The following is a 56,313-nucleotide window of genomic DNA, read 5'->3' as shown; positions in this document are numbered from 1 at the left end:
ACTGCTCGTTCAGGTCGCGGTAATCCTGCAGCCGGATGTCCACATCGAGACCCTGGCAGCGTTCCCGCGCCATCTTTTGCTGTTCTGCTGAAATCGTTACGCCGACCACGCTGACGCCGTAGTTCTTCGCCATAAAGTACGCCAGCCCGCCCCAGCCGCAGCCGATATCCAGCACGCGCATGCCGGGCTGCAGCTGCAGCTTCTCGCTGATTAGACGCAGCTTGGCCTGCTGGGCCTCCTCAAGCGTCGACGCGTCTTTCCAGTAGCCGCAGGAGTATTGCATGAAAGGGTCCAGCATCCGGCTGAACAGGTCATTGCCCAGATCGTAATGCTCTTTACCGACGATCCATGCGCGTTTTTTACTTTGCAGGTTGAACAGACGGGCAGAGGCGACGCGCAGGGTGTCTTTCAGATTGCGAGGGAGTTGATTTTCAAGACCGGCACGCAGCACGCTGGCAAAAAAGGTATCCAGACGCTCGCACTCCCACCAGCCGTCCATGTAGCTTTCGCCCAGGCCTAACGATCCCTCCCGCAAGACGCGTTTAAAAAAGTCGGGATGTTTAACCTGGGGATCGGATGGCGATGATCCATTGATAGTGATGCCTGCTCGACCTAACAGTTCACTGACGATCCGGGACCAGTTGTCGTCCGGAACGCTGACTTCTTCTATACACGATGAACTCATAGCTTCTCCATCACCCTGATGTGATCAGAACCTTCAAACAGCGTAGACGCTTTTTTGGTTTGTGAGAAATCTCACGGTAAAAACCGCGAGGCTAGTATCCGACGTAGAACAGAGGAAGGGAGATAACCCTTGCCGAAATGCCTTCCATGGTAAAACGGGAGCGCTCCGGCTCCCGTTAACACTTAATATTTATCGTATTTAATCGAACCAAATTTAGTATAGGCCTCAAAATTTGGTGATTCAATAGAAAATTGTTAGCAACCTAATCACTGAAATGTAACATGATTTCTGGCGCAATCAGGCACGCGAGGTTTCTGCCTGCGTTCGCGCATTGTGCTCGCGCCGAGCGGCCGACTGCATGCGATAGCCCAAAACCGCCAGCGCAACGGTAACCAGCATCACGCTGGTGGTGGTTAATAGCGGCGTCGCAATCAGCGCGGAGACCACCAGGCTTGCCAGGAAGCACAGCCCCAGCTGCAGGGTATTTTGCAGCGCGGCGGCGCGGCCTGTCGCCTGCGGGAACGGACGTAACGCCTGTGCTACCACAATCGGGTAAATCGCGCCGTTCGCCACGGCCATCACGCAGAAGGGGATCAAAATTTCGGCCAGGCCTGCGCCCGGAATAAACCCGACGGCCCAGGTACCGATGACGCTCAGCGCATAGAGCACCAGCAGCCATGGCAGCATCTGCTGACCTTCCCATTTTTGCAGCGCCGCGCGGCAGCCGTACCCGCCGACCAGGAATGCGATGGTCTGCGGAACATAGCTCAGACCGATGGCCGCCGGGCTGTAGCCCATATCGTGCAGAATAAACGGCGAGCCGGTAAGCCACGCGAAGAAGCTGGCCGAACAGGCGGCATAGATCAGGACATTCCCGCGATACGCTTTGGCGCTCAGCAGGGAGGTGAAGGTGATCGGCTTCGCGTCGGCATGCACCTCTTTTTTATGCGCGGGCTTGAGGCCGAACGCCGGCAGCATCAGCACCAGGGTGATGGCAAACAGCGTGGCAAAGATCGCCTGCCAGTCGAAGTGCGCGAGGATCCAGCTGCCCAGCAGGGGAGCGAGGGCAGGTGAGAGACCTACCAGCGGCATAATGGTCGCGAAAATACGGTTGGTACGGTTTGCCGGATAGTAGTCGGTGACCAGCGCCTGCCAGGTCACCGCCGCGGCACAGACGCCCACGGCCTGAATGAAGCGCAGCACCAGAAGCCAGGTGGCGTCGCGCACCCACAGCATCCCCAGGCAGCCCACGGCAAAAATGGCCAGCCCCAGCAGCAGGACGGGTTTACGACCAAAGCGATCCGAGAGCGGTCCCCACAGCAGCTGGGCGAAGGCAAAACCGGCGAGGAATAAGCTCAGGCTGGCGCTGATGGCCGCGGCAGGGGTTTGCAGATCTTCCTGCATCGCGGCAAACGCCGGCAGGTACATGTCGGTGGCTAAAAAGCCCAGCACGCTTAAGCCGCCGAGCCAGACTAAAAATCCTTTCCTGGGTTGCATTCTTTTATTCTCCTGAGGAGGCAGGTGTACGTTGGCGCAGAGTGTAGGGAGTGCAAAGCGGCTTGTGAAACGCTAATATTTGGCGGGTGCATTCAAAATTTTTGCAGGCAGAAAATGTGGTCAGATTATTCTCTTGAAGTGGTCGATGCTGTTGCACGTAACGGCAGCTTTAGCGGTGCGGCGCAGGAGCTGCACCGCGTCCCTTCAGCCATCAGCTACACGGTGCGTCAGCTTGAGGAGTGGCTGGCGGTTCCGCTGTTTGAACGGCGGCATCGCGACGTGGAATTAACCCCCGCCGGGGCGTTGTTTTTGAAGGAAGGGCGTTCTGTTATCAAAAAAATGCAGATCACCCGCGAGCAGTGTCAGCAGATCGCCAACGGCTGGCGGGGACATCTCTCCATCGCGGTGGATAACATCGTGAAGCCGGAACGCACCCGGCAAATGATCGTCGATTTCTATCGTCATTTCTCTGACGTTGAGCTGCGGATCTCCCAGGAGGTGTTCAACGGCGTCTGGGATGCGCTGGCGGACGGCAGGGTGGAGATGGCGATTGGCGCCACGCAGGCGATCCCGGTCGGGGGACGTTACGCCTTCCGCGATATGGGGATGCTGAGCTGGAAATGCGTGGTGGCACGCGATCACCCGCTGGCGGCGATGGAAGGGCCGCTGAGCGACGATACGTTGCGCAACTGGCCGTCGCTGGTGCTGGAGGATACCTCCCGTTCATTGCCCAAGCGTATCACCTGGCTGCTGGACAACCAGCGGCGGGTGGTGGCTCCTGACTGGGAATCGTCGGCGACGTGCCTCAGCGCCGGGCTGTGCGTCGCGATGGTGCCCGTTCATTTTGCGCGTCCGCGCATTGATACCGGCGAGTGGGTGGCGCTGACGCTGGAGAATCCGTTCCCGGATGCGGCATGCTGCCTGACCTGGCAGCAAAATGATGTCTCGCCAGCGATGGCTTGGCTGCTGGATTATCTGGGCGACAGCGAAACGCTAAACCGGGAGTGGTTACGGGAGCCAGCATAGCTGGCCCCGTAAAGGGATTAGCGACGGTAGTCGCGGAACGGACCATCCGCAACGGAACGGCGTTCGATGAGGCGCGGGTGAACTTCAATGGACTGCGACTCTTCGCGTTTGTTGACGATCCTGTCCAGCAGCATGTTGAAGGCCGTTTCGCCCAGCGAATCTTTCGGCTGGTGAATGGTGGTCAGCGCCGGGGTAAAGAAGCGCGCGTTACGCACGTTATCATACCCGATCACGGAAATATCCTGCGGCACGCGCAGACCCAGCTCGTCGGCAGCGCAGAGCGCGCCCATGGCCATGATGTCGCCCCCGCAGAAAACGGCGGTTGGACGGTGCTGCTGGGAAACAATCTGCTGCATCGCGCGGTAGCCTGACTCCGGCTCAAAGTCGCCCTGCACGATCCAGTTTTCCGGCACGGTAATCAGCGCTTCTTCCATCGCTTTCATAAAGCCGGCCAGACGGCCCGCGCCGGTGTTGCGCTCCAGCGGACCCGGGATCACGCCAATTTCGCGGTGACCGCGTTCGATCAGATAACGGCCCGCCATATAGCCGCCTTCAAAGGCGTTGTCGATAACGGAGTCGGTGAAGTCCGCGCGCGCTTCACCCCAGTCCATCACCACCATCGGGATATGGCGATACTCTTCCAGCATCGACAGCACGGATTCCGGGTACTCGGAACACATCACCAGCAGGCCATCCACGCGCTTTTGCGCCATCATCGACAGGTAGGCGCGCTGTTTTTCAATGCTGTTCCACGCGTTGCCCAGAATCAGGGTATAGCCTTTCTGGAAGCAGTTTTTCTCTACCGCTTCAATGATCTCGGCAAAATAGGCCGCTTCACTGCTGGTCGCCAGCAAACCAATGGACTTGGTGTGATTAACCTTGAGGCTGCGCGCAACCGCACTTGGCGAATAGTGCAGCTCTTTGATCGCTGCCCAGACGGCGTTGCGCGTCTCTTCCGCCACAAAGCGGGTTTTGTTAATTACATGTGATACGGTTGTAGTGGAAACGTTTGCGCGTTTTGCTACGTCTTTAATTGTTGCCATTAAATGTCACTCCAGACCATATCCTAAACTCCTGAAAAACTTGAAGGTAAACGTTTGCCTTCTCTCACCCTTATCTCGCAATGTTGAATTGCGGCACGCCGGGAAAACGACACGGGACGTCAGGAGGGGGTCAATGGCCGGTACGCTAATAAATTTAGCGTGGAATTTTGTCCTATCTTGATGAAAAGGGGAAGAGGTAAAGTGGTTATCAGTATAAATCCAGGAAGATTTTTGACGTAATCTGTGCAAAAATGAGCAAGCTCACTTTTCGTGGGGGGATTAAAAGGAGAAAAATTGATGAGTTCCGATCTGAAGTTTTCGCTGTTCACCACCGTTGTTGTGCTGGCTCTGATTGTCGCGGCGGGTCTGACGGCTGCGCTGCACTGATTTACGCGGGGGGAGAGCCTTCTCCTCCCAGTTTCCCGGATTGTTACTTCTCTGGCAAAAATCTTTTGCCATTTTGTTAACTTCTCATTTTTTGTGATTGATGTCATGCTTTCCGCTTCTTTGTTCTGTGTCACCACATGACACGGCATCCGGAGTTGACGCATGAAAATCAATTTTCCCCTGCTGGCCCTGGCGATTGGCGCTTTTGGGATTGGCACCACTGAATTCTCCCCGATGGGGCTACTGCCCGTTATCGCCAGGGGCGTAGACGTTTCGATCCCTGCTGCAGGCATGTTAATCAGCGCCTACGCTATCGGCGTGATGGTCGGGGCGCCGCTGATGACGCTTCTGCTTTCGCACCGCGCGCGCCGCAATGCGCTGATTTTCCTGATGGCCATCTTCACCCTGGGCAACGTGCTTTCCGCTATTTCTCCGGACTACACCACGCTGATGCTGTCCCGCATTCTGACCAGCCTTAACCACGGCGCGTTCTTTGGGCTGGGGTCGGTTGTTGCGGCAAGCGTGGTGCCAAAACATAAGCAGGCCAGCGCCGTGGCCACCATGTTTATGGGGCTGACCATCGCGAACATTGGCGGGGTGCCTGCGGCAACCTGGCTGGGGGAAGCGATCGGCTGGCGGATGTCCTTCCTGGCGACGGCCGGACTGGGCGTGGTCGCGATGGTGGCGCTGTTCTTCTCCCTGCCGAAAGGCAGCGCGGGAGAACGCCCTGATGTGCGCAGAGAGCTGTCGGTGCTGATGCGCCCGCAGGTGCTCTCCGCGCTGCTCACCACCGTGCTGGGGGCAGGGGCGATGTTTACCCTTTACACCTATATTTCACCGGTCCTGCATGACATTACCCACGCAACGCCTCTCTTTGTTACCGCGATGCTGGTGCTGATTGGCGTGGGCTTCTCGATCGGCAACTTTCTCGGTGGGAAATTTGCCGACCGTTCCGTGAGCGGGACGCTGAAGGGCTTCTTAACCCTGCTGATTGTCATCATGATCGCGATTCCCTGGCTGGCGCGGAATGAAGTCGGCGCCGCGATCGCGATGGTTGTCTGGGGCGCAGCCACCTTTGCCGTGGTGCCGCCGCTGCAGATGCGCGTGATGCGCGTTGCGCATGAAGCGCCCGGGCTCTCATCTTCGGTTAATATCGGCGCCTTCAACCTGGGCAATGCGCTTGGGGCGGCGGCCGGCGGGGCCGTAATTTCAGGGGGGCTGGGGTACAGCTTTGTGCCGGTGATGGGGGCGATCGTTGCCGCGCTCGGCCTGCTGCTGGTGATGATGTCGGGTCGTAAACAGCCCGAAGCAGCCTGCGCTGCGGAATAAACCAAAAACGCAGAAGGGCGAACCCTTCTGCGTGTCTCTTACGCGGCGAAGTTCTTCGCCACAAACTCCCAGTTAACCAGTGCCCAGAAGTGCTCCAGGTAGTTAGGGCGCGCGTTGCGGTAATCAATGTAGTAAGCGTGTTCCCATACGTCCACGGTCATCAGCGGCTTCGCGCTGGTGGTCAGCGGGGTGCCCGCGTTTGAGGTGGAGACGATAGCCAGTTTGCCATCCGCCTCTTTAACCAGCCACGTCCAGCCAGAACCGAAGTTCTTGATGGCGGCATCGGTGAACTTCGCCTTGAAGTCCGCGAAGCTGCCAAAGGCGGCGTTGATGGCGGTAGCCAGCTCACCGGCTGGCTCGCCACCGGCGTTCGGCGCCAGGCAGTGCCAGTAGAAGGTATGGTTCCACACCTGAGCCGCGTTGTTGAATACGCCACCCTCTGAGCTGCGGACGATCTCTTCCAGCGTTTTGCCTTCAAAATCGGTGCCCTTGATCAGGTTGTTCAGGTTGGTGACGTACGTCTGGTGATGCTTGCCGTAATGGTATTCCAGGGTTTCCGCAGAGATGTGCGGGGCCAGGGCGTCTTTTGCATACGGTAGTGCAGGTAATTCGAACAACATTGCTTCTCTCCTTATTGTATTTTGTGTTGCCAATAACCACACAGACAACAAGGACAGGATAGCAAATTGAAAGGGTATGCAAAAGAGGAACTTACCCTGCCACGGGTGTGGCAGGGTAGGGGTTAGCGAATGGTTTTCGGCGTCATCACGCGACGCGCGCCGACGTAGTGGCGTACCCAGTAGTCTTCACTGAGCGAGGTGATCTGAATATCCTGGCCGCTGCGTGGAGACTGAATGAATTTCCCGTTGCCAACATAGACGCCGACGTGGTCAGCCGTGCCGCGGCCCTGCGTGCGGAAGAAGACCAGATCGCCGTTCTCCAGCTCGCCGCGGTCAACCGGTGAGGCATCGCGCAGGTGGTACATCTCGTTGGCCGTACGCGGAATGCGGAATTTGACCAGATCTTTATAGGCGTAATAGACGAGGCCGCTGCAGTCAAAACCGGTACGCGGTGAAGTGCCGCCCCAGTGATAAGGTTTGCCAATCTGCCCCATCAGCTTGTTCATTGCCGTTTTTTGCGCTTTCTGTACGCGCACTTTATGCACTTCCGCTATTTTAGTGACCTTCGTGCATTTCGCCTTGTGGCCTTTACGCGCGATGCATTTTTCAGTCACGAGGTTAGCGGCGGTTTGCGAAGCTTTGCTTTTGGCGGAGTGGGCTGTGCGGGAAGGTTTTGTTTTCGTCTTGCTGGAAGCGGTCTGTTTTGTCTGAGCCGGTGTTTTTTTCTTGTCGTTCTTAGCGGTGGTTTTTTTCTTACGTTCTGTGGCTTTCACCAGATGGCTTTTTTGTGCAGCAGAATGCCGCGCCTGCTGAGAGGCGTTTGCCACTGGCGTGAAGGTAAGTGAAGTAAACAGTAAAGCACAGAGCGTGATCGAGATTTTATTTATCCGCGCCACTGGGCAGTCCCCTGATAAATGCAGGTCATCAATAATACCCGCGTGTGATTTACAAAGCCCGTCGATTCTAATCTATAAAAAGCCAGAAAGTTAATAGCATTTTTCAATCTACAATCCTGTTTCGTTAGCAAGTGCAAAAAAATTCATCGTTCTGTCGCACATTTGCCCACTCCCTAAGCAAAACCCTTGCCGACGCAGGGGTAAACACCATTTGCAATGCAACTTTTCGCGACTCGGGGTAGAATGTATAAACGTGACAAAAATGTTATTTTCCGATGCCAGTCTGAACCGCTACAATGTCAGACGAATGCCGTAACAGAAGTTAAAGGAAGCAAGACATGAGCACCACTATTGAAAAAATCCAGCGCCAGATCGCTGAAAACCCGATTCTGCTGTATATGAAAGGTTCTCCGAAGCTGCCAAGCTGCGGCTTCTCCGCGCAAGCGGTTCAGGCGCTGTCAGCCTGTGGTGAGCGTTTTGCTTACGTTGATATCCTGCAGAACCCGGACATCCGCGCTGAGCTGCCTAAGTACGCTAACTGGCCGACGTTCCCACAGCTGTGGGTTGACGGCGAACTGGTTGGCGGCTGCGATATCCTGATTGAAATGTATCAGCGCGGCGAACTGCAGCAGCTGATCAAAGAGACGGCGGCGAAGTACAAAACCGAAGAGCCGGACGCAGAGTAATTTTCTGCGGAAATAAAAAAGCGACCCGCTATGTGGTCGCTTTTTTTTTGTCGGGTGGCGCTGCGCTTACCCGGCCTACGATTGGTGCTCGTCCTCATCACCCATCGGCAGCGGCCAGCCGCCAAGGCGCTTCCAGCGGTTGACGATTTCACAGAACAGCTCTGCGGTACGCTCCGTGTCATAGAGCGCGGAGTGCGCCTGCGTGCCGTCAAATTCAATGCCGGCCGTAATACAGGCCTTTGATAACACCGTTTGTCCCAGCGCCAGACCGCTCAGTGCGGCGGTGTCGAAGGTCACAAAAGGGTGGAAGGGGTTGCGCTTGAGCGAGGCGCGCTCGGCTGCGGCCATAGTAAAGGTGTGATCGAAGGTGGCGTTATGGGCCACCATGATGGCGCGGCTGCAGTTAGTCTCTTTCATGCCTTTACGCACCATTTTAAAGATGGCGTGCAGGGCATCATATTCACTGACCGCACCACGCAGCGGGTTATGCGGATCGATACCGTTAAACGCCAGCGCCTCTGGCTGCAGGTTTGCCCCTTCGAAAGGTTCAACGTGGAAATGCAGCGTGGTGTCCGGTGTAAGCCAGCCCTGTTCATCCATCTTCAGCGTGATGGCGGCAATTTCGAGCAGCGCATCGGTTTTAGCGTTAAATCCGGCTGTTTCTACATCAATGACAACGGGATAAAAACCACGAAAACGGTCGCACAGACCGCTAAATTGAGCGTTATCGGACATCAGGGTCTCTTACATGGGGAAAAAGCAGAGCGCATTATGGCAAATTTTGGCGGGTGATGCAGTAAAACTACGGGCGCAGATTGCGCCCTGAGGGATCAGTTGCCCAGACCGCGACCGGCGTCTTTGGCTTCAATCAGCTCGATTTTGTAACCGTCCGGATCTTCCACAAACGCAATCACGGTGGTGCCCCCTTTTACCGGGCCCGCTTCGCGCGTGACGTTACCGCCGTTGCTGCGAATGCGCTCACACGCGTCGGCCGCGTTATCCACTTCCAGCGCGATATGGCCATAGGCGGTACCCAGCTCATAGCTGTCTACGCCCCAGTTGTAGGTCAGCTCGATCACCGCTTCATCCGTTTCCGGGCCGTAACCCACAAATGCCAGCGAGTATTTGTATTCCGGGTTTTCGCTGGTGCGCAGCAGCTTCATGCCCAGGACGTTAGTGTAGAAATCAATCGAACGTTGCAGGTCGCCAACGCGCAGCATGGTGTGAAGTAGGCGCATAATATCCTCATTAACCAATGAAATAGACTGTCATTTTGAACAGAAACGATGTTTGAGTATAGCGGCGAAGTATCGCCGCTATCAATGAACAACGGAGAGATTACAGAGAAGGGTAGTCGGTGTAGCCTTCCGCGCCGCCGCCGTAGAAGCTTTCCGGGCGCTGCGGGTTCAGGGCCGCTTTTTTCTGCAGACGAGCAACCAGATCCGGGTTGGCAATGTAGTCGCGGCCAAACGCGACGGCATCGATCAGCCCTTTATTAATCAGGTCTTCGGCTTTCTCTGGCGTATAGGCACCTGCACCGATGATCACCCCATGGAAGCGCTCGCGCACTTTCTGGCGGAAGGCTTCAGTGTAAGGCTTACCGCCAGCCCAGTCCGGCTCGGACATGTGCAGGTAAGCGATGCCGCGTTTCGCCAGCTCTTCGATCAGGTACAGCGCATCGGCCTCTTCGTTCGGACCGTTGTCGACGTTCTGGAAAGAGCCGATAGGCGAGACGCGGATACCGATACGGTCCGGACTCCACTCCTGGCATACGGCATCAACCACTTCCAGCACCAGGCGGGCGCGGTTTTCAACGCTGCCGCCGTACTGGTCGGTGCGATGGTTAGACGACGGTGACAGGAACTGGTGCAGCAGGTAGCCGTGCGCGGAGTGCAGCTCAATCAGGTCAAAACCGGCTTCGCGGGCGTTGGCTACCGCCTGGCGGAAGTCGTTCACGATACCCGGGATTTCATCCAGCTCAAGCGCGCGCGGCATAGAGGTATCCACGCGGATCGCATTGCCGTTTTCATCGCGCAGGGAGGTACGGGTATTGGCGCTCAGGGCCGACGCGGAAACCGGTGCCTGTCCGCCAGGCTGAATGCTGCTGTGAGAGATGCGACCGGTGTGCCACAGCTGGACCGCAATGCGACCGTCTTCAGCATGGACGCCCGCGGTGATTTTCTGCCATGCGGCGATCTGTTCCGGGCTGTGAAGTCCCGGTGCACCCGCATAACCCTTAGCCTGAGCAGAAATCTGCGTGGCTTCGGTGATAATCAGGCCAGAGCTTGCGCGCTGACGATAGTATTCACCCATCAGTGGGGTTGGGATGTCGCCCGGCTCAATGCTGCGCAGGCGGGTTAGCGGAGCCATGAATACGCGGTTTGGCGCAGTAACGGCACCCACTTTCAATGGGGTAAATAATTTTTCAGCTGACATAAAGACTCCTGAGTAGACCAGTCGACTAGTAATAATGGAAATAAAAGCGCCGGCTACATGCCAGGCGCAGTAATTGTACTCTTCACATGCGCCAGCGCGCTTTCCAGCGGCACGGCACTGCGTGAAATTTTTGCCTGCAGGTTAGCGCCCAGCCAGAGCGCATATAACACCTGCGCCTGGGTTAACGGCTCGCCGGGAAAGGCCAGCGTTTTTTCATCGCGGCCTTTCTTCAGCGCCTGAGCCAGCAGGGCGATAACGCCGCTGGCGCCTTTCTCCATCGCCGTACGCATATCTTCAGAAAGATCGCACACTTCGGCAGACAGTTTGACGGTCAGGCAACCGCTGATAATGCCCTGCTGACAGAACTGGTTCAGCGTTTCCTGATAGTAGTTCAGAACACGATCCCGGTAGTTCCCTTGACCCGACGCAAAGTGGGTCGCCAGACGCTGGTGATAGCCCGCGTAATGACGCTCCAGCATCGCTACGCCGAAGGCCTCTTTGGACCGAAAGTAGTGATAAAACGACCCCTTCGGTACCTCAGCGGTTTTTAACAGCTCGCTCAAGCCCATACCGGTAAACCCGCGATGCATGCAAAGTCGCTCGCCGGTTGCCAGTAAATGTTCGCGGGTATCGTGTTCAGTATTTCTGCTCATGGCCGCACTTTAATAGACCGTTCGGTCTAATGCAAGCGAGTTTACTGACGACATGCGCTCAGTATGTCCAGCTGCGGTTGATAAACTGTTGATTTTACGTCCATCATACCTAAAACGGTTGAGAACAAATTATCCTGGGAAACCGCATTTTTTGCTGCATGGTCACGCAAACACTGCTCGTTTACGCCAAAGTTTTTCGCGTAGTCCGGTGACAGCCAGAACATAAACGGAATATGCGTTTGCTGCTCCGGCGCAAGCATGTAAGGGGTGCCGTGCAGATAAATACCGCTTTCACCCAGGGATTCACCGTGATCGGAGAGATAAATCAGCGCGGTGTTCATGCTTGCCTGGCGCGCTTTCAGGGCATCAATGGTTTTGCTGACCATGCTGTCGGTATACAGGATGGTGTTGTCATAGGTATTCAACAGCGCCTGATGATCGCAGTTCTGAATTTCATTGGTGTCGCAGGTTGGAGTGAACTTACGGAAGTTATCCGGGTAGCGGCGATAGTACGCCGGGCCGTGGCTCCCCATCAGGTGGATGACCAGCACCGTATCTTGCTTCACGCCATCCAGCACGTTGTCCAGACGGTAGAAGTTCACATCGTCAATACAGGATTTGTCTTTGCAGAACTGATCCAGATTCCACTGCGTCATGTCGGTATGCGGCACGCGATCGCAGGCACCTTTACAGCCGCCGTCGTTGTCGCGCCACAGCAGGTTGACACCCGCATGTTTGAGGACGTCGAGTAGCCCTTCCCGATGGTGAGCCAGGTCGGCATCGTATTTGCTGCGCGTCATGCCGGAGAACATGCAGGGAACGGAAACCGCGGTTTCGGTGCCGCACGAAGAGGCCTGCGGGAAGTTAATTACGTCCTGCTTTTTCAGCTCCGGATTGGTTTCACGATCGTAACCATTCAGGGAGTAGTTTGCCGCGCGAGAGGCTTCGCCAACGACAAGCACCAGAACAGTTTTCTTTTGTTGACCGGCAATCAGCGGCCCTTTATGGGCATCTTCACCAATGCGCACCAGCGTTTGATCGCCGGCAAACCAGCGCATTTTGCTGTACTTCACCACGGCGCTGACATAGTTCGCGGGGGTGACCATTTTGACGATGCTTTTGTTGTTGCGGAACAGCGACGCGTAATCTTTATAAAACAGGGCGGCAATCAGGATGATCACCAGCAGAGCGCCCAGCATCGCGGCGACGCGCGCCAGCAGCGCGTACCACCATTTTCCGCTACGAATGCGGGTGAGCGCCAGCACCACGGACGGAACCAGGCCCGCTACGGCAATCCACAGTATCATCTGCGGGGTCACCAGGGCGGCCGCCTCCTGAGAGTTGGTTTCGAACACGTTCACGATCATGTTCTGATCGATAACCGCGCCGTAGGTGTACATAAAATACGTCGCCGCGGCGCAGCCGAGGGTCAGGACGATCAGCAGCGGCTTGCGGAGATAGGGGATATTGAGCAGGCTAAAAACAATTACCCAGCCGCAAAACAGTACCAGCGGTACGGAGGCGGCAAAGAGGAAATCGTGCAGATGGGCTGGGGCGATAATGGCCCAGCTGCGCTGGATAAACAGCCCGTTAATTAGCGTAAAGAAGAAAGCACAGCCCAGGGTAAATTTTATGTCGTTACATTGTAACTTTTTGATAAACCACATCGATCCGTAAACCTGTTATTTTGATGATGGGCCGAGTATAGGGAGAGAAGATTAGTGAAACCTTAATGCCACAAATCTGTGGTATAGGCCTTGCACGACGCGCGTTTAGCGTCTTCACTGTAGGTGAGAGTGGCTATCTGGAGGTGAGTGTGGCAGAGCAGCTGGAGTTTTTCCCCATCCAGAGCCCGTGCCGGGGTATTTGTCAGGTGGATGAACGCGGATACTGCCGCGGGTGTATGCGCACCCGTGACGAGCGTTTCAACTGGCAAAACTTCAGCGACACGCAAAAGCAGGAGGTGTTACGCCTCTGCCGACAGCGTCTTTTGCGCAAAATACGCGCAAACAAAGCCGGTGAGACCGAAGAACCCCAGCAACCTTCACTTTTTTAACACGGTAATTGCGTATACTCATGACATTACGTCCTTGAGGAAAATGTTATGGTTCAGCGAATTACCCTTGCCCCCCAGGGGCCAGAATTCTCCCGTTTTGTGATGGGCTACTGGCGCCTGATGGACTGGAATATGTCCCCCCTCCAGCTGGCGAGCTTTATTGAAGAACATCTCGACTTAGGCATCACCACGGTCGATCATGCGGATATTTATGGCGGCTATCAGTGTGAAGCCGCCTTCGGCGAGGCGCTCAAGCTGGTTCCGGCGCTCCGTGACAGGATGGAAATCGTCACCAAGTGTGGTATTGCCACCACGGCAAAACCCGAGCACGCCCTCGGTCATTACATCACCGACAGCGCGCATATCATCAAGAGCGCCGAGCAGTCGCTGGTCAATCTGGCGACCGATCGTATCGACCTGCTGTTAATCCACCGTCCTGACCCGCTGATGGATGCCGATGAGGTTGCGGAAGCCTTTCTGAACCTGCACCAGAGCGGGAAAGTCCGTCACTTCGGCGTGTCTAACTTTACCCCGGCGCAGTTTGCGCTGCTTCAGTCACGCCTGCCGTTTACTCTGGCCACTAACCAGGTTGAAATCTCCCCGGTTCACCAGCCGCTGCTGCTGGACGGTACGCTCGACCAGCTGCAGCAGCTGCGCGTTCGCCCAATGGCCTGGTCGTGCCTCGGGGGCGGACGCCTGTTTAATGATGATGAATTCCAGCCGCTGCGTAACGAGCTGGAAGCCATCGCCCGCGAACTGAACGCCGAGAGCATCGAACAGGTGGTTTACGCGTGGATCCTGCGCCTGCCGTCAAAACCGCTGCCCATTATCGGTTCCGGTAAAATTGAACGCGTGCGTTCTGCGCTGGCCGCTGAAGAGCTGCAGATGACCCGCCAGCAGTGGTTCCGCATCCGCAAGGCCGCGCTGGGTTACGACGTGCCATAAACCGCCATAAGGTGACTTTCCGGTGAAATCTTTGCCCCTGGTATACACTTAAGGGGCAAAAAATAACCCGTGGAGGTCATATGAAGCGTTTTGCTCTGGCAATGGTTACGCTGGTTGTTTGCGCAGGGGCGCAGGCAGCCAGCGACGAAGTGGAAATGAATCTCGTCACCTCTCAGGGTGTGGGCCAGTCAATCGGTACGGTGAAAATTACGGAAACCGATAAAGGACTGGAGTTCGCCCCCAACCTTAAAGCACTCCCGCCCGGTGAGCATGGCTTCCATGTTCACGCCAAAGGCAGCTGTCAGCCCGCGTTAAAAGAGGGTAAAGCGTCGGCGGCGGAAGCGGCAGGAGGACATCTGGATCCCCAGCATACCGGCAAGCATGAGGGCCCGGACGGCATGGGGCATCTGGGCGATCTGCCTGTACTGGTGGTCAATAACGACGGTAAAGCCACCGATCCCGTCGTCGCGCCGCGTCTGAAAAAGCTCGATGAAGTGAAAGGTAAAGCGCTGATGATTCATGTCGGTGGCGACAATATGTCCGACCAGCCTAAACCGCTTGGCGGCGGCGGGGCGCGTTACGCCTGCGGCGTGATCTGATCCCCAATCGTGCCCGGCGGTGGGGCCTGCTCCAGCTGCGACAGCGAGCAGTGCAGCCGCCAGATTATCGAGGCTAAATCACGCGCTGCGGGGTGATGATGTCGTGCCAGGATATCGCAGATCCGCTGCAGTTCATTCAGCGTGGCGGCCAGCGGTCGCTGCTGGACACCGCGCTCGCTCATCACGTCGCGCAGCAGGGAGATGCAGACGTCACGCACCTGCGACAGCGGATCGGACCGCGTTTCCCATGCGCGCAGCTGCCAGACCACGTGCGAACAGTTCAGCAGCACCACGCCCCAGCGCAGCAGCCAGCGTCGGGAAAGGGCATCCTGGCTGTTATTGAGCTGGCTGACGTGGTGATACACCAGCGATTCATACTCGTTTTCACCCATATGCGGTTTACGGCTGAGCTGGTCGACAAACCCCCTGCGTAACTCCCGAATATGCCTGCGGCTTTTCCGCGCATCAGAGCCGGGACGCAGCACCGCAAAAGCCAGCCACGCCAGCCCCACGCCGAGGATCTTTGCCAGGTTGTCATTGAGAAAATCGGCATAATCGTAAACCGGCGGATTCGTCACCGAGATAAACGAGCCCATAAAGACAATCAGCTGTCCCCAAAGACCCGCGAGCTTTGGCATTTGCAGCTTCAGAAGCTGCATGGTGGTCAACAGCGGAAACAGAAACAGCAGGAACTGCCACAGATCGCTTATCTGCACCATCAGGCCAAACTTCACCACAAAGCTGAACAGCGAGAGCAGCACCAGCGTGCGCAGCAGAAGCGTAAGCGAGTTGAACGGCGAGGCCGCGACGGAGTAAAGCACGCAGCTGATGGCGGCAAGCGTCAGCGCCGCCGTACCGGACTCCCACTGCGTGGTGATGCTCCACGCGCCAACCAGCGTCAGCGCGCAAAAGGTACGAAAACCGCTCCACATCGCTTCCAGATAGTCGGTGTGCCGCGCGAGTGCCGGGCTGCCGGGGACGTTAAACTCCGTTATCGGACTGGCATTCTCGATCGCGTTAATCCAGCGGCTGCTGCGCAGGTATAACCGACAAAAGTAATTCAGGCGCTGCCAGAAGGCGCGATGACGGTAGTCGTACTCATCCACCGGGGCGAGCGGGGCGATGATCTTCGCGACGGTGTAGATATCCGCGTCCGGCCGGGCAAGCGCCGCGAGCAGCGCGTCAATCACGGCGCGGGTGTTTTTGGGCGGCGTCGGCCAGCTGAGCAGCATCCGGCGCAGGCTGGAGATGGCGCTGGTCATGCGGAGCTGCTGGTGCAGCAGGTAGTTAAGCAGGGTGTTCTGACGGCGAAAACGGTAATGGCTCCAGAACGCCTGAATGCGCAGCAGATTCGTGGTCAGGATCTGTCCGATAACCCTTTCATGCGCGAGGCGGATGTCGTCGTTGGTATCCGGCTGCCACAGCAGGCTCGCATGTTCCAGCAGCCGGGTATGCATGGTTTTCAGCGCGGTAATCAGCGCGGTGCCGTCGGAGGTGCTGGGCAGGACCATCATCATAAATCCGCCGCTGAGGATCCCGACAATGACTTCGCAGACGCGCGCCTGGGCAATATCCCACAGCTCGGTGGTGTCGAGCACGTTCACCACCGGGAAGGCAATAATGGCGGCGGTATAGCCCGCCAGCTGGAAAGCATAGGCGACGTTGTTGGTAAAATGGGCGCAGGCCCAGGTACAGCAGCCCAGCCATGCCGCCATGCTCAGCAGGAACATCCACGGATCGTTCAGCGTGTGTCCGGCGATAATTAACGCTGCGGTGGCCCCCAGCAGACTTCCCGCGATACGGCCCAGGCTTTTGCTGATTACCCCGCCAACGGTGGGGAAACTCACCACCGCCGCTGAGGTCAACGCCCAGTATGGTTGGTCCAGATTCAGATAATAGGCGACCGTCAGAGCAAGACACATCGCAATACCGTTACGCAGCGCGTAGCGCCACTGGGGACGCGTCGCCTTCATCCACGGCGTGTTTTGCCAGGAGGGCACCTGTAGCTTCATTAAAGGGTTCCGATTGAGACGGTACAGGTGGTGCCGGAGACCAGGGTGATGTCCTCCGGTAAACGGTCAAACTCCACGCGTACCGGAACGCGTTGAGCCAGTCGCACCCACGGCACGTTCGGCTTGATGTCCGGCACCAGCCCGGAATCCGTTTCCACGCTTTGATCGTAAATGGCGCGACCGATGCTGGATACGTGACCCTGTAACGTTTGCGAGCCGCTATAAAGCGTTATTGCGGCAGGCGAGCCAGCGCGAATATGGCGAAGCTTAGTCTCTTCAAAGTAGCCTACGACGTAGAAGGAGTGGCTGTCGACGAGGGCAAACACCGGCTGGCCGGTGGTGGCGTAGTTCCCCACACGGGCGGAGAGGTTGGTCACCCATCCGTCGACAGGGGCCGTAATCACGGTTTGGGTCAGCTGCCACTGCGCCTGCTTCAGGGTCGCCTCCGCCACGTTGACGTTCGCCTGCATGGCCTTGACGTTGATATTCGCGGTATCTAAATCTTCCGCTGAGATGTAGTTTTGCGACAGGTGGCGGCGGCGGTTGGCCTCGTTGTTGGCCTTTGCGAGGTCAGACTGGGCTTTGGCCAGCTGCGCCTGAGCGTTCAGAATGGCTATGTGGTAAGGGGTGTCGTCGATTCGGAATAACACCTCTCCCTTTTTGACGAACTGGTTATCCTTAACCAACAGCGTCGTGATACTTCCCGACACCTGAGGGGTAATGCTGACCTGTTCAGCGCGAACTTTGCCGTCACGCGTCCAGGGCGACTGCATATAAAAATTCCACATCCACCAGCCCGCAACCAGCGCGAGGGCAAGGACAAACAGGGTGGAAAAATACTTTAGCGTTTTCATGGATATATTCACCACACGGTCAAAACGGCAAGGCCCTGGCATACGGAAAGGGCAAACAGGGAGAGATCCATCAGCATGGGATGCCAGATTTCGCCGGAGTACATCCAGTCGCGAAGCAGGCGATGCGCGATGAGCCAGAGCATAAAGCCCACCAGAACGGCCTTAAACAGGGGAGGAAAGTAGACTGACGCACCGAAGATCAGGTCCTGAAGGGGTAAACCTTCTGAGTGATGAAAAAACGTCACGGGCAGAAATCCTTTGCAGTGAACAGAATGCCGCGTTGGCTTGTCTTAGTAGGATGAAGCATCACAATTCAGTGTAAGTCATACTTTAAAGTTCGATGAATGCAGTATTGCATTTGTTTTGGCAATACAAATGCTGCACACTATTCTAAAATCAGTATAATAACTTAGCAAGCTAATTATAAGGAGATGAAATTGGAATCGCCATTAGGTTCTGATCTGGCAAGGTTGGTACGCGTCTGGCGTGCTCTGATTGACCATCGCCTGAAACCTCTGGAACTCACCCAGACGCATTGGGTCACGCTGCACAACATTCATCAGCTGCCGCCCGATCAGTCGCAAATTCAGCTGGCAAAAGCGATAGGCATTGAGCAACCGTCGCTGGTGCGCACGCTTGACCAGCTGGAAGAGAAGGGGTTGATCTCGCGGCAGACCTGCGCCAGCGATCGCCGCGCCAAGCGGATTAAACTCACCGAGAAAGCGGCGCCTATTATCACGGAAATGGAAGCCGTGATTACTAAGACGCGCGGTGAAATCCTCTCAGGCGTGTCGCCAGCCGAGCTGGAAATGCTCATCAGCCTGATTGCTCGCCTTGAGCAAAACATCCACGAGCTGCAGTCGCGCGACTGACCAGACAACAGGGCCTTGCATCCGCAAGGCCTTTTTTCTATTTGAACACAACGACGCGGTTACGGCCGGTCTCTTTAGCTTCATACATCGCCTTATCCGCGCTTTCCACGCACTTTTCAGCGGTCACTGATGACGACGTTGCCGTAAACACCCCCATGCTGATGGTAATCGGCTCCGGCAGCTGGCCCCCGCTGCTGGTTTTATCAAAGCTGCTCAGCTTCAGCCGGATACGTTCCGCCACCTGGACTGCGGCGTCTGAAGAGGTATCGGCCAGCATCAGGACAAACTCTTCCCCGCCAATACGCGCCGCAATATCATGCGGGCGAACGGAATCCATCAGCAGATTGGCGACAAACTGCAGGACTTTGTCGCCCTGGAGATGGCCATAGTTGTCATTGATGCGCTTAAAGCGATCGAGATCGCTCACGATAACCGACACGGGGCGGCTTGGTTTAGCAACGTCCAGCGCCTGGTTCAATGATTCATAAAAATAGCTGCGGTTATAAAGGCGCGTAAGCGGATCGCGAATCGAATTTTGATATGACTGCTGATACTTTACATGCGAGTCGCGGTAAAGCCTGAAAACATCACAAAGCAGAACAAAAATAATGATCAGCGTCGCGACGGTTTCAAATAGCCGGGCACGATACCACGAGATATCTTCGGCATGTCCTCCTAATAGCAGCATCGACAGCGTGACGATATAGCAGAGACAGAGAAAATTACCGCTTGCCCAGAATAGGTTGCGCACGCGCGTAATAAACATCAGCGTTGCTAATGTCACCACCCAGAGCACAATCAATGAAATATTGATGCAGTGGCTCCAGAGAACCATAAATTGCCGCGTTTCATTATCAATCAGATCGAGGGATAAGAACGCAGAATGGCTGGAGTACATCCAGGCCACAATTAACATGCAGGCGGTAAAAAGAGAGGCGCTACTGACGATGGCGATATGCGCCAGGCGTGAAAGAGGCTGATTGCGAATGGGGAAGAGTAATGCGGAAGCGATTATCAACAGCGCCATTAAGATGTGGCGGAACATATAGTAGATCATCGCATCGTTGTAGTTCACGACGTTGAACTGGTAGAGGTCCAGCCAGGCGGGAAAGCTGGAGAGCGTTCCGACCATCAGCAATGCCGAACCGGCAAAGGCAAAGGCTATTGGGACCAGGTACAGCCGCTTCTTATCACACCAGTATTTCATCCCCATAAAACAGGCAATAAACAGATGAAAGACAAGCAGGAAAATGGTGAGCGTGGGGAACAAAAGCGGCGAGAAGGAGGGAACCCATTCAACCACTTTTGAAAATAGCGCTTGTAATATTCCGATGACAATAAGGCAACCGAAACAGAATGAGAGATAACGACTTTTTGCAGATTGACTATTCGCAAGCATATAAATTTTTTTAAATAATTAAAAAGGAATTAAGGTAAGGTACTTGCGAAGAGTTTAACCAATTAATTCAATAAATACTTTGCGCAGAAACAATATCCAGCCTGAAAGATAATTGGTGGGGTGAATGTATTTTGTAAATATATTTATTTAAGTTATGTATATTGTAAATGGATGTGGCCCGTTGACCACATCCATTTTTTTAATTAACGCGGGGAGACGGTCACCTGGCGTCCGTTGCTCGCCAGCACAACGCGCTGGCCTGCAGAGAAGCGGGTGCTGCCCTGTTTCTGAACAACCATGATCGTACTGCCGTCGTCCTTACGAATTTCAAGCTCTACGCCCTGGGTTTTGTTCATCGCCCCCTGAACGCCCTGGCCTGCTACACCACCCGCCACAGCGCCCGCTGCGGTTGCCAGAGAACGGCCTGCGCCACCGCCGACGGTATTCCCCAGGAAACCACCCAGCACGGCACCGCCGATTGCGCCCATCACGTTGCTATCATCACCTCCCTGAATCTGTACAGGGCGCGCGTTAACAACGGTACCGTAAGTCACGTTCTGAACCTGTTTCGCTTCAGAAGCGCTGTAAACGTCGCCGGACAGTGAACTGTCATTCACACAGCCAGCCAGAGTTAAACCAATCAGCGAAACGCCCAGTACACGTAAAATCATTTGAATCTCCTGTTCACCAAAAACGCCCGATTGAGGGCATCCGTTATGGCTAAATTATATGGCATAACACGCCATCGTTCATATCTTTGCACTAACAATAGGAAAATTGTACTTGAATTTGACTTAACGAGACATAAACAGGGGCTGCCTGTGTTACCCGCCTGACATTGTTAAAAAATATTATTGCCGGATGGCAAAGCTGCGCCGTTTATGGTTGAGTGGATAGCCTTAGCCCACGCAACGTAAGGAAAGCGCATGAAATCGGGTCGCTACATTGGTGTGATGTCGGGCACCAGTCTGGATGGGGTAGATGTCGTTCTGGCCGCCATTGACGAGAACATGGTGGCACAGCAGGCGAGCCTGACCTGGCCAATCCCCCTTTCGCTCAAAGAGGATATTCTGAGTATCTGTCAGGGGCAGCAGCTGACCCTCTCCCAGCTTGGACAACTTGATGTTCGCCTGGGGGCGCTTTTTGCGGATGCGGTGCAGGCGTTGATGCAAAAAGAACACCTTCGCCCGCAGGATGTGGTGGCCATCGGGTGTCACGGCCAGACGGTCTGGCATGAGCCCGGCGGAGAAGCCCCGCATACCCTGCAAATCGGCGATAACAACCAGATTGTGGCGAAGACGGGCGTCACGGTAGTCGGCGATTTTCGTCGTCGCGATATCGCTCTTGGCGGGCAGGGCGCGCCGCTGGTGCCCGCGTTTCACCAGGCGTTACTGGCGCACCCGTCAGAGCGGCGTATGGTGCTGAACATTGGCGGCATCGCTAATCTGTCAATGCTCATCCCGGGACAGCCGGTCCGCGGCTACGATACCGGCCCGGGCAATATGCTAATGGATGCCTGGATCTGGCGTCAGTGCGGCCAACCGTATGACAAAAACGCGGAGTGGGCGTGCGGGGGAAAAGTCATTCTGCCGCTGCTGCAGTCCATGCTGAGCGATCCCTATTTTGCCTTACCGGCACCGAAAAGCACGGGGCGTGAATACTTCAACTTTGGCTGGCTTGAGCGCCAGCTGGCGTCATTCCCGGCGCTTGCGCCGCAGGATGTCCAGGCGACGCTTGCCGAGCTCACGGCCGTGTCGATCTCCGAGCAGGTGCTTCTCAGCGGCGGATGCGAACGCCTGCTGGTGTGCGGTGGCGGAAGCCGCAATCCGCTGGTGATGGCGCGTCTTGCCGGGCTACTGCCGGGCACCGAAGTGTCGACGACCGATGAGGCCGGCATCAGCGGTGATGATATGGAAGCGCTGGCCTTCGCCTGGCTTGCCTGGCGCACGATTGCCGGCCTGCCGGGAAACTTACCGTCCGTAACGGGTGCGCGCGAGGCGAGCGTCCTTGGGGCGATTTTCCCGGCAAATCCTCGGCATAATCAGAGTTAACTGAAATTCAGCGCGGCGCGTCGACGTTAGAATGGGACGAAACAGGGGGGCAGCCATGCCCTCCAGGACCAGGAAAGTCTTCGGAATACGCCCATGAAAAAACTTCTTCTTATTGCCGCCCCTTTGTTGCTGTCAGGATGCAGCGTCTACAACCAGCTTGTTGAGCGCATGCAGACCGATACGCTGTCTTATCGCTGCGACGAGAAACCGCTGACCGTAAAGCTGAATAATCCTCGCCAGGAAGCCAGCTTTGTTTACGACAACAAATTGCTGACGCTGAAGCAGGGCATGTCGGCCTCGGGCGCACGCTACACCGACGGTATCTATGTCTTCTGGTCGAAAGGCGACAGCGCTACGGTCTACAAACGCGACCGCATTGTGCTGAACAATTGCCAGCTCGAAAATCCGAAGCGTTGAGATTTTTACAGGGGCGGCGCACAATAGCGCCACCCACTCTCAACGTCAGCTAACGCCATGTCAGATAACGACGAACTGCAGCAAATTGCGCATCTGCGCCGTGAATACACCAAAGGCGGCCTGCGTCGCCAGGATCTTCCCGCTGAACCCCTCGTGCTTTTTGAACGCTGGCTGAAACAGGCCTGTGAAGCAAAACTCGCCGACCCAACGGCCATGGTCGTCGCCACGGTAGATGAAAACGGTCAACCCTATCAGCGCATCGTCTTGCTCAAGCATTATGACGAGAAAGGGCTGGTGTTCTATACCAACCTCGGCAGCCGCAAGGCGCACCATCTGGAAAACAATCCGCGCATCAGCCTGCTGTTCCCCTGGCACATGCTGGAACGTCAGGTCATGGTCACCGGCAAGGCGGAACGTCTCTCGACGCTGGAAGTGGTGAAGTATTTCCACAGCCGCCCGCGTGACAGCCAGATTGGCGCCTGGGTCTCTAAACAGTCCAGCCGAATTTCTGCGCGCGGCGTGCTGGAAAGTAAATTCCTCGAGCTGAAACAGAAGTTCCAGCAGGGCGAAATTCCGCTGCCAAGCTTCTGGGGCGGTTTCCGTATCCCGATTGAGCAAATAGAGTTCTGGCAGGGGGGCGAACATCGCCTGCACGACCGCTTTTTATACCAGCGCGAGGATAGCGGCTGGAAAATCGACAGACTGGCGCCGTAATCCCCGAAATTTGTTGATTTAAGCGCTAGCGCACGCCGCGCTAGCGCTTTATTCTATGGTCCTTTCGCATCAGGCGAAAAGTCGTGTACCGGCAAAGGTGCAGTCGTTTATACATGGAGAATTTGATGGCAAGCAGTAACTTGATTAAACAATTGCAAGAGCGGGGCCTCGTGGCCCAGGTGACGGACGAGGAAGCGTTAGCAGAGCGACTGGCGCAAGGCCCGATCGCGCTCTATTGCGGCTTCGATCCCACCGCTGACAGCTTGCATTTGGGGCATCTTGTTCCATTGTTATGCCTGAAACGCTTCCAGATGGCGGGCCATAAGCCTGTTGCTCTGGTAGGCGGCGCGACCGGTCTGATTGGCGATCCAAGCTTTAAAGCCGCTGAGCGTAAGCTGAATACCGAAGATACCGTGCAGGAGTGGGTGGATAAGATCCGCAAACAGGTTGCACCGTTCCTCGACTTCGACTGTGGCGATAACGCTGCAATTGCCGCGAACAACTACGACTGGTTTGGCAGCATGAACGTGCTGACCTTCCTGCGCGATATCGGCAAGCACTTCTCTGTTAACCAGATGATTAACAAAGAGGCCGTTAAGCAGCGTCTGAACCGTGACGACCAGGGGATCTCCTTTACCGAGTTCTCCTACAACCTGCTGCAGGGGTATGACTTTGCCTGCCTGAACAAACTGCACGGCGTTTCCCTGCAGATTGGCGGTTCTGACCAGTGGGGTAACATCACCTCCGGTATCGACCTGACCCGTCGTCTGCATCAGAATCAGGTCTTCGGTCTGACCGTTCCGCTGATCACCAAAGCTGACGGCACCAAATTTGGTAAGACGGAAGGCGGTGCGGTATGGCTCGATCCGAAGAAAACCAGCCCGTATAAATTCTACCAGTTCTGGATCAACACGGCGGACGCCGATGTTTACCGCTTCCTGAAGTTCTTCACCTTCATGGATATTGCAGACATCAATGCGCTGGAAGAAGAAGACAAGAACAGCGGTAAAGCGCCGCGCGCCCAGTATGTGCTGGCGGACGATGTGACCAAACTGGTTCACGGCGAAGAAGGTCTGGCCGCGGCAAAACGCATTACCGCAAGCCTGTTCAACGGTACCCTGAGCGATCTGAGCGAAGCGGACTTCGAACAGCTGGCGCAGGACGGCGTGCCGATGGTTGAGATGGAAAAAGGGGCTGACCTGATGCAGGCGCTGGTGGACTCCGAGCTCCAGCCATCCCGCGGTCAGGCGCGTAAAACGATTGCGTCTAACGCGATCACCATCAACGGTGAAAAACAGGCCGACCCGGAATACACCTTCGTTGACGGCGATCGTCTGTATGGCCGCTACACGCTGCTGCGTCGCGGCAAGAAAAACTACTGCCTTGTCTGCTGGAAGTAATTAACAGTCTCCAGGGGCGTGGGAAACCACGCCCCTTTTTGTTTTTTCAGGGTTTGGTAAGAAAAAAATGAAGAACATCCTCGCCATTCAGTCCCACGTTGTTTTTGGACACGCTGGCAACAGCGCCGCGGAATTTCCGATGCGTCGCCTCGGCGTCAACGTCTGGCCCCTCAATACCGTGCAGTTTTCCAACCACACGCAGTACGGCAAATGGACCGGCTGCGTGATGCCGCCTTCGCACCTTACCGAGGTTGTGCAGGGCATTGCGGAGATCGACCAGCTCAGGCGCTGTGATGCCGTCCTGAGCGGTTATCTCGGCTCGGCGGAGCAGGGGGAGCATATCCTCGGCATCGTGCGCCAGGTGAAAGCGGCAAACCCGGCGGCAAAATACTTCTGCGACCCCGTCATGGGCCATCCGGAGAAAGGCTGTATCGTGGCGCCCGGCGTCGCAGAGTTTCACGTCCGCCACGCGCTGCCCGCCAGCGATATCATTGCGCCAAACCTTGTTGAGCTGGAGATCCTCTGCGAGCATCCGGTTAACAGCGTAGATGAGGCGGTAAGCGCGTCTCGCGAGCTGATCGCTCAGGGGCCTGAGGTTGTCCTGGTAAAACATCTCGCGCGCGCAGGGCTCAGCCAGGACCGTTTTGAGATGCTGCTGGTGACGAAAGATGACGCCTGGCATATCAGCCGTCCGCTGGTGGATTTCGGACTTCGCCAGCCGGTTGGCGTGGGGGATGTGACCAGCGGGCTTCTGCTGGTGAAATTGCTGCAGGGCGCAACGGTGAGAGACGCGCTGGAGCATGTTACCGCCGCGGTGTACGAAATCATGATTGCGACGAAAGAGATGCAGGAATACGAGCTTCAGGTGGTCGCGGCGCAGGATCGTATCGCGAAGCCGGAGCACTATTTTAGCGCAACGCAGCTATAAACGATGCCGGGTGGCGCTGCGCTTACCCGGCCTACAAAACCCGTAGGCCCGTGCAAGCGAAGCGCCGCCGGGCGATATTAGTTAAGACCTTCCGCTTTCAGCGCCGCGGCCACCGCAGGACGCTCCGCCACGCGCTTCATATACGATGCGATGTGGTCTAACCCTTCCAGATTCAGCTTAACCGCGCGCGCCCAGCGCAGAACGGTAAACAGGTATGCGTCGGCAATCGTAAAGCGCGAACCGCCAATCCACTGTTCATCTTTCAGCGACTCGTTAACGTACTGCAGCTTTTTCTCAAGCAGCGCGCGCAGGGTCGGTTTGAACTCTTCTGGCGTATCCGGGCGGAACAGCGGCGTAAAGCCTTTGTGCAGTTCGGTCGCAATGTAGTTCAGCCATTCCAGCGTCTTGTAGCGAGAAACGGTACTGACCGGCGCCAGCAGCTGGCGATCCGGTACGCTATCGGCCAGGAACTGCATAATCGCCACGCCTTCGGTCAGCAGAGTACCGTCATCCAGCAGGAGCGCCGGAACTTGTCCCTTGGGGTTAATAGCAAGAAAATCATCGCCATTTTCCAGACGCTTTTTCATCAGATCAACGCCATCCAGCGTGAAATCCTTGCCGCTCTCGCGCAGGGTGATGTGGGAAGCAAGAGAGCACGCGCCCGGCTTGTAGAACAGTTTCATCGGTAACTCCTTTTTGCTGAGGTTTCAGCTATGTTAGTGCGCGGATGGACAAAAAAAAAGCCGCTAATGCATTAGCGGCTTCTGTTCGGTCGTTTCTCAATACTCTTACGCGGTAGCGGTACTGGTCGCTTTAGCGGTTTTATCGTCGTCCTGAGTCATGCGGTTCAGCTTCGGTGCGGTCAGCAGCATCAGCGCCGCGATCACCGCTGTCGCGATACCAATCTGCATGAACACGGTTCCGTAGACGTTCAGGGAGACCAGTGGGTCAGTAACGTTATCCGGTACGGCCATCAGGTTCGCAATCTTACCGGCGATAATTGCCGCACCGGCAGTGGTCAGGAACCAGCTACCCATAATGAAGCCCATCAGACGCTGTGGAACCAGCTGTGCCACCATCGCCAGACCCAGACCGGAGATCATCAGTTCACCGATAGACTGCAGCGCGTAGCTCAGGATCAGCCAGTTAACGGACACGATACCCGCGTCGGTGGCAAATTTGGTACCCAGCGGCAGCACCAGGAACGCGCCGGAACACAGCACCATACCAATCGCGAACTTGTGCGGCATTGGCAGACGGTCACCCATCTTGTTGTAGATCGCGGCCAGAATCGGGCTACCAATCATGATCCAGAATGGGTTCAGGGCCTGATACTGCTCCGGCTCAAACGCGATACCCAGGATAGAGTGCTCAACGTTACGAATAGCGAAGAAGTTCAGAGAGGTTGGCATCTGGCTGTACAGTACGAAGAAGATGATAGCTTCCAGCATCAGAATGAACGCCACAATCATCTTACGGCGCGCAGCACCCTGCATGGAGAAGGCTTCTTTCGCGAAGATGACCACGATACCCAGCGCAACCACGCCCAGAACGGCACGTGCGATACCCTGGTTGTGCAGCAGCCAGGTGGCGATGGTCGCCAGAACGGCAACGCCCACGATGGTCGCCAGCAGTTTGCCCATATGCACAGGTTCGAAATCAGGTTTTGAACCGTAGTCTTTCACCCAGCGTTTGCAGAAGGCAAAGTTGACCACGGTGATCAGCATACCTACCACGGAGAGCGAGAAGGCCACGCTCCAGCCGAATTTCGCCGCCAGCCATGGAGTTGCCAGCATAGAGAAGAATGAACCGATGTTCACGGACATGTAGTACATGGTGAATGCACCGTCCAGACGCGGGTCGTCTTTGCTGTAGCAGGTAGAGAGCAGGGAGGACGGGTTCGCTTTGAACAGCCCGTTACCGACGGCAATCGTCGCCATACCCATATATACGACGGCGGCATCGTGACCTGACCATGCAACCAGAGCATAGCCAATCGCCAGGACAATCGCGCCCAGCATAATGACGCGTTTAGTTCCAAGAACTTTATCGCCCAGCCAGCCGCCGATAGCGACCAGACCGTACACCAGAGCACTGAAGGAGGAGAACAGCGTGATGGAATCGGCTTCGGACATACCCAGCTGTTTTACCAGGTAAACCGCCATGATCCCTTGCAGGCCGTAATAACCAAAACGCTCCCATAACTCGATAGAGAAGATGAGATAGAACGCTTTTGGTTGTTTAAAAGCGTTAAGACTCACGCTTTCATCTGTTGGTTTATTGTTTGCAGTAGACACATATACCTCTTTTTTTACATCCCATATTAACGGGGGTGTTCATAGCGTGATGGCCGTAGCCCATACGCCTTATAGTTATATTGGGAGGAGAAACGGCGGGTAATGTTCACTATCCTGCCCCATCTGGCAATACGTTTGTAATAATCTGTTACATATATCTGGCGTGGTATAATCGTCCGTTCATACAAATGTTATTTAGCGTTAAATTTCATACGATGAGTAAAGGTAGTTTTTTCGACTGGTAATGACCGGCTCCGATCGCCATTTGGCAATATGTTCTGCTATTTGTCGCATATTGCAGTGATATAGCCCATATTCTGAAAAATAGCTGGTCTTATCGTCGGCAAAGAAAGAGAAGTGTCTTGTCAGGCAAAGGGTTTAGGTCAGTTTTCACAACAAAAATACAACATGAAGTTATCAGGGTGATCGCGATCACAGATGTATAGAAATTTTTGGCTATGAAAAAACTATTAACCTGTTTGAGCGTTAAACAGCCGAACAAGTGACAGGCCAGGGGAAGCGACGGGCGGACAAATAACGGCCAAAAGAAGAACGATCGGTAACCCTTCTTTTGGCAGGGGATTGCGACGATCAGGAATAGACTTTTTCTTTATATTCACAAAGGTCTTCAATGATGCAGGAGCCGCAGCGAGGCTTGCGGGCAATGCAGGTATAACGACCATGCAGAATGAGCCAGTGATGGCAGTCCACCTTAAATTCAGCCGGAACCACTTTGAGCAGCTTCTCTTCGACCTGCTCGACATTTTTCCCCGGCGCGAAGTTGGTCCGGTTAGACACGCGAAATATATGCGTATCGACGGCGATAGTGGGCCAGCCAAACGCGGTATTGAGCACCACGTTCGCGGTCTTACGTCCTACGCCCGGTAACGCCTCCAGCGCAGCACGATCTTCCGGCACTTCACCGCCGTGCTGCTCCAGCAGGATCCGGCAGGTTTTAATGACGTTCTCGGCTTTGCTGTTAAACAGGCCGATGGTTTTGATATACGACTTCACGCCCTCCACGCCCAGCTCCAGCATGGCCTTCGGCGTATTGGCGACCGGATAGAGCAGGGCGGTGGCTTTATTAACGCTCACGTCGGTAGCCTGTGCAGAGAGCAGCACGGCGATCAGCAGCTCAAACGGGGAGGTAAAATTCAGCTCCGTCGTCGGGTGCGGGTTCTCGTCCCGCAGACGGGTCAGGATCGCAATGCGCTTTTCTTTATTCATGAGGCCTTCTCGGGTGTCCCTTCCAGAACGCTGCGCTCGGCCGCGCGGCGCTTACGTTTCTCATCAATCAGGTATTTTATTGCCAGCATCATGCCAAGGCCAATAAACGCGCCGGGCGGCAGCATCGCCAGCAGGAACGGCGTATCGGTGTGGAACACTTCAATGCGCAGCGCTTTGGCCCAGCCGCCCAGCAGCGCGTCTGCGCCGTCAAACAGCGTACCGTTTCCGAGGATTTCACGCAGTGAGCCCAGCACGAACATGGCGCAGGTGGCGCCCATGCCGATGGAAAAACCGTCCAGCGCCGACATGGCGGGGCTGTTTTTCACCGCGAAGGCTTCCGCGCGCCCGACCACGATACAGTTGGTGACGATAAGGGGAATGAAGATCCCAAGCGACTGGTACAGGCCGAACGCGTAGGCGTTAATCAGCATCTGGACGATACTGACCACCGACGCAATGATCATGACGTAAATCGGAATACGAATTTCCGACGGCGTCCAGCGGCGCAGGGCAGAGATGGAGAGGTTGGTCAGGGTCAACACCAGCGTGGTGGCCAGACCCAGACCGAGCGCGTTGGTGGCGGTGGACGTGACCGCCAGCAGTGGGCACATCCCCAGAAGCTGGACCAGCGCGGAGTTGTTTTTCCACAACCCCTGGACAATAACCTCTTTAACCTGGCTCATGATGACTCTCCACAGGCCGGAAGATTGTTGATTTGCGCGGGCAGCGTCTCAGCATAAAGCCCGGCTCGTTTTACGGCGTTCACCACGGCCCGCGGCGTGATGGTCGCCCCGGTGAACTGGTCGAACTCGCCGCCATCTTTCTTCACCGCAAACGCGGTGTCACCTTCGCCATGGATGACCTTACCGGCGAAGTGCAAAATCCAGTCGCTCAGACGGGTTTCAATTTTATCGCCAAGACCCGGCGTTTCATGATGTTCCGTCACGCGGGTGCCCAGTATGGTGCCGGAAAAATCGCTGCCGACGAGCAGCTGAATAGCGCCGGAATAGCCGTCGGGCGCCGTCGCCTCCATCACCGCGCCGACCGGTTTATCCCCTTTACGAGCGATAAACAGGCGGTGCGGGCCTTTACCAAGCTGCGGTGCGTCTACCACGAAGCAGCTCTTTTGCAGGTCATTATCGTAGAAGTCTGACGGGATAACCTGATCGAACAGCGCCTTTTGCTGCTTCGTGGCCTGTTCTTCGATGGTCGTTTTGGTCAACGCATTCACCAGTGCCGTCAGCCCGGTCAGGACTGCGGCGAAGACGGCCAGCGTGACGCCGTGCTTTTGCATCGTTTTTAACATGGCGAAACCCTTAGCGATGGCCGTACACGCGTGGACGCGTGTAGTAGTCGATGAGCGGAACGGTGATGTTGGCGAGCAGGACGGCAAAGGCCACGCCGTCCGGGTAGCCGCCAAAGCTGCGGATAAGCCAGACCAGCAGGCCTGCCAGCGCGCCGAAGATGAGGCGTCCGCGGTTCGTCGTTGATGCGGTCACCGGATCCGTCAGGATAAAGAAGGCACCCAGCATGGTTGCGCCGGAGAGCAGGTGCATCTGCGGGCTGGCCAGCGATTCAGGCGAGAATGCCCAGCCCAGCGTGGCGCAAACCGCCAGCGTCACGAGGAAGCTGACCGGAATATGCCAGCGGATGGCTTTCTGCTGCAGCAGGAACAGGCCACCCAGCAGATACGCCAGGTTGACCCACTGCCAGCCGGCTCCCGCCAGCACGCCGCTGTAGATCGCGGATTTCATGATCTGCTCAACGCTGTGTCCGGCATGCAGGGACGTTTTGAACGTGTCGAGAGGCGTCGCCTGGCTGATACCGTCCACGCCCATTCGCAGCGCGTTCATATCCGCGCCGAGCGCCGTATGGCCGGTAAAGATCACGTGCAGGGCATCCATAAAGCCCGGAACCGTGGCGGCAATCTCGTGCGGCGGCAGCCAGCTGGTCATCTGCACCGGGAAGGAGATCAGCAGCACCACGTAGCCGATCATCGCCGGGTTAAACGGGTTATGTCCCAGTCCGCCATACAGCTGTTTGGCAATAATCACGGCAAACACGGTACCAAGAACCACCATCCACCACGGGGCAAACGGCGGGATACTGATCGCCAGCAGCAGGCCGGTGAGTAACGCGGAGTTATCGGCAAGAATGCGGGAGACCGCCGCCTTGCGAAGCTTAAGCACCAGGGCTTCCGCCGCTAAGGCACTGGCACAGCCCAGGAGTATCTGGAACAGGGTTCCCCAGCCGAAAAACCAGCACTGAACGGCAATGCCCGGCAGCGCCGCCAGGCAGACCAGCATCATGATGCGCGATGTCTGGCGCTGATTATGGGTGTAAGGGGAGCTTGCGATTCTGAAAACCATTTAATCCTCATTAACTGCTTGCTGTGCGGCTTTCTTCGCCTGAACGCGCGCAATGGCGGCGGCGACGGCGGCCTTGCGCGGGTCATCGTTAGCGGCCTGCGGCTGCTCTTCCTGCTGCGCTGCCTTACGGGCTTTGGCGCGGGCAATCGCCGCTTCGACGGCGGCTTTACGCGGGTCGACCGGCGCTTCGGGTTCTGCGGTTTGCGTCTGCTGCGCTGCTTTGCGCGCTTTGGCACGGGCTATCGCCGCCTCAACGGCCGCTTTGCGCGGGTCGACGACGTCCTGCTCGACCACCACATTCTGCTCACCGGCTTTGCGGGCCTTAGCGCGGGCTATTGCCGCTTCAACGGCGGCTTTACGCGGGTCGACCTCGGCATCCGTCCGGGCCGCTTGTGCTTTTTCAGCCTGACGGGCGCGTGCAGCGGCCTTGCGCGCCTCACGTGCGGCTATCGCTTCGCTGTTATCCGGCTTCTCTCCCGCCGGGATCACCACCGTCTGGGCGGCATTCGCCTTTTTCTCGCGAACGCGCGCCAGCGCGGCGTTAATCGCATCCTGATCTTTCTCGCCAGGCTGAACGGCGGCCTGCTTATGGCGCTCCTGACGGGCGATTTTTTCGCGTTCCAGTCGTGCCTGGCGCGCTTCAAAGCGCGCTTTGGCTTCTGCCGCGCGTTTTTCTTCCATGGAGATGGCATAAATCTCGGCCTTCTCCTGGCGGAAATACTGCACCAGCGGAATATTGCTCGGGCAGACCCAGGCGCAGGCACCGCATTCGATGCAGTCGGCCAGGTTATGGGCTTTTGCTTTGTCGTGCAGCTGGCCTTTGCTGTACCAGTACAGCTGCTGTGGCAGCAGATCCGCCGGGCAGGCATCGGCGCAGGCGCTGCAGCGGATGCAGCCTTTTTCTTCCTGCTCTTCGCCCATCTCGGTCGGCGAAGGGGCGAGCAGGCAGTTGGTAATTTTCACTACCGGAACGTCCAGCCACGGCAGGGTAAAGCCCATCAGCGGGCCGCCCATGATCACCATCTGGTCGCTGCCCGGGCAAAACTCCGCCTGTTCAAGCAGGTGACGCACCGGCGTACCCAGCCGCGCCCAGACGTTGCCCGGACGGGAGACCGAACCGCCGGTCAGGGTCACCACGCGCTCGGTTAGCGGCTCGCCGTCAATCACCGCGCGCTTCACGGCGTAGGCGGTGCCGACGTTCTGCATCAGCACGCCGATATCCGAAGAGCGTCCGCCGTGCGGAACCTGCTTACCGGTGAGAATTTGCGTCAGCTGCTTTGCGCCGCCAGAAGGGTACTTGGTCGGGATAACGCGCAGGCTGATATCGTGACTGCCCGCCAGCACGGCGCGCAGCATCGAGATAGCCTGCGGTTTATTGTCTTCAATACCGATCAGCACTTCCCGCGGCTGCAGAATGTGCGCGAGGATGCGGATGCCTTCCACCACCTGGGCGGCGCAGTCCTGCATCAGACGATCGTCGGCGGTGATATACGGCTCGCACTCGGCGGCGTTGACGATCAGCGTCTGAATGTTATCGCCACCGCCGCGCAGCTTGACGCCGGTAGGGAAGCCCGCGCCGCCCAGACCGGCGACGCCGAACTGGTGAATGCGCTCGATAAGCGCTTCGCGGCTGTGGGCGCGGTAGTCGCTCCAGCCATCACGATCGATCCAGCGGTCTTCGCCGTCGGCTTCAATAATCACGCTCAGCTCTGAGAGCGCGGAGGGATGCGCTACCGTATGAGGCGCGATGGCAACCACCTTACCGGAGGTAGGGGCGTGGACCGGCAGCATACGTCCGCGACCAAAGGTCAGCGGCTGGCCGCGAAGAACCGCATCGCCTTCTTTCACGCACAGCTCGCCCTCGGCACCGATGTGCTGCTTGAGCGGCATGACGAAACGGGTCGCCAGCGGAATCTGACGCAGCGGCGTGACGTTGGACTGGGTTTTCATCTCCGGTGGGTGAATACCGCCGTCAAAGTCCCAAATCTTCTCTTTTCTGAAAGCAGAAAATAACTTAAGCATGTTGTTCCACAGGAATATTGCGAACCGGAATGGTTTGAAGATCCCACTTCCAGCTTTCGGTAGTCGTTTCAACCGGGCGTAACTCGATACATTGCGTCGGGCAGGGGGCCACGCAGAGGTTACAGCCGGTGCACAGGTCCGCCACGACGGTGTGCATGGCGCGGGTTGCGCCCACAATGGCGTCGACCGGGCAGGCCTGAATACATTTGGTGCAGCCGATGCAGTTGGCTTCGTCGATCACGGCCAGGGCACGGACCGGCTCCTGCACCTCCGCGTCGCCGTCAACGGGCTGCGGATCAACGTTAAGCAGGGCCGCAATTTTCAACATCACCGCTTCGCCACCGGGCGCGCAGCGGTTAATTTTTTCACCCTGAACGCCTACCGCTTCGGCATAGGGGCGGCAGCCTGGGTAGCCGCACTGCCCGCACTGGCTTTGCGGCAGAAGCTCATCAATTTTTTCTACAACAGGATCGTCCTCTACCGCGAAACGGCGGGAGGCGTAACCCAGGATAAGGCCAAACACCAACCCCAGGACGCTGATAGAGGCGATGGCAATCCAGATAGCACTCATTACAACTTCACCAGACCACTAAAGCCCATAAAGGCCAGAGACATTAAACCGGCGGTCACCAGCGCAATCGCGTTACCGCGGAAGGGCGCAGGAATATCCGCAGCGGCCAGGCGCTCGCGAATAGAAGCAAACAGCACCATGACCAGCGAGAAACCGACGGCTGCAGAAAAACCATACAGCGCCGACTGCATAAAGTTATGGCCAAGGTTGATGTTCAGCAGCGCCACGCCGAGAACGGCGCAGTTGGTGGTGATCAGCGGCAGGAAGATACCCAGCAGGCGATAGAGCGCCGGGCTGGTTTTGCGCACCACCATTTCGGTAAACTGCACCACCACCGCGATAACCAGAATAAAGGCCAGCGTGCGCAGATAGGTTAACCCCAGCGGGATGAGGATCCAGGTATCGATCCACCACGCGCAGATGGATGCCAGCGTCATCACGAAGGTCGTCGCCAGCCCCATACCCATTGCCGTTTCCAGCTTTTTGGAAACGCCCATAAACGGGCACAGGCCAAGGAACTTCACCAGAACGAAGTTGTTAACCAGCACGGTGCCGACAAAGAGCAGTAAGTAATCGGTCATTATTTAGCCTGAAATAAAAAAGCCGCCTATTATCGGACAAACCAACGCAGGCGACAACAGGTTATCTGTAGGGTTATTACGGGTTCACGAAGGTGTTTTTCACCCGCGTCGAACGTTTGAAATAGGGCACCAGCAGCGCCGCGGCCAGCAGTGGGAAAAGCAGCTGACGAACGGCCAGCGCGTCTGATACGGGCGAAAAAGCAAACGCCTTCACCGCGAGCAGAACCGAAACCAGCAGCCAGATGATGTAGTGCTTAGGCACGCTCTTGCGGCGCTTAAAGAAGGCAATGGTCAGCCACAGCGTGTAGTACCACATGCCAATCGCGAAAACGAACGACACGAACCACAACGCAATATTCAGCACGCTTTGCGACATCAGGGTCTGGATGGCGTGGGGGGTAATCAGTGCGGTGGTATAGAGCAGCAGCGCAAGTGATGCGCTTAATAAGGCAACCAGCAGCCATGCCAGTGGGGCGATTAACCAGCCTCCGATGCGTTCTCCAGGCGTTGCGGTCATGAACTCTCCCATAATCTGCGCGAAATGTTGTACAGCCAGTTTGCAGGGCGGAGAGTATATAACATTTCGCGCGGATGGCTACTTTCTTATAAAACGTAACGCCACACGGACTTAGGTACTTCCCCGACGTTGAACAAACGACCGCCGGAAACCAGCTCCGCTCGACGATGGTCGGCGGCGCGATACATATTAATGATGTCCTGATTATCCGACAGGGTGTAGTTCAGATGGTCAAACAGTTTTTCCAGGCTCTCAAGTGAATTGATCTTGCGAAATTTTAATAAATAGTCCTGAACTGTCATATTAATAAGTTTCCATATAAAAGTGAGTAATACCAGTTAAGGTAATTCGGTCGAATAATAAACGGATTAATAAAGACGTAAACAGCCCACTCAGGTAATGCGACGAAATTAGGAGTTTTCTTTGCTGAAATTCAGGCATCAGACGATGCCTGGAAGAGAAGGTTAACCGTGTTCACCAGGGCTGGCAATACGTAACTGACATATTGTGTCACTCTTTATTGCAGTAACCGGTTACTTAGGTTGAGCGACGGTGACAGGCTCCGGCGGCTGGTAGTTATCGATATGGCTGACGACGCCCAGCAAAATGACCGAAACCCCAAGGACAATCCATCCCGCTAATTCAATGATTCGATTAATAATTGACGTCATGATTCGCAATTGTACTTTATCCATAAATACAGGGCGCAAATGTTACAGCGACGTTTCCCCGACGGCAAGCGCTTTGGGAACGGTTCCCTTAAACAAAATCAGTAAGTTAATACTATGTAACAAAAACAACCCGTACAACCTGCTATTTTAAGTCGTATAGCGCATTATTAATTTGTCGTCATGCCGGGTGAGCCAGTGTGAAATAAGAACGTCATAAAAGAGGATGACACTATGAGTGATAATATCCGCGTCGGGCTTATCGGCTACGGGTACGCGAGCAAAACGTTTCATGCGCCTCTGATCGCCGGGACGCCGGGAATGGCGCTGGCGGCGGTATCCAGCAGCGATGCCGCTAAAGTCCATGCCGACTGGCCTTCCGTGCCGGTTGTCTCTGAGCCAAAGCACCTTTTCAACGATCCGAATATTGATTTAATCATCATCCCCACGCCGAACGACACCCACTTTCCGCTGGCAAAGGCCGCGCTGGAGGCCGGTAAGCACGTGGTTGTCGACAAGCCTTTTACCGTGACACTGTCACAGGCACGTGAGCTGGACGCGCTGGCAAAAAGTCTGGGCAGGCTGCTGTCGGTTTTCCACAACCGCCGCTGGGACAGCGACTTTCTCACGGTAAAACGGCTTCTCGGCGAAGGCACGCTAGGGGAGATCCTCTTTTTTGAATCGCACTTTGACCGTTTCCGCCCGCAGGTGAGAAACCGCTGGCGCGAGCAGGCCGGTCCGGGCAGCGGTATCTGGTACGATTTAGCTCCGCACCTGCTGGATCAGGCCGTCACGCTATTTGGTCTGCCGGTGAGCATGACGGTCGATCTGGCCCAGCTCAGGCCCGGGTCGCAGACGACCGATTACTTCCACGCGGTGCTCAGCTATCCGCAGCGGCGCATTGTGCTGCACGGCACGATGGTCGCGGCCGCCGAATCGGCCCGCTATATCATTCACGGTACGCGGGGAAGCTACGTGAAGTTTGGTCTCGATCCGCAGGAAGACAGGCTTAAAAACGGCGAGCGTCTGCCGCAGGAGGACTGGGGCTATGATATGCGCGACGGCGTCGTCACGCGGGTGGAAGGCGAGGAGCTGGTCGAGGAGACCTTGCTGACGATACCGGGTAACTATCCGGCCTATTATGCGGCCATCCGCGATGCGCTGAACGGAACGGGAGAAAATCCGGTTCCGGCCAGCCAGGCGATACAGATTATGGAGCTGATCGAGCTGGGTATCGAATCTGCCAAACATCGCGCCACGCTCTGTCTGGCATAAGGTGAAGATAATTTGTAGGCCGGGTAAGGCGCAGCCGCCACCCGGCAAAAAGGGTTACGCTGCTGCCACCTTATCCCGCAGCGCCTGCTTCTCCGCAGACGTCAGGAAGGCGATCTCCAGCCCGTTGATCTGCGCCTGACGGATCTGCTCGCGGCTCAGGCCCGCCTGCGGTGCGGCGATATTGTATTCGTGGATGATATCCACCCCCTGTACCGCCGGATCGTCCGTGTTCAGCGAGGCCAGCACGCCGTGCTCGAGGAACGTTTTCAGCGGGTGATGCGCCAGCGTTGCCACGGTGCTGGTCTGAATGTTAGACGTCAGGCATGATTCAATCCCGATACGCTGCTCCGCGAGGAAATCCATCAGGGCACGGTCTTCTACCGCCTTCACGCCGTGACCGATACGCTCGGCGCCCAGCTCGCGGATGGCCTGCCAGATGCTTTCCGGACCCGCCGCTTCACCGGCGTGCACGGTAATGTGCCACCCGGCATCGCGCGCGCGGTTGAAGTGGGAGAGGAACAGGCTGCCCGGGAAGCCCAGTTCGTCACCGGCGAGGTCGACGGCGGTGATGGCATCGCGATGGGCCAGCAGCGCTTCCAGCTCCTGCAGGCAGGCGGCTTCGCCGAAGGTACGGCTCATAATGCCAATCAGACGGGCCTGAACGTCGAAGGTTTTACACCCTTCGCGGACGCCTTCAATCACGGCTTCCACCACCCCTGCAACCGGCAGGCCGTGGGTCATTGCCATATAGCCCGGCGAGAAGCGCAGCTCAACGTAGTGCAGGCCGTTGCGGGCCGCATCTTCAATATTCTCAAACGCCACGCGGCGGCAGGCATCCAGGGAGGCCAGCATCTTCACGCCCCAGTCGAGTTTGCTCAGGAAGCTGACGAGGTCCGGTTCACTGGAGGTGACCTGTACATGGGGGATCAGAGACTCAAGCGTCTGTGCAGGAAGCGTTAAATTGAACTGGCGGCCAAGATCGAGGATGGTTTGGGCACGAATGTTACCGTCAAGGTGACGATGAATATCAGTTAAAGGCAGGCGTGTATCAATCATGGTCGCACTCTTTTCTGGTTAAAGTGCGCCATATTATAAAAACAAAACGGGGTAAAAAGCTATTTGCGCAAGGGAATATTCCGTTGCGCAAAATGATTACAGGAGCGAGTTAATCCCGGCGATCAGGCGTTGCACCCCCTGTTCCAGCTTGCTGCGCGGGCAGCCTGCGTTCAGGCGGACAAAACCATTTCCCTCTTTACCGTAGGTATATCCCGGCATGATGGCGACCTTTTGCTGCTCGATCAGCACGTTTTGCAGCGCCCGGTCGTCAATATTCAGCGGGCGCAGGTCGATCCAGGCCAGATAGGTCGCTTCCGGCGGCTGCCAGTTCAGTTTCGGAAAAGCGCTGTTTAATTCCTGGGCGATATAATGCAAATTCGCGTCCAGATAGCTCCGCAGGGCATCCAGCCACGGGGCTCCCTGCTGGTAGGCGGCGATATGCGCCGTCAGCGCCAGCACGGAAGGGGAAGAGAGTCCGTCCCGGCCTTTTAGCGCGCTAAGGTAGCCGTTACGGCTCGCGTCGTCACCGATCAGGCCGTAGGCGCCCGTCAGCGCCGGAATATTAAAGCTTTTCGAGCCGGAGGTCAGAAGCGCCCATTTGCCGCGCGCCACCTCGTTCCACGGCGTATGGCGATGCTCTCCCCACACCATATCCATATGAATTTCATCGCTAATTACCGCCACGTCATAGCGTTCACACAGTTCCGCCATCTGCTCCAGCTCATCCCGCGTCCAAACCTTGCCGGTCGGATTCTGCGGGCTGCACAGCAAGAGGATTTTGTTTTCCGGTTTCGCCAGCGCCGCTTCAAGCGCGGCCATATTACCCAGCCAGCCTGCGGCATGCTTTTCCATCTCCACGGGCACCACGTGGCGGGCATTCCCTTCAATGGCTTTGTAAAAGGCATCGTATGCCGGCGTGTGAACCACCACGCCGTCGCCGGGGGTCGACCAGAGTCGAATCAATTCAGAGACCATATAAATGACGGAAGGGCCATAAACCACAGCTTCAGTCTCAATCTGACTGTGAAAGCGCTGCTGGAACCAGTGCGCGACGGCGCCGAGAAATTCATCGTTTTTCCAGCGGCTGTAGCCAAACACGCCGTGATGAATGCGCTGGTGCAGCGCGTCGGTAATGCAGGGGGCGGTGGCGAAATCCATATCCGAGATGGTGAAGGGCAGCAGATCGGCCGCGCCGAAGCGGTCGGCGACGTAGTCCCACTGCGTACACCAGGTGCCGTGTCGATCCACGACGGTAGAGAAATCAAACATGCTTTAATCCTTAACGTAAAACCCCCTCATGCTGAGGGGGTTGAGGCATCAGGCTTCGACCGTTCGCATCAGGGTGGCCAGCTCGTCCTTCACCGACTGGACCTGCGGGCCGATAACGACCTGCAAATTGTGCTGATTTAACTGTACCACGCCGATTGCCCGGTTGGCTTTCAGGGCGTTGGTGTCCACTTTTGACATATCCGCCACCGACAGACGCAGGCGGGTAATGCAGTTATCGAGAGAGGTAATGTTATCCGCACCGCCCAGCGCCGCCAGAATAGCAGGGGTGTTATAGCCGGATTTGCCGACGGTGCCTGCGACAGCCTGTTCGACGCTGGTGGCCGTTTCAACATCACGACCCGGCGTTTTCAGGTTGAAGCGGGTAATGGCGAAGCGGAAGATGCCGTAGTACACCGCAAACCAGATGGCCGCCACGACCGGCACCAGATACCACTTGGTGGACAATCCGTGCAGGATCCCGAACACCACGAAGTCAATCACGTTACCGTCGGTGTTGCCGATGGTGACGCCCAGCACCGCCATGACGGTAAAGCCCAGACCGGTCAGCACCGCGTGGATGAGGTACAGCACCGGCGCAACAAACAGGAACAGGAATTCGATAGGCTCGGTGGTGCCGCCGACGACGCAGGCGATGACGCCGGAAATCAGCAGGCCTTTAATTTTGTGACGGTTTTCCGGACGGGCGCAGTGGTACATCGCCAGCGCGGCACCCGGCAGGCCGCCGAGGAAGGCCGGCATTTTACCCTGAGACAGGAAGCGGGTGGCGCTTTCGGAGAAGCCGTGAGTGGTTGGGCAGCTCAGCTGCGCCTGGAAGATGGTGAGCGCGCCGCTCACGTCGTGACCGCACACGTCCATCGTCCCGCCCGCTTCGGTGAAGCGAATCAGGGCGACCAGAATATGCTGCAGGCCAAACGGCAGCAGCAGGCGCTCGCCGGTACCGAAGATCATCGGACCAAAATCGCCCGCGCCGTTGATGATGCGGCCAATGCCGTTGATGCCCAGCGCAAAGACCGGCCAGATCAGCGGTATGATCAAACCAAACAGGCCCATGACCACCAGGGTTACAATCGGTACAAAGCGGGTACCGCCGAAGAAGGCTAGGGCATCCGGCAGGCGGATATTGTGGAAGCGTTCGTGCAGCATCCAGATAATCACCCCGGCGATCACCGCCCCGAGGATCCCGGTATCAATAGACTGGATACCGATCACGCTCTGAATGTTGTTGGCCTTCAGTACGGCCGCGTCGGTGGTCGGCAGAATGCCTTTCGCGGTCAGCCAGAAGTTAACCGCCAGGTTCATCACGGCATAACCCACGAAACCGGCAAACGCCGCGACGCCTTTGTTCTCGCGCGCCAGACCCAGTGGGATCGCGATGCAGAACATCACGGGCAGGAAGCTAAAGGCAAAGGAGCCGACTTTACTCATCCAGATGAAGATGGCCTGCAGCACGGGAGTTCCCAGGAACGGGATCAGCGTGATGACGTCTTTACTGCTGAGTGAACTGCCGATCCCGAGCATGATCCCGCAGAACGAGAGGAGTGCCACGGGCAGCATAAAGGTTTTACCCAGTTGCTGGAAAAACTCCCACAGCGATATTTTTTGTGCTGCTTTCGCCGTCATAAAACGACTCCTTTACTGTTAAAATCAGTTTATCTGCTTCAATGCTGCGAGAAGATAAAACGTTTTATCAAAGTTTAGTGCGCGCTAAATCACATTCTCAGGCATTAACTGGTAGTATAAAGATAACGTATTGATAAAACGTTTTACCGATCTCATTTCAGGGAGTCACGCCGACACATGGCTGTAGCGAAAAAAATCACCATCAACGATGTCGCGCTGGCGGCGGGCGTTTCCGTCAGTACCGTTTCTCTGGTGCTCAGCGGAAAAGGGCGGATCTCGCCTGCAACCGGCCAGCGGGTTAACGAGGCGGTTGAACAGCTGGGCTTCGTGCGTAACCGCCAGGCGTCGGCGCTGCGCGGTGGGCAAAGCGGGGTGATTGGCCTTATTGTGCGGGATTTGACGTCTCCGTTTTATGCAGAGCTGACCGCCGGCTTAACCGAGGCGCTTGAAGCGCAGGGACGGATGGTCTTTCTGCTTCACGGCGGTCGCGAGGCCGATCAGCTTCTCTCCCGGCTCGACATGCTGCTTAATCAGGGAGTCGACGGGGTGATCGTCGCCGGGGCGTCGGGCGTGGGGAGCGAACTGTGCGAGCGCGCCGCCGAAAAAGGCGTGCCGCTGGTCTTTGCCTCACGCGCCAGCTACCTCGACGAGGCCGACACGCTGCGTCCGGATAACATGCAGGCCGCGCAAATGTTGACCGAGCATCTTATTCGTCGCGGGCATCAGCGCATTGCCTGGCTGGGAGGAAAAAGCTCGTCCCTGACCCGCGCCGAGCGGGTGGGCGGCTACTGCGCGACGCTGATAAAATACGGCCTGCCGTTCCACAGCGAGTGGGTCGTGGAGTGCGAATCCAGCCAGAAGAAAGCGGCGGAAGCGATAGGCTCGCTGCTGCGAAGCAGCCCGACGATCAGCGCCGTGATTTGCTACAACGACGTGATTGCCATGGGGGCGTGGTTTGGCCTGATCCGCGCCGGACGGCAGAGCGGCGAGGGCGGAGTGGAAACCTTCTTCGGCCACCAGGTGGCGCTCGGGGCGTTCGCCGACGTCGGTGAAAGTGCGCTCGACGATCTGCCGATCGTCTGGGCCACCACCCCTGCGCGGGAGATGGGCTACACGCTGGCGGACAGAATCATGCAGCGCATCGAAAATACGGACGTGCAGGCCGGCCACCAGATTGTGGCGGCGCGACTGGTGACGGTGAAATAGTCCGAGCGCATCGCCCGGCGGCGCTGCGCTTGCACGGGCCTACAAAATAGTCGAATCACCTGGTGGCAATAAAAAACCCCTCGTATGAGGGGTTTTGACGTTTACTGCTGCGGTGCCGCCGGTTCGGCTGGCGCGGCAGGTGCTGCCGGTTCAGGCATCCCCAGCGTCGGCATACCAAACATGCCGACGAAGTCTTCCAGCGGCATCTTGTCGCCGTTTAGCGTGACCTGGCCGTTTGCGTACTGCAGGCTGGTGGAAATCGTGTTGTTGTCCACCTTCGTGATGCGGAACATCTGGCCCATGGCCGCCAGACCTTTCACCTGCTGGTTCGCCAGCTTGCCGGCGTCTTCATCGCCGTAGCCTTCCAGCTTCGCGATCTGGGTCATAAACTCGGTCGCCATATCCATTGGGATGGTCAGCTTGCTGTCGAGCGACTTCACGCTGCGATCCACTTCCTCCGCCAGCGTCTGCGGTTCACCCGTTGCGGTGGCCGGATCTTTCAGGAACAGAGAAAGGTTAAAGCTGGTTTCGCCCTTGCTATTTTTCCAGCTCAGCGGCGCAACGGTGATGACCGGCTCGCCCTTGAGCAGGATCGGCAGGTTGTTGAACAGTACCGCCATAGCCTGCTGCTGGTAAACCTCCGGGTTCTGCTGCAGCGCGGCATCGGTCAGCAGCGCCTGGCTCTCTTTGCTGTATTTCTGGCTGAATTCGTGCCACGCCTGGCCGTCAATATTGCCAATCTTCAGCGACAGTTTGCCGGTACCCAGATCCTGATTCTGCACTTTCAGGCTTTTAAGCGTGTAGTCCAGCTGCGTGTTGATGCTCTTTCCGTCTTTGGACACGTCGGATTTACCGTTGACGTCCATGCCTTCCAGCACGGCCATCTCTTTCCCTTCAACCGCAATGGCAACCTTGTCGAGAGACAGCTTCTGATCGCCGATACGCTCCTGGAAATCGGTCATTCGGCTGTTGCCGTCGGCTTTCAGGTTGTTGAAGGTGAGCTGCACCTTCTGGTTGTATTCATTCACGGCGTTGACCAGGCCGCTTTCCGCTTCCCCCGTCAGGGAGAAGACGTTGCCGTCGCGGTCCGCGTCAAGCTTGAAGTTGCCGCCGCTGAAGGCGACTTTCTCATTCTCTTTCTCGTAGTTCAGCGCTTTCAGCGCAATATCGGAACGCGTGTCACCGGCATAGCTGATGCGGGTGTTAATGTTGAAAGGCGATTCATTCTTCGCCAGGTCGAACAGCGGTTTGGTGACGTCGTTATTCACCAGCACGGTGTGAACGGACGCCATAGACGGGATCAGGTTAAAGGACTTCAACTGCGCCAGCGGAAGGGGACCGTGGCTCACCACCTCGTCCAGCACCACGCTCTGGCCCGGCTTCAGCCAGCCGTTTTCACTACCAGCAACCGGCTTCACCACCAGCTGCATACGGCTGGTGAACACGCCGCGGTGATAGTTCTGGTAGCTCAGCTCCAGACCCGCCTCCGGCGCGCTGCGCTTAATTTCTCCGTTAGCCTGCGCCACCATCTCAGCCAGGCGGCCTTCCAGCTGTTTCCCGGTAAACCAGGAGGCACCCGTCCAGACCACGCCCAACGCTACAATCACTCCAACCGCTACGACCGATTTTTTCATTGCGACTATCCCTAAAATGAAACCAGGCGGTAAAAACCGCCTGGAGATATTAAGCCTGCAACTAGCTTAGCAAGAGTTGTTAAAAAAATCAGTAAGTCCCTAATACCCGTCATACTTCAAGTTGCCTGTGCGTTGGCTTTCCTCGCTCACCCCAGTCACGTACTTATGTACGCTCCTGGGAATTCGCTGCGTCGCCGCCTTCATGCAACTCGAATTATTTAGGGTATAGCTTATTGAAAACGCGCGCCAGGCGACCAGTGCCGCTTACGCTAACCGGAGACTCATTGGCTGCAACGAATGCTGACTCACCGGGCTTAAGCACCAGACGCTGTTCCCCTTTGTGCAGCGTCGCTTCGCCTTCCACGCAGAACAGGATCGCCGCGCTCTCCTGAGCCACCGAGGTTTCGGCGCTGCTCAGATCGTGCAGGGAGAAGGCAAAATCCTCAACCGGAATAGGGAAGTCCAGCTCTGCACCGTTCTTAATCGGCTGCGTCAGCAGCTCTGCGGCAGGTTTCGCCACGAACTTCACGTTGGCAACCAGCTCGGGAATGTCGATGTATTTTGGCGTCAGCCCCGCGCGCAGCACGTTATCGGAGTTGGCCATCACCTCCAGCGCCACGCCCTGCAGATAGGCGTGCGGGGTTTCCGCGAACAGGAACATCGCTTCGCCCGGGTTCAGCTTCACCACGTTCAGCAGCAGAGGAGAGAACAGGCCGCTGTCGTTCGGGTAGAACTCGGAAATCAGGCGAATGGTCTCCCACGGCTCGCCGTGCTGGCTGTCCAGGGCCGCTTTCAGCACCGCCAGCGCGTGGGATTTTTCTTCACCATGCATATTCAGCAGGCTGGCAAACAGCTGGCTCAGCGCGTCGGCGTTCGGGTTTTCGAGGAAGTGCGCGATAGCGTTATGGGCACCCGCGACCGGCTGCAGCAGGGAGATAATCTCTGAAAACTCGCGGAACGCGTTCATCGCCAGGAACGGCGTCAGCGCAAAGACCAGCTCCGGCTTGTGGTTAGGATCTTTGTAGTTACGCTCGGCGGCGTCTAACGGGATACCCGCTGCGTTCTCTTTCGCAAAGCCGATTTCAGACGCTTGCTTGTTCGGGTGAACCTGGATGGAGAGCGGCTGGTCGGCGCACAGTACCTTAAACAGGAACGGCAGTTCGCCAAAGCGTTGAGCCACCTTGTCGCCCAGCAGCGCGGCTTTATCGGCGTCGATGACGTCACGCAGGCTGCGAACCTGGCCGCTGGCGTCTTCAATTTTTGAGCTGCTCTTCGGGTGCGCCCCCATCCACAGTTCTGCCATCGGCAGGTTGTTTGGGTTCGCGATACCGTAGAGATCCGTTAACGCAGTTTTACTTCCCCAGGCGTAGTTTTGCACTGAGTTAATGAGTTTTTGCATTATCAAGCCCTGATTCAAATGTGGAATTAACTCCGCGTATTAAAGCAATAAACCACATGGAAGTAACCTGTGGATGTAAAAAGTCGTACTAGTCTCAGTTTTTGTTAAAAAATTGTGTAGGATAAGCTGACTCGCTTTTAAGCCGGGCAGCGGAACATCTGCCCTGAATAAACAGACCGAAGCAGTAAGTGAGAGAACAATGTCGAATAAACCCTTCCATTATCAGGATCCTTTCCCGCTCAGTAAGGATCGGACCGAGTATTACCTGTTAACCCGCGATCACGTCTCCGTCTCCGAGTTTGAAGGACAAGAGATCCTCAAGGTGGATCCGCAGGCGCTGACGCTGCTGGCGCAGCACGCATTCCACGACGCCTCGTTTATGCTCCGTCCTGCGCATCAGCAGCAGGTGGCCGATATTCTGAGCGACCCGGAAGCCAGCGAGAACGATAAATACGTTGCCCTGCAGTTCCTGCGTAACTCCGATATCGCGGCGAAAGGCATTCTGCCAACCTGTCAGGATACCGGCACGGCGATCATCGTCGGGAAAAAAGGCCAGCGCGTCTGGACCGGCGGCGGCGATGAATCGGCGCTGGCGCACGGCGTCTATAACACCTACATCGAAGACAACCTGCGCTACTCGCAAAACGCCGCGCTGGATATGTACAAAGAGGTCAACACCGGCACCAACCTGCCTGCTCAGATCGATCTCTACAGCGTCGACGGTGACGAGTACAAATTCCTTTGTATCGCCAAAGGCGGCGGTTCAGCCAACAAAACCTATCTTTACCAGGAGACCAAAGCGCTGCTCACCCCGGGCAAGCTGAAAAACTACCTGGTTGAAAAGATGCGCACCCTCGGCACCGCGGCGTGCCCGCCGTACCATATCGCGTTTGTGATTGGCGGCACCTCGGCGGAAAGCACGCTGAAAACCGTGAAGCTGGCCTCAACCAAATACTACGACGGCCTGCCGACCGAAGGTAACGAGCACGGTCAGGCGTTCCGCGACGTGCAGCTTGAGCAGGAGCTGCTGGAAGAGGCGCGTAATCTGGGCCTCGGGGCGCAGTTTGGCGGCAAATACTTTGCCCACGACGTGCGCGTGATCCGCCTGCCGCGCCACGGCGCATCCTGCCCGGTCGGCATGGGCGTCTCATGCTCTGCGGATCGCAACATCAAGGCCAAGATCAACCGCGAAGGCGTGTGGATCGAAAAACTGGAAAATAACCCGGGCAAGTACATCCCGGAAGAGCTGCGTAAAGCGGGCGAGGGCGAAGCGGTTCGCGTTGACCTGAACCGTCCGATGAAAGAGATTCTGGCGCAGCTGTCGCAGTATCCGGTTTCGACCCGTCTCTCCCTGAACGGCACGATTATCGTGGGCCGCGACATTGCGCACGCGAAGCTGAAAGAGCGCCTGGACAACGGCGAAGGGCTGCCGCAGTACATTAAAGATCACCCGATCTACTACGCGGGCCCGGCGAAAACGCCTGAGGGGTATGCGTCCGGCTCGTTAGGCCCAACCACGGCGGGCCGTATGGACTCGTACGTCGACCAGCTGCAGGCCAACGGCGGCAGCATGATCATGCTGGCGAAAGGCAACCGCAGCCAGCAGGTGACGGATGCCTGCCACAAGCACGGCGGCTTCTACCTCGGCAGCATCGGCGGCCCGGCTGCTGTTCTGGCGCAGGGCAGCATCAAGAGCCTGGAGTGTGTGGAATACCCGGAACTGGGTATGGAAGCGATCTGGAAAATTGAAGTGGAAGATTTCCCGGCGTTTATCCTCGTGGATGACAAAGGCAACGACTTCTTCAAGCAGATCCAGTCGTCCCAGTGTTCGGCGTGTGTGAAGTAAATCTGTAAATTGCCGGGTGGCGGCTTCGCCTTACCCGGCCTACGTGTCTGTAGGTCGGGTCAGCGTCAGCGCCACCCGACACCAAAAAGAGCGCACAAAGCGCCATAACGTTTCTCAGAAGTCATCAATACTTATCCCTTAAGCATGTGAGCAATCCCGCTTTTGTTATCAAGGAGAAAGTAATGACCACGGTACGCCATGAGAAAGACTCGATGGGCGCCATCGACGTCCCCGCCGACAGGCTATGGGGCGCACAAACCCAGCGTTCGCTGGAGCATTTCCGTATCTCGACTGAAAAAATGCCCGTCTCGCTAATTCAGGCGCTGGCGCTCACCAAACGCGCGGCGGCCAAAGTGAACCAGGATTTAGGCCTGCTGGCGGCAGATAAGGCCACCGCCATCATCAACGCCGCTGACGAAGTGCTGGCGGGCAAGCATCCTGAAGAATTCCCCCTCGCCATCTGGCAGACCGGCTCCGGCACCCAAAGCAACATGAACATGAATGAAGTGCTGGCGAACCGGGCAAGCGAGCTGCTGGGCGGCGTGCGCGGCATGGAGCGTAAGGTTCATCCAAACGATGACGTCAACAAAAGCCAGAGCTCCAACGACGTCTTCCCCACGGCGATGCACGTGGCGGCGGTGATTGCTGTCCGCGAGCAGCTTATCCCGCAGCTCAACGTGCTCAAATCCACGCTCAGCGAGAAAGCGCAGGCCTTTCGCGATATCGTCAAAATTGGCCGTACGCACCTGCAGGACGCCACGCCGCTGACCCTCGGCCAGGAGATTTCCGGCTGGGTGGCGATGCTGGAACATAACCTGAAGCACATTGAATACAGCCTGCCGCATCTGGCAGAGCTGGCGCTCGGCGGCACGGCGGTCGGGACCGGGTTAAACACCCATCCGGAATACGCGGTGCAGGTGGCTCAGGAGCTGGCAAACATCACCGGACAGCCGTTCGTCACGGCGCCCAACAAGTTCGAAGCGCTGGCGACCTGCGATGCGCTGGTTCACACCCACGGCGCGCTGAAAGGGCTGGCGGCCTCGCTGATGAAAATCGCTAACGACGTGCGCTGGCTGGCCTCAGGGCCGCGCTGCGGCATCGGTGAAATCAGCATTCCGGAAAACGAGCCGGGTAGCTCCATCATGCCGGGTAAAGTGAACCCGACCCAGTGCGAAGCCATGACCATGCTCTGCTGTCAGGTACTGGGCAACGACGTGGCCGTCAACCTGGGCGGTGCGTCCGGCAACTTCGAGCTGAACGTCTATCGCCCGATGGTCATCCACAACGTGCTGCAATCGATTCGTCTGCTGGCGGACGGGATGGAGAGCTTTAACGAGCACTGTGCGGTAGGGATTGAGCCCAATCGCGAACGTATCAGCCAGTTGCTCAATGAATCCCTGATGCTGGTGACGGCGCTGAATACCCATATTGGCTACGACAAAGCCGCCGAGATCGCCAAAAAAGCGCATAAGGAGGGGCTGACGCTGAAAGCCTCCGCCCTGGCGCTGGGGTATCTGACGGAGGCGGAGTTCGACGCCTGGGTGCGTCCGGAGGCGATGGTCGGCAGCCTGAAGTAATTAACTCGCCACGTACAGGTGCAGCCGCGGAATAATCAGCTGCAGCGGCTGCGCCTGAGGTCGATAACGGTGCTGGACATTCTCCGCATCGTAATTCAAAAGCTCACCAATATCCGGCACGATGGCCCCCCGATCGGCATCGTAAAGCGCAATCAGCGGCGTCGGGCAGGCATACTGCACCTGTTTTTGCTGACCGGAATACCAGACGCGGGCGATAGGCTGCACCTTCACCGGGCGCTTTATCTTCAGGCGCGCGTCCGCCGGCAGCGAGGCGATGCTGTGGTACTCCTGCTCGAGGCGCTCGATCCACTGTTCACGCGACCACGGTGCGACGGTGCGCGGCGCCTTCAGGCTTTTTTCCAGCTGGGCCAGGATCTCATCCCGGGTAAAGTTTTTAATGATGTGCTTATTCGCCCAGCCGAAGCGCAGCGTGGCGGGGTGACGCAGCACCGTCAGCGTGCGATAGGCATTCAGGGTAATCAGCCCCGGAAGCTGGCGGTGTACCCATTCAAACCGGGCGGCGGGGGGAAGGCCGGACTCTTCGGTAACGATCTTCTCAAATGCCGCTTTCAGGGTGTTGATATGGTGTATGTGAGTTTCCAGCGCCTCGCGCGCGGCCCCATCGGTTTGCAGGCAGATCACGCCAGGCAGACGTACGGCCGCCTTGCTGCTGCGGTTTTCTGACTGCTGCTGGATAAACAGGCGACGATAGTGTTTCAGCGCCAGCTCAAGGGCGGCGCTGCCGATGTGCTGTTTCACCTCAATGGCGTCCAGCGGGTCGTGCTCCGCGCCTTTGGCCACGTCGGGCAGGGTAAAGACGCGCGCGGCCAGCAGTCGGCAGGTCTGCAAACGTTCGGTCAGGTTCAGAAGCTCGTGTTCTATTTCCCGAAACGTGCTGTTCAGCCGTTCGAGGAGATCGTAGGTCGCCATAAGCACTCTCATTAGTTACAACATACTTATCATATAGCACAGCACGCCGGGTCAGGCCAGCGTGCGGTTGAGGTCAGGCAGGAACGGGAAGGGCGATGTTATGGTATACCGGCCAGCTAAAGCAGAAGCGCGCGCCGCCCAGTTCGCTCTCTTCGCAATGCACCGTGCCGCCCATCGCCTGCGCGATCGAGTAGACAATGGCCAGCCCCAGGCCACATCCGCCGGTGGCGCGATCGCGGCTGGGATCGAGGCGGACAAACGGTTCAAACACGGTTTCTCGCGCTTCCGGAGCGATACCCGGCCCGTCATCTTCCACCGTCAGGCTGGCCTGATTGCCCTGCAGGTCCAGGCCAATCTGTAGCGTACTTTCGCTATAGCGCATGGCGTTGTTCATTAGGTTGTCCAGCACGCGCTCCATCAGGCGCATATCGATCGCGCCGTAATCCCCCGGGGTGACGCGCGTCAACAGCGTGCGCTGCGGGTTCACGCTCTGAACGTCATCAATGTGGGTTTGCAGCCAGGCGGGCAGGTCCGGCGTGCTGAGGTTAAGTTCGTTTTGCGGACGGTCGAGGCGCGCATAGGTCAGCAGCTCTTCGATCAGCGCTTCAAGCTGGCCAATATCGCGGTTTAGCGCCTGAGACTCGGCTTCCGTCAGATTCTCGCTCATCTCCAGACGATAGCGCAGGCGCACCAGCGGCGTGCGCAGCTCGTGCGCAATCCCGTCGATCAGCTGCTTCTTACTGGCGATAAGGGCATTGATGTTATCGGCCATCTGGTTAAAGGCCACCCCCAGACGTTCAAAGCTGGAACCGCTGTCGAAGTGAATCCGCTCGGTAAAGTGCCCCTCGCCAAAACGCTGCGCGGCGGATTCCAGCTTGAGCATGTCCTGCCAGTGTGGGCGCATCCAGATAAAGACCGGAAACGCGAGCGAAATGGCGATAAACGCCATCAGCGCCATGTCCAGCAGACGCATCTGGTGCAGATAATAGAGATAGGGCACCGGCCCGACGGCCAGCACGTAATGGCTGCGCGGAATACGCTGGATGAAGGTGTATTTCTCATCCAGCGCGACGATATCCCCGTCGCGCAGGCGCTGCATGGCGGGCGGATCCAGTTCAAAATTTTTTAACGGCTCAATGCGTAAATCGAACGACAGATTCAGATCCAGCTCTTTGAGGGTGTTCGCCCAGTCGTGCGGCGGGATCTCTCTCAGCTCGCTGCGCATCAAATAGAGCGAGCTTTTCATCAGATCGTCCAGAGACTGCCTGCCCGCACGTTCGGCGGTGAATTTATAAACCAGCCCGACCAGCATGGTCATGACCAGGAAGCAGACAAACAGCAAAAGATAAAACTGCACAAACAGCTTTTTCATTGGGTCTCACCGGAAAAACGCGATAGGCAGAATATACATGAAAAAACGCACCTGTTTTCATGTCTGTGGTGCCTGTTACATTGCGCGTGCGTTTGTTTTGACCTTGGCGATGAGTTTTTCCGTTACGGCCAGGCCTTCCGCAATGTGCGTATTAATCACATCCGTCCCGAAGTCTCTGATTAAGTCCAGAAGCAGTTCGTAAGACTGAATGAGTTCCAGCAGATCAAAGAGCGCTTTTTGATCGGCGCGTGAGGGGGTGGAGGGGCTAAGCGCTATCTGATTAACAATCCATTCAAGATTGGTTTTGATGACTTCTACCTCATGGTAGCTATACATATTTCATGGGCTTAAATCCTCAAATCAAGATTTTATGGGAAGGAATGAGTGGAACAGGTGTGAGCAGGTAGCGGGCCAGAAATGGCCTAAAAGAAATGTGAATGTTAATTATGGATTAGTTTGCGTGCTTAGCAAGTTAATTGTTGCGCAAACGTAAAAATAAACGCGTGAAATGAAGGCACCGCTGTGTAATGCCTTCATTTCGTGCTTGTTCAGTGAGCGGAAAGCGAAATCAGGTTTCCCAGGCGTGCGGGGCAAACAGATAGCCCTTGTTACGCACGGTTTTAATGCGGTAGGGCTCGGTGGCGTTATCCTGCAGCTTTTTGCGCAGACGCGAAATCGCCACGTCAACGCTGCGGTCCATGCCGTCATAGCTCACGCCGCGAAGGTTTTTCAGCAGTGCGTCGCGATCCATGATTTGCCCGGCATGGGTGGCCAGCTCCCACAGCAGGTCAAAATCGGCGGTGGAGAGGGCGATAAGCTCGCCCGAGAGCAGTACCTGGCGGTTGATGGGGTCAATAGACAGCGTCCCGAAGCGCATCGCCTTGTGCGGCGTCAGAGACGGCGCGGGCGCTTCGCGTTCGATGGTGGCGTGCTGGCGCAAATGCAGGCGCAGACGCGCAAGCAGGACGGCAGGCGGCGTGGTTTTCAGAATGTAGTCATTGGCACCCATCTCCAGCGACAGGATGTGGTTCATATCGCTGTCCAGGGAGGTGAGCAGGACGATAGGGCCCTCCCACCGGGCGCGCAGGTCACGGCAGAGGGTCATGCCGTCTTTGCCAGGCAACATGATATCCAGCAGCACCAGATCAGGATTTTCACGGACGACCACCTCTTCGGCACGATCGCCGCGAGGCTCAACGATGACGTCCATATCGTGTTTACCCAGATAGGCGGCGATCAGCTGTCCGACTTCGGGTTCGTCTTCAACATAAACAATCTTATTCATACAGCGTCTGTTTTCGTGAAAAAAGCCAACATACACCGCGAAACCTTAACCTTCCATTAATCTTTCTAAATTAACCCCGGTTCCGTTATTCTGATCCATATTGTGAGTCGATTGTTATAGGGAAAAGTATGGGGCTGGTGATCAAAGCCGCGCTGGGCGCGCTGGTGGTATTGCTGATTGGCATTTTGGCAAAAACGAAAAATTACTACATTGCCGGGCTGATCCCACTCTTCCCAACCTTCGCGCTGATTGCTCACTATATTGTGGCTTCCGAGCGGGGCACGGAAGCGTTGCGCACGACCATCGTATTCGGCATGTGGTCTATCATTCCGTATTTTCTCTACCTGCTTTCGCTGTGGTATTTCACCGGTTTTCTGCGTCTTCCCCTGGCGCTGAGCGGGGCGGTGGTCTGCTGGGGGCTCAGCGCCTGGGTATTAATTTTCTTCTGGAGCCGCTTCCACTAGCGCAGCGGTCGGCCGCCGTCCACGGCAAAGGTTCTGCCGGTGACGTAGCAGCTGGTGAGCAGGTAATCTACAAGGTCGATCACCTCTTTCTCGCCAGGGGCGATTTTCATCAGCGACTTATTCAGCGCCTGCTGGCGATACTCCGCATCATCGTTTTCGTTAAACAAAATCATCGCCGGGGCGATGGCGTTCACCTTTACCTCCGGCGCGAGCTTGCGGGCGAACGAGCGGGTCATGTTATCCAGCGCGGCCTTGCTGGCCGCATAGGCAATGTGCTTGTCGCTGCCGCGCTCCACCACATAGTCGGTGAAATGAATGATATCGCCCGCAGCATGCCCGTGCCCGCGCAGCAGATCCTGCAGCGCGTGGTTGAGCAAATAAGGGGCATTAACGTGGATCTGCAGCATCGCGGAGAGCGTTTCGCTGAGCGATGTACCGGGTTTCTCGGCCCGCCACGCGCTGGCGTTATGGATCACGGCGCGTAGCCCCGTCGTGGTGGATTTTACCTTTTCCGCAAAAGCCTGAATGCCTTCATCGGTTGAAAAATCAGCCTGAATGCAGACCGCCCCGGCCTTGCGTAACCCTTCAATCGACGGGTATTCCGTACGGTAGCTGACGATGACCGGATGGTGAAGGTTGAGAAAGTGATGGGCGAGGGCGAGGCCGATACGGCGGCCTCCACCGGTGATCAGTATGGGGCGAAGCGGTGCATTTCCCATCGTATTCTCCTTTACAGTTCAACAATGGGAAAGCCGATGCTATCCCATTAACATCCAGGTTGCCGGTACGGCAGCAACCAGTAATAGTCCAATTAGTGCCATTTCACGGCGTTTCAGCGCGTTCTCCAGCTGGTGCGTGCGGCGGGCGTAGATAAACACCAGCAGTCCCGGCGCGTACAGCACCACCGACAGCAGCAGGTGCATTGGCCCGGAAGCATACAACAACCACAGGCCGTAAATACAGGCTCCGACACCCACGACATAATGCGCTGGACGTGTGGCAATTTTTAACAGATACGCACCCACTAAGAAATAGGGTACCAGAATCATCTCCGAGGCGATGGTCAGCAGCGTGTTATAGTCTGAACCTGTGAGCCAGATCAGCACCAGGCAGATCTGAACGCTGATGTTGGTCAGCCACAGTGAGGCCGACGGCGCGCTGTTTTTGTTTTGACGCGCAAACAGCCGTGGAAACGCCTTGTGCGTCGCGGCCAGGAACGGCACTTCAGCCGCCATGATGGTCCAGCTCAGATACGCTCCGCAGACGGAGATGATGAGACCCGCGGCAATCACCACGTCGCCCCAGGGACCGAGCATTTTCACCATCAGGCCTGCCATCGACGGGTTACGCATTTCGGCCAGCTCAGGACGCGCCACCACGCCCAGCGACAGCAGCGTCACCAGCAGATAGACGCCAAGCGCCGCCAGGACGGCCAGCAGCGTGGCGCGGCCCACGTCGCGTTTATTGCGGGCGCGGGCAGAAACCACCACCGCGCCCTCAACACCGATGAATACCCACAGGGTAATCAGCATCGTGTTTTTCACCTGTTCCCAGACGGGAACCCCCAGCGCAACGCCGCTGAAGTCGAGCTTAAATACGTCCATACGGAACGCAATAAAGGCCAGAACGATAAACAGGCCGAGCGGAACCAGCTTGGCAAGCGTTGCCACCAGGTTGATGCTGGCGGCCGTCTGTACGCCACGCAGCACTAGCCAGTGAACGAACCACAGCAACACCGAGGCGCCCACGATAGACTGCCAGGTATTGCCGTCACCAAACAGGCGCAGCTCCGGCGTGTCGGTAAAGAAACTGAGCGCGGAGAAGACGATCACCAGGTAAGAGACGTTGGCGATAACGGCGCACAGCCAGTATCCCCACGCGGAACAGAAGCCAATCAGCTCGCCGAAACCCTCACGTGCATAGGTAAAAATGCCGCCATCGAGATCCGGGCGAATACGGGTGAGCAGCAGCATGGCGAAGGCCAGCAGCAATATGCCAACCCCGGTAATCCCCCAGCCAATGATGAGCGCGAAAGGGCTGGCGACGGCCGCCATATTTTGCGGCAAACTGAATACGCCTGCACCCAGCATTGAGCTTAAAACGAGTGCAGTCAGAGCACTCAGGCCAAGTTTCTTTTCCATTGGCTTCCTGTTATGAAAGGTCAAAATCCAGAATAATTATTTCGCTCAGGCGCATAAAAATGGTGGATCACACTAAGGCGCGGGATTTTACGGAGTGTAACGAAAGCATGCAATGACGTGTGGCAGAAATTCAAAAAAAGTAACAAAAAAGGCGGCATTGCGCCGCCTTTCGTAAACGATATTTTTACTTGTACAGATCGGCGCTAATGGTCACGTTGTTACCACGTTCCTGCCACTGGCGGGTGATGTGGTAGAACTTCGCCCCTTTCTTCGCCGCACGCTTCGCGACCTGGTAAGAGACTTCCGTCATGTTGCCGTAGTTGCCGGTAAACTTGATGCTGTCGAACGGCACCATCTGCGCGGCAGTGGCGTTGTTAAGCTCTTCAATTTTGGTTCCGTCTGGCAGCGTAACGGAGTAACGGCCACCTTTCGTGGACTGCGTTTCAAAGAAACGGCCCACTTCAGCGCTTGGAGCCGCCGTCGTTGCGACGCCAGGGATTTCAACTTTCTTCGCTTCTTCGCCGCCTTTCGCTATTGCCGCGCGGCCTGCTTCTGAATTAGCAGGGATGGCATCCGGGCTTTGCAGAACGCGTTTTTTCGCATCTTTTTTATAGATGAACGCGGTAATACGCTGGTTGCCGCCCTGGTTAGCATCGACCTGACGCACGATGAAGAAAGAGTAGGCCCCTTTTTCTTTCGCGGCTTTGGTGATGGCATCGTTCACTTCAGGCTGGCTGCGGTAGAAGCCCTGAACGGTGACGGTGTCGTAAGGTTCCAGCTCAATCGCCTGATCTTTCGGCAGCTCAACAACACCGTTGATCACGCGGTTTTTCGGCGCGTCAGCTTTTGGCGCATTGTCCTTGAACAGGGCAATGGTCACGCGCTGGTTGCCGCTGTTGCCGTAATCGGACTGGTCAACCACATAAAACGAAGCCGCCCCGTTTTTATCTGCGGCTTTTGATGCAGCGGCGACGGCGTCGCCAATAGAATTATAACGACCCACAATGACCGTATGGTCAAAAGGTTTTAACGCTGCCGCTTGCTCCGGCGTTAACTCTGTTGCGGCATTCGCAGACAGGGCGGTCGCGGAAAGAAGTGCGGACGCCAGGAGTGTGTTCTTAAGCTTCATAAAAATGATCCTTCGCCTTGCGCAAACCATGTACTGGTATTGTTGTTAATTTGAGACGGTCCCGATTATTGCATTTAAAACCCGTCGCTGTCTGCGCCATTTTTCACTGCCTGTGCTTACTGAATCACCGAATTCGATAACATTTAGTGATATGTGGAAAAAACACGCGTTTGACAAGTAAAACTGATAAAGCATATGACTTTTACAAGTTAATTTAATGTTAATAAGATGTTCTCTTATGGCGCTATATCATGTTTTTACCGCTTCGCTTGCGCGATTTATCGGTTCTGGCAATGAATTTAAGGTAAATATCACTGTCAGTGACGCCGATC

General features: G+C 56.6%; 57 protein-coding genes (1 of these 57 cut by a window edge). 18 read left to right on the top strand and 39 right to left on the bottom strand.

Going from position 1 to position 56,313, the window contains the following annotated elements; genetic code table 11:
• Together cfa and punC are read right to left on the bottom strand one after the other, a co-directional pair.
• A protein-coding gene (gene cfa / locus ACJBF3_RS06620) for a cyclopropane fatty acyl phospholipid synthase (RefSeq protein ID WP_045327108.1) crosses the window boundary here: on the bottom strand, nt 1-685 show its 5' portion. 464 nt of this gene lie to the left of the window's left edge; 685 of the gene's 1,149 nt are visible here — the first part of the coding sequence; the start codon lies at nt 683-685; its stop codon lies beyond the left edge, outside the window.
• Between the two features lie 297 nt (nt 686-982).
• Nucleotides 983-2,182, bottom strand: a complete 1,200-nt coding sequence (punC, locus tag ACJBF3_RS06615) for a purine nucleoside transporter PunC (protein ID WP_045327109.1) — start codon at nt 2,180-2,182, stop codon at nt 983-985.
• A gap of 114 nt (nt 2,183-2,296) precedes the next feature.
• On the opposite strand from punC, the gene punR reads away from it, so the two are divergent.
• Nucleotides 2,297-3,208: a DNA-binding transcriptional activator PunR gene (punR, locus tag ACJBF3_RS06610; RefSeq protein WP_047717837.1), complete on the top strand. Its 912-nt coding sequence runs from the start codon at nt 2,297-2,299 to the stop codon at nt 3,206-3,208.
• A 17-nt stretch (nt 3,209-3,225) separates the two neighbouring features.
• Here punR and purR read toward each other — a convergent pair whose 3' ends face one another.
• Nucleotides 3,226-4,251 carry an HTH-type transcriptional repressor PurR gene (gene purR, locus ACJBF3_RS06605; RefSeq protein WP_014883552.1) on the bottom strand — a complete coding sequence of 342 codons (1,026 nt, stop codon included), beginning with the start codon at nt 4,249-4,251 and terminating at the stop codon, nt 3,226-3,228.
• Between the two features lie 297 nt (nt 4,252-4,548).
• Between purR and ACJBF3_RS06600 the strand changes: the two genes are divergently transcribed.
• The gene (locus ACJBF3_RS06600) at nt 4,549-4,638 is read left to right on the top strand and encodes a YnhF family membrane protein (RefSeq protein ID WP_008500596.1); all 90 of its coding nucleotides are present in this window, start codon (nt 4,549-4,551) and stop codon (nt 4,636-4,638) included.
• A gap of 162 nt (nt 4,639-4,800) precedes the next feature.
• Nucleotides 4,801-5,967, top strand: a complete 1,167-nt coding sequence (locus ACJBF3_RS06595) for an MFS transporter (protein ID WP_045327111.1) — start codon at nt 4,801-4,803, stop codon at nt 5,965-5,967.
• Between the two features lie 38 nt (nt 5,968-6,005).
• Here the strand turns inward: ACJBF3_RS06595 and sodB are convergent, their stop codons facing one another.
• Nucleotides 6,006-6,587, bottom strand: a complete 582-nt coding sequence (gene sodB / locus ACJBF3_RS06590) for a superoxide dismutase [Fe] (RefSeq protein ID WP_045327112.1) — start codon at nt 6,585-6,587, stop codon at nt 6,006-6,008.
• Nucleotides 6,588-6,709: 122 nt separating this feature from the next.
• Complete coding sequence (locus ACJBF3_RS06585; protein ID WP_045327113.1) at nt 6,710-7,483, bottom strand: C40 family peptidase; 774 nt, start codon at nt 7,481-7,483, stop codon at nt 6,710-6,712.
• Nucleotides 7,484-7,821: 338 nt separating this feature from the next.
• On the opposite strand from ACJBF3_RS06585, the gene grxD reads away from it, so the two are divergent.
• Nucleotides 7,822-8,169, top strand: coding sequence for a monothiol glutaredoxin 4 (gene grxD / locus ACJBF3_RS06580; RefSeq protein ID WP_003832760.1), 348 nt, complete (start codon nt 7,822-7,824; stop codon nt 8,167-8,169).
• A gap of 75 nt (nt 8,170-8,244) precedes the next feature.
• Here the strand turns inward: grxD and rnt are convergent, their stop codons facing one another.
• The 5 genes from rnt to eptA all read right to left on the bottom strand — a co-directional run bounded on the left by rnt (nt 8,245) and on the right by eptA (nt 12,925).
• Nucleotides 8,245-8,904, bottom strand: coding sequence for a ribonuclease T (gene rnt / locus ACJBF3_RS06575; protein ID WP_045327114.1), 660 nt, complete (start codon nt 8,902-8,904; stop codon nt 8,245-8,247).
• 95 nt (nt 8,905-8,999) lie between these two features.
• Nucleotides 9,000-9,407: a lactoylglutathione lyase gene (gene gloA / locus ACJBF3_RS06570; RefSeq protein WP_032639989.1), complete on the bottom strand. Its 408-nt coding sequence runs from the start codon at nt 9,405-9,407 to the stop codon at nt 9,000-9,002.
• A 100-nt stretch (nt 9,408-9,507) separates the two neighbouring features.
• Nucleotides 9,508-10,605 (bottom strand): alkene reductase, encoded by a 1,098-nt coding sequence (locus tag ACJBF3_RS06565; protein ID WP_045327115.1) that lies wholly within the window; start codon nt 10,603-10,605, stop codon nt 9,508-9,510.
• A gap of 53 nt (nt 10,606-10,658) precedes the next feature.
• Complete coding sequence (locus ACJBF3_RS06560) at nt 10,659-11,258, bottom strand: TetR/AcrR family transcriptional regulator (RefSeq protein ID WP_045327116.1); 600 nt, start codon at nt 11,256-11,258, stop codon at nt 10,659-10,661.
• A 41-nt stretch (nt 11,259-11,299) separates the two neighbouring features.
• Complete coding sequence (gene eptA, locus ACJBF3_RS06555) at nt 11,300-12,925, bottom strand: phosphoethanolamine transferase EptA (RefSeq protein WP_045327117.1); 1,626 nt, start codon at nt 12,923-12,925, stop codon at nt 11,300-11,302.
• 149 nt (nt 12,926-13,074) lie between these two features.
• Between eptA and ACJBF3_RS06550 the strand changes: the two genes are divergently transcribed.
• The 3 genes from ACJBF3_RS06550 to sodC all read left to right on the top strand — a co-directional run bounded on the left by ACJBF3_RS06550 (nt 13,075) and on the right by sodC (nt 14,858).
• Entirely contained in the window at nt 13,075-13,314 is a 240-nt protein-coding gene (locus ACJBF3_RS06550) for a DUF1289 domain-containing protein (protein WP_008500587.1), read from the top strand.
• 48 nt (nt 13,315-13,362) lie between these two features.
• Entirely contained in the window at nt 13,363-14,259 is an 897-nt protein-coding gene (locus tag ACJBF3_RS06545; protein ID WP_045327118.1) for an aldo/keto reductase family oxidoreductase, read from the top strand.
• Nucleotides 14,260-14,339: 80 nt separating this feature from the next.
• Nucleotides 14,340-14,858, top strand: a complete 519-nt coding sequence (sodC, locus tag ACJBF3_RS06540; protein ID WP_032651026.1) for a superoxide dismutase [Cu-Zn] SodC — start codon at nt 14,340-14,342, stop codon at nt 14,856-14,858.
• Here the strand turns inward: sodC and ACJBF3_RS06535 are convergent.
• From ACJBF3_RS06535 to ACJBF3_RS06525, 3 genes are read right to left on the bottom strand one after another with little or no spacing between them, the layout of a single operon-like run.
• A complete protein-coding gene (locus ACJBF3_RS06535; protein WP_045327119.1) occupies nt 14,837-16,870 on the bottom strand; it encodes an FUSC family protein in 2,034 nt (677 codons plus the stop codon). The genes sodC and ACJBF3_RS06535 overlap by 22 nt on opposite strands.
• Nucleotides 16,870-17,730, bottom strand: coding sequence for an HlyD family secretion protein (locus ACJBF3_RS06530; protein ID WP_045327134.1), 861 nt, complete (start codon nt 17,728-17,730; stop codon nt 16,870-16,872). Before ACJBF3_RS06530 ends, ACJBF3_RS06535 begins: the two co-directional genes overlap by 1 nt.
• Before the next feature lie 2 nt (nt 17,731-17,732).
• On the bottom strand, nt 17,733-17,969 hold the full coding sequence (locus ACJBF3_RS06525; RefSeq protein ID WP_045327120.1) for a DUF1656 domain-containing protein: 237 nt from the start codon (nt 17,967-17,969) through the stop codon (nt 17,733-17,735).
• Between the two features lie 186 nt (nt 17,970-18,155).
• Between ACJBF3_RS06525 and slyA the strand changes: the two genes are divergently transcribed.
• Nucleotides 18,156-18,596, top strand: a complete 441-nt coding sequence (slyA, locus tag ACJBF3_RS06520; RefSeq protein ID WP_021241135.1) for a transcriptional regulator SlyA — start codon at nt 18,156-18,158, stop codon at nt 18,594-18,596.
• 37 nt (nt 18,597-18,633) lie between these two features.
• On the opposite strand, the gene ACJBF3_RS06515 is transcribed toward slyA, so the two are convergent.
• Together ACJBF3_RS06515 and slyB are read right to left on the bottom strand one after the other, a co-directional pair.
• On the bottom strand, nt 18,634-19,995 hold the full coding sequence (locus tag ACJBF3_RS06515) for a GGDEF domain-containing protein (RefSeq protein WP_047717833.1): 1,362 nt from the start codon (nt 19,993-19,995) through the stop codon (nt 18,634-18,636).
• A gap of 203 nt (nt 19,996-20,198) precedes the next feature.
• On the bottom strand, nt 20,199-20,666 hold the full coding sequence (gene slyB / locus ACJBF3_RS06510; RefSeq protein ID WP_045329125.1) for an outer membrane lipoprotein SlyB: 468 nt from the start codon (nt 20,664-20,666) through the stop codon (nt 20,199-20,201).
• Nucleotides 20,667-20,921: 255 nt separating this feature from the next.
• Here slyB and anmK point away from each other — a divergent pair, with 255 nt between their 5' ends.
• The 5 genes from anmK (at nt 20,922) to pdxY (ending at nt 25,505) form a co-directional block, all read left to right on the top strand.
• Nucleotides 20,922-22,046 carry an anhydro-N-acetylmuramic acid kinase gene (gene anmK, locus ACJBF3_RS06505; protein WP_045329124.1) on the top strand — a complete coding sequence of 375 codons (1,125 nt, stop codon included), beginning with the start codon at nt 20,922-20,924 and terminating at the stop codon, nt 22,044-22,046.
• A gap of 93 nt (nt 22,047-22,139) precedes the next feature.
• Nucleotides 22,140-22,463, top strand: coding sequence for a C-type lysozyme inhibitor (mliC, locus tag ACJBF3_RS06500; protein WP_045329123.1), 324 nt, complete (start codon nt 22,140-22,142; stop codon nt 22,461-22,463).
• A 57-nt stretch (nt 22,464-22,520) separates the two neighbouring features.
• On the top strand, nt 22,521-23,177 hold the full coding sequence (gene pdxH, locus ACJBF3_RS06495; RefSeq protein ID WP_032640017.1) for a pyridoxamine 5'-phosphate oxidase: 657 nt from the start codon (nt 22,521-22,523) through the stop codon (nt 23,175-23,177).
• 125 nt (nt 23,178-23,302) lie between these two features.
• Complete coding sequence (gene tyrS / locus ACJBF3_RS06490; protein ID WP_406544844.1) at nt 23,303-24,577, top strand: tyrosine--tRNA ligase; 1,275 nt, start codon at nt 23,303-23,305, stop codon at nt 24,575-24,577.
• A 67-nt stretch (nt 24,578-24,644) separates the two neighbouring features.
• Nucleotides 24,645-25,505 (top strand): pyridoxal kinase PdxY, encoded by an 861-nt coding sequence (pdxY, locus tag ACJBF3_RS06485; protein WP_045329122.1) that lies wholly within the window; start codon nt 24,645-24,647, stop codon nt 25,503-25,505.
• A gap of 77 nt (nt 25,506-25,582) precedes the next feature.
• Here the strand turns inward: pdxY and gstA are convergent, their stop codons facing one another.
• The 12 genes from gstA to blr form a co-directional block, all read right to left on the bottom strand.
• Nucleotides 25,583-26,188, bottom strand: coding sequence for a glutathione transferase GstA (gene gstA, locus ACJBF3_RS06480; RefSeq protein WP_045329121.1), 606 nt, complete (start codon nt 26,186-26,188; stop codon nt 25,583-25,585).
• A 105-nt stretch (nt 26,189-26,293) separates the two neighbouring features.
• Nucleotides 26,294-27,802, bottom strand: coding sequence for a dipeptide/tripeptide permease DtpA (gene dtpA, locus ACJBF3_RS06475; protein WP_045329120.1), 1,509 nt, complete (start codon nt 27,800-27,802; stop codon nt 26,294-26,296).
• A gap of 591 nt (nt 27,803-28,393) precedes the next feature.
• Nucleotides 28,394-29,029 (bottom strand): endonuclease III, encoded by a 636-nt coding sequence (gene nth, locus ACJBF3_RS06470; RefSeq protein WP_042719087.1) that lies wholly within the window; start codon nt 29,027-29,029, stop codon nt 28,394-28,396.
• A complete protein-coding gene (locus ACJBF3_RS06465) occupies nt 29,026-29,712 on the bottom strand; it encodes an electron transport complex subunit E (RefSeq protein WP_008500569.1) in 687 nt (228 codons plus the stop codon). The genes nth and ACJBF3_RS06465 overlap by 4 nt, the downstream gene beginning before the upstream one ends.
• On the bottom strand, nt 29,709-30,335 hold the full coding sequence (gene rsxG, locus ACJBF3_RS06460) for an electron transport complex subunit RsxG (protein WP_045329119.1): 627 nt from the start codon (nt 30,333-30,335) through the stop codon (nt 29,709-29,711). The genes ACJBF3_RS06465 and rsxG overlap by 4 nt, the downstream gene beginning before the upstream one ends.
• A gap of 10 nt (nt 30,336-30,345) precedes the next feature.
• On the bottom strand, nt 30,346-31,398 hold the full coding sequence (gene rsxD, locus ACJBF3_RS06455) for an electron transport complex subunit RsxD (RefSeq protein ID WP_045329118.1): 1,053 nt from the start codon (nt 31,396-31,398) through the stop codon (nt 30,346-30,348).
• Complete coding sequence (gene rsxC / locus ACJBF3_RS06450; protein ID WP_045329117.1) at nt 31,399-33,420, bottom strand: electron transport complex subunit RsxC; 2,022 nt, start codon at nt 33,418-33,420, stop codon at nt 31,399-31,401. It abuts the gene before it with no gap.
• Nucleotides 33,413-33,991: an electron transport complex subunit RsxB gene (gene rsxB, locus ACJBF3_RS06445; protein ID WP_042716342.1), complete on the bottom strand. Its 579-nt coding sequence runs from the start codon at nt 33,989-33,991 to the stop codon at nt 33,413-33,415. Before rsxB ends, rsxC begins: the two co-directional genes overlap by 8 nt.
• Complete coding sequence (gene rsxA / locus ACJBF3_RS06440; RefSeq protein ID WP_008500564.1) at nt 33,991-34,572, bottom strand: electron transport complex subunit RsxA; 582 nt, start codon at nt 34,570-34,572, stop codon at nt 33,991-33,993. Before rsxA ends, rsxB begins: the two co-directional genes overlap by 1 nt.
• A 76-nt stretch (nt 34,573-34,648) precedes the next feature.
• Complete coding sequence (locus ACJBF3_RS06435; RefSeq protein ID WP_045329116.1) at nt 34,649-35,089, bottom strand: DUF2569 domain-containing protein; 441 nt, start codon at nt 35,087-35,089, stop codon at nt 34,649-34,651.
• 86 nt (nt 35,090-35,175) lie between these two features.
• Nucleotides 35,176-35,391, bottom strand: coding sequence for a transcription modulator YdgT (gene ydgT, locus ACJBF3_RS06430; RefSeq protein ID WP_013096896.1), 216 nt, complete (start codon nt 35,389-35,391; stop codon nt 35,176-35,178).
• A gap of 231 nt (nt 35,392-35,622) precedes the next feature.
• Entirely contained in the window at nt 35,623-35,748 is a 126-nt protein-coding gene (blr, locus tag ACJBF3_RS06425; RefSeq protein ID WP_173860528.1) for a division septum protein Blr, read from the bottom strand.
• 243 nt (nt 35,749-35,991) lie between these two features.
• On the opposite strand from blr, the gene ACJBF3_RS06420 reads away from it, so the two are divergent.
• Nucleotides 35,992-37,032: an oxidoreductase gene (locus ACJBF3_RS06420; RefSeq protein ID WP_045329115.1), complete on the top strand. Its 1,041-nt coding sequence runs from the start codon at nt 35,992-35,994 to the stop codon at nt 37,030-37,032.
• A gap of 54 nt (nt 37,033-37,086) precedes the next feature.
• Here the strand turns inward: ACJBF3_RS06420 and add are convergent, their stop codons facing one another.
• The 3 genes from add to malX form a co-directional block, all read right to left on the bottom strand.
• Nucleotides 37,087-38,088, bottom strand: a complete 1,002-nt coding sequence (gene add, locus ACJBF3_RS06415) for an adenosine deaminase (protein ID WP_045329114.1) — start codon at nt 38,086-38,088, stop codon at nt 37,087-37,089.
• A 96-nt stretch (nt 38,089-38,184) separates the two neighbouring features.
• Nucleotides 38,185-39,357 (bottom strand): MalY/PatB family protein, encoded by a 1,173-nt coding sequence (locus tag ACJBF3_RS06410; protein WP_045329113.1) that lies wholly within the window; start codon nt 39,355-39,357, stop codon nt 38,185-38,187.
• A 48-nt stretch (nt 39,358-39,405) separates the two neighbouring features.
• Entirely contained in the window at nt 39,406-40,998 is a 1,593-nt protein-coding gene (malX, locus tag ACJBF3_RS06405) for a maltose/glucose-specific PTS transporter subunit IIBC (protein ID WP_045329112.1), read from the bottom strand.
• 177 nt (nt 40,999-41,175) lie between these two features.
• Here malX and ACJBF3_RS06400 point away from each other — a divergent pair, with 177 nt between their 5' ends.
• On the top strand, nt 41,176-42,204 hold the full coding sequence (locus tag ACJBF3_RS06400) for a Mal regulon transcriptional regulator MalI (RefSeq protein ID WP_045329111.1): 1,029 nt from the start codon (nt 41,176-41,178) through the stop codon (nt 42,202-42,204).
• Between the two features lie 101 nt (nt 42,205-42,305).
• On the opposite strand, the gene ACJBF3_RS06395 is transcribed toward ACJBF3_RS06400, so the two are convergent.
• Together ACJBF3_RS06395 and manA are read right to left on the bottom strand one after the other, a co-directional pair.
• On the bottom strand, nt 42,306-43,838 hold the full coding sequence (locus tag ACJBF3_RS06395) for a YdgA family protein (RefSeq protein WP_047717829.1): 1,533 nt from the start codon (nt 43,836-43,838) through the stop codon (nt 42,306-42,308).
• Between the two features lie 214 nt (nt 43,839-44,052).
• Nucleotides 44,053-45,237 (bottom strand): mannose-6-phosphate isomerase, encoded by a 1,185-nt coding sequence (gene manA, locus ACJBF3_RS06390; RefSeq protein WP_406544840.1) that lies wholly within the window; start codon nt 45,235-45,237, stop codon nt 44,053-44,055.
• Between the two features lie 199 nt (nt 45,238-45,436).
• On the opposite strand from manA, the gene fumA reads away from it, so the two are divergent.
• Both fumA and fumC read left to right on the top strand, forming a co-directional pair.
• On the top strand, nt 45,437-47,083 hold the full coding sequence (gene fumA / locus ACJBF3_RS06385; RefSeq protein ID WP_045329108.1) for a class I fumarate hydratase FumA: 1,647 nt from the start codon (nt 45,437-45,439) through the stop codon (nt 47,081-47,083).
• Nucleotides 47,084-47,265: 182 nt separating this feature from the next.
• A complete protein-coding gene (gene fumC, locus ACJBF3_RS06380) occupies nt 47,266-48,660 on the top strand; it encodes a class II fumarate hydratase (protein WP_045329107.1) in 1,395 nt (464 codons plus the stop codon).
• Here the strand turns inward: fumC and tus are convergent, their stop codons facing one another.
• The 4 genes from tus to rstA all read right to left on the bottom strand — a co-directional run bounded on the left by tus (nt 48,661) and on the right by rstA (nt 52,247).
• On the bottom strand, nt 48,661-49,590 hold the full coding sequence (gene tus, locus ACJBF3_RS06375; RefSeq protein ID WP_045329106.1) for a DNA replication terminus site-binding protein: 930 nt from the start codon (nt 49,588-49,590) through the stop codon (nt 48,661-48,663).
• A 73-nt stretch (nt 49,591-49,663) separates the two neighbouring features.
• Nucleotides 49,664-50,962 carry a two-component system sensor histidine kinase RstB gene (gene rstB, locus ACJBF3_RS06370; RefSeq protein ID WP_045329105.1) on the bottom strand — a complete coding sequence of 433 codons (1,299 nt, stop codon included), beginning with the start codon at nt 50,960-50,962 and terminating at the stop codon, nt 49,664-49,666.
• 75 nt (nt 50,963-51,037) lie between these two features.
• Nucleotides 51,038-51,298 carry a hypothetical protein gene (locus ACJBF3_RS06365; RefSeq protein ID WP_045329104.1) on the bottom strand — a complete coding sequence of 87 codons (261 nt, stop codon included), beginning with the start codon at nt 51,296-51,298 and terminating at the stop codon, nt 51,038-51,040.
• 232 nt (nt 51,299-51,530) lie between these two features.
• A complete protein-coding gene (gene rstA / locus ACJBF3_RS06360) occupies nt 51,531-52,247 on the bottom strand; it encodes a two-component system response regulator RstA (protein WP_032642562.1) in 717 nt (238 codons plus the stop codon).
• A 128-nt stretch (nt 52,248-52,375) separates the two neighbouring features.
• Here rstA and ACJBF3_RS06355 point away from each other — a divergent pair, with 128 nt between their 5' ends.
• Nucleotides 52,376-52,711 (top strand): GlpM family protein, encoded by a 336-nt coding sequence (locus ACJBF3_RS06355; RefSeq protein ID WP_028017326.1) that lies wholly within the window; start codon nt 52,376-52,378, stop codon nt 52,709-52,711.
• Here the strand turns inward: ACJBF3_RS06355 and folM are convergent.
• The 3 genes from folM to ydgH form a co-directional block, all read right to left on the bottom strand.
• Nucleotides 52,708-53,430 (bottom strand): dihydromonapterin reductase, encoded by a 723-nt coding sequence (folM, locus tag ACJBF3_RS06350; RefSeq protein ID WP_045329103.1) that lies wholly within the window; start codon nt 53,428-53,430, stop codon nt 52,708-52,710. The two genes, ACJBF3_RS06355 and folM, sit on opposite strands and share 4 nt — an antisense overlap.
• Before the next feature lie 39 nt (nt 53,431-53,469).
• Complete coding sequence (locus tag ACJBF3_RS06345; protein WP_045329102.1) at nt 53,470-54,852, bottom strand: amino acid permease; 1,383 nt, start codon at nt 54,850-54,852, stop codon at nt 53,470-53,472.
• Nucleotides 54,853-55,036: 184 nt separating this feature from the next.
• Nucleotides 55,037-55,981 (bottom strand): DUF1471 family protein YdgH, encoded by a 945-nt coding sequence (gene ydgH, locus ACJBF3_RS06340; protein WP_032640078.1) that lies wholly within the window; start codon nt 55,979-55,981, stop codon nt 55,037-55,039.
• Nucleotides 55,982-56,313 lie beyond the last annotated feature (332 nt).

This window comes from Enterobacter sp. PP-008-ECC_S150 (assembly GCF_045257065.1).
GTDB classification, from domain to species: domain Bacteria; phylum Pseudomonadota; class Gammaproteobacteria; order Enterobacterales; family Enterobacteriaceae; genus Enterobacter; species Enterobacter chengduensis.
The sequence above is the reverse complement of the archived record's forward strand: the minus strand, read 5'-3'. Positions and strand labels throughout refer to the sequence as shown.

Coding starts and splice junctions, on each gene's coding strand:
- punC (WP_045327109.1), bottom strand. CDS start 2,182: ATGCAACCCAGGAAAGGATTTTTAGTCTGGCTCGGCGGCTTAAGCGTG.
- punR (WP_047717837.1), top strand. CDS start 2,297: ATGTGGTCAGATTATTCTCTTGAAGTGGTCGATGCTGTTGCACGTAAC.
- purR (WP_014883552.1), bottom strand. CDS start 4,251: ATGGCAACAATTAAAGACGTAGCAAAACGCGCAAACGTTTCCACTACA.
- ACJBF3_RS06600 (WP_008500596.1), top strand. CDS start 4,549: ATGAGTTCCGATCTGAAGTTTTCGCTGTTCACCACCGTTGTTGTGCTG.
- ACJBF3_RS06595 (WP_045327111.1), top strand. CDS start 4,801: ATGAAAATCAATTTTCCCCTGCTGGCCCTGGCGATTGGCGCTTTTGGG.
- sodB (WP_045327112.1), bottom strand. CDS start 6,587: ATGTTGTTCGAATTACCTGCACTACCGTATGCAAAAGACGCCCTGGCC.
- grxD (WP_003832760.1), top strand. CDS start 7,822: ATGAGCACCACTATTGAAAAAATCCAGCGCCAGATCGCTGAAAACCCG.
- rnt (WP_045327114.1), bottom strand. CDS start 8,904: ATGTCCGATAACGCTCAATTTAGCGGTCTGTGCGACCGTTTTCGTGGT.
- gloA (WP_032639989.1), bottom strand. CDS start 9,407: ATGCGCCTACTTCACACCATGCTGCGCGTTGGCGACCTGCAACGTTCG.
- ACJBF3_RS06565 (WP_045327115.1), bottom strand. CDS start 10,605: ATGTCAGCTGAAAAATTATTTACCCCATTGAAAGTGGGTGCCGTTACT.
- ACJBF3_RS06560 (WP_045327116.1), bottom strand. CDS start 11,258: ATGAGCAGAAATACTGAACACGATACCCGCGAACATTTACTGGCAACC.
- eptA (WP_045327117.1), bottom strand. CDS start 12,925: ATGTGGTTTATCAAAAAGTTACAATGTAACGACATAAAATTTACCCTG.
- ACJBF3_RS06545 (WP_045327118.1), top strand. CDS start 13,363: ATGGTTCAGCGAATTACCCTTGCCCCCCAGGGGCCAGAATTCTCCCGT.
- sodC (WP_032651026.1), top strand. CDS start 14,340: ATGAAGCGTTTTGCTCTGGCAATGGTTACGCTGGTTGTTTGCGCAGGG.
- ACJBF3_RS06535 (WP_045327119.1), bottom strand. CDS start 16,870: ATGAAGCTACAGGTGCCCTCCTGGCAAAACACGCCGTGGATGAAGGCG.
- slyA (WP_021241135.1), top strand. CDS start 18,156: ATGAAATTGGAATCGCCATTAGGTTCTGATCTGGCAAGGTTGGTACGC.
- ACJBF3_RS06515 (WP_047717833.1), bottom strand. CDS start 19,995: ATGCTTGCGAATAGTCAATCTGCAAAAAGTCGTTATCTCTCATTCTGT.
- slyB (WP_045329125.1), bottom strand. CDS start 20,666: ATGATTTTACGTGTACTGGGCGTTTCGCTGATTGGTTTAACTCTGGCT.
- anmK (WP_045329124.1), top strand. CDS start 20,922: ATGAAATCGGGTCGCTACATTGGTGTGATGTCGGGCACCAGTCTGGAT.
- mliC (WP_045329123.1), top strand. CDS start 22,140: ATGAAAAAACTTCTTCTTATTGCCGCCCCTTTGTTGCTGTCAGGATGC.
- pdxH (WP_032640017.1), top strand. CDS start 22,521: ATGTCAGATAACGACGAACTGCAGCAAATTGCGCATCTGCGCCGTGAA.
- tyrS (WP_406544844.1), top strand. CDS start 23,303: ATGGCAAGCAGTAACTTGATTAAACAATTGCAAGAGCGGGGCCTCGTG.
- pdxY (WP_045329122.1), top strand. CDS start 24,645: ATGAAGAACATCCTCGCCATTCAGTCCCACGTTGTTTTTGGACACGCT.
- gstA (WP_045329121.1), bottom strand. CDS start 26,188: ATGAAACTGTTCTACAAGCCGGGCGCGTGCTCTCTTGCTTCCCACATC.
- nth (WP_042719087.1), bottom strand. CDS start 29,029: ATGAATAAAGAAAAGCGCATTGCGATCCTGACCCGTCTGCGGGACGAG.
- ACJBF3_RS06465 (WP_008500569.1), bottom strand. CDS start 29,712: ATGAGCCAGGTTAAAGAGGTTATTGTCCAGGGGTTGTGGAAAAACAAC.
- rsxG (WP_045329119.1), bottom strand. CDS start 30,335: ATGTTAAAAACGATGCAAAAGCACGGCGTCACGCTGGCCGTCTTCGCC.
- rsxD (WP_045329118.1), bottom strand. CDS start 31,398: ATGGTTTTCAGAATCGCAAGCTCCCCTTACACCCATAATCAGCGCCAG.
- rsxC (WP_045329117.1), bottom strand. CDS start 33,420: ATGCTTAAGTTATTTTCTGCTTTCAGAAAAGAGAAGATTTGGGACTTT.
- rsxB (WP_042716342.1), bottom strand. CDS start 33,991: ATGAGTGCTATCTGGATTGCCATCGCCTCTATCAGCGTCCTGGGGTTG.
- rsxA (WP_008500564.1), bottom strand. CDS start 34,572: ATGACCGATTACTTACTGCTCTTTGTCGGCACCGTGCTGGTTAACAAC.
- ACJBF3_RS06435 (WP_045329116.1), bottom strand. CDS start 35,089: ATGACCGCAACGCCTGGAGAACGCATCGGAGGCTGGTTAATCGCCCCA.
- ydgT (WP_013096896.1), bottom strand. CDS start 35,391: ATGACAGTTCAGGACTATTTATTAAAATTTCGCAAGATCAATTCACTT.
- ACJBF3_RS06420 (WP_045329115.1), top strand. CDS start 35,992: ATGAGTGATAATATCCGCGTCGGGCTTATCGGCTACGGGTACGCGAGC.
- add (WP_045329114.1), bottom strand. CDS start 38,088: ATGATTGATACACGCCTGCCTTTAACTGATATTCATCGTCACCTTGAC.
- ACJBF3_RS06410 (WP_045329113.1), bottom strand. CDS start 39,357: ATGTTTGATTTCTCTACCGTCGTGGATCGACACGGCACCTGGTGTACG.
- malX (WP_045329112.1), bottom strand. CDS start 40,998: ATGACGGCGAAAGCAGCACAAAAAATATCGCTGTGGGAGTTTTTCCAG.
- ACJBF3_RS06400 (WP_045329111.1), top strand. CDS start 41,176: ATGGCTGTAGCGAAAAAAATCACCATCAACGATGTCGCGCTGGCGGCG.
- ACJBF3_RS06395 (WP_047717829.1), bottom strand. CDS start 43,838: ATGAAAAAATCGGTCGTAGCGGTTGGAGTGATTGTAGCGTTGGGCGTG.
- manA (WP_406544840.1), bottom strand. CDS start 45,237: ATGCAAAAACTCATTAACTCAGTGCAAAACTACGCCTGGGGAAGTAAA.
- fumA (WP_045329108.1), top strand. CDS start 45,437: ATGTCGAATAAACCCTTCCATTATCAGGATCCTTTCCCGCTCAGTAAG.
- fumC (WP_045329107.1), top strand. CDS start 47,266: ATGACCACGGTACGCCATGAGAAAGACTCGATGGGCGCCATCGACGTC.
- tus (WP_045329106.1), bottom strand. CDS start 49,590: ATGGCGACCTACGATCTCCTCGAACGGCTGAACAGCACGTTTCGGGAA.
- rstB (WP_045329105.1), bottom strand. CDS start 50,962: ATGAAAAAGCTGTTTGTGCAGTTTTATCTTTTGCTGTTTGTCTGCTTC.
- ACJBF3_RS06365 (WP_045329104.1), bottom strand. CDS start 51,298: ATGTATAGCTACCATGAGGTAGAAGTCATCAAAACCAATCTTGAATGG.
- rstA (WP_032642562.1), bottom strand. CDS start 52,247: ATGAATAAGATTGTTTATGTTGAAGACGAACCCGAAGTCGGACAGCTG.
- ACJBF3_RS06355 (WP_028017326.1), top strand. CDS start 52,376: ATGGGGCTGGTGATCAAAGCCGCGCTGGGCGCGCTGGTGGTATTGCTG.
- folM (WP_045329103.1), bottom strand. CDS start 53,430: ATGGGAAATGCACCGCTTCGCCCCATACTGATCACCGGTGGAGGCCGC.
- ACJBF3_RS06345 (WP_045329102.1), bottom strand. CDS start 54,852: ATGGAAAAGAAACTTGGCCTGAGTGCTCTGACTGCACTCGTTTTAAGC.
- ydgH (WP_032640078.1), bottom strand. CDS start 55,981: ATGAAGCTTAAGAACACACTCCTGGCGTCCGCACTTCTTTCCGCGACC.